The organism is Vibrio sp. PBL-C16 (assembly GCF_034321865.1).
Classification (GTDB): Bacteria; Pseudomonadota; Gammaproteobacteria; order Enterobacterales; family Vibrionaceae; genus Vibrio; species Vibrio alginolyticus.
This window is the reverse complement of the sequence record NZ_JAXLNY010000002.1, coordinates 1-57671: the sequence shown is the minus strand read 5'-3', so window position 1 is coordinate 57671 and position 57671 is coordinate 1. Positions and strand designations below refer to the sequence as shown.

At 46.0% G+C, this 57671-nt stretch carries 37 protein-coding genes, 7 tRNA genes and 6 rRNA genes (1 of these 50 running past the window's edge); 14 read left to right on the top strand and 36 right to left on the bottom strand.

Annotated elements, in window-relative coordinates:
• The 4 genes from accC to fis all read left to right on the top strand — a co-directional run.
• On the top strand, nucleotides 1-708 hold the 3' portion of the coding sequence (gene accC, locus UQW94_RS08435; protein ID WP_005382509.1) for an acetyl-CoA carboxylase biotin carboxylase subunit. Its footprint begins 636 nt before the window's first position; the window shows 708 of its 1344 coding nt (coding positions 637-1344); the start codon falls outside the window, past its left edge; its stop codon occupies nucleotides 706-708.
• A gap of 165 nt (nucleotides 709-873) precedes the next feature.
• Complete coding sequence (prmA, locus tag UQW94_RS08430; RefSeq protein ID WP_005382507.1) at nucleotides 874-1761, top strand: 50S ribosomal protein L11 methyltransferase; 888 nt, start codon at nucleotides 874-876, stop codon at nucleotides 1759-1761.
• A gap of 139 nt (nucleotides 1762-1900) precedes the next feature.
• Entirely contained in the window at nucleotides 1901-2869 is a 969-nt protein-coding gene (gene dusB, locus UQW94_RS08425) for a tRNA dihydrouridine synthase DusB (protein WP_005382505.1), read from the top strand.
• Between the two features lie 23 nt (nucleotides 2870-2892).
• Nucleotides 2893-3189: a DNA-binding transcriptional regulator Fis gene (fis, locus tag UQW94_RS08420; RefSeq protein ID WP_000462885.1), complete on the top strand. Its 297-nt coding sequence runs from the start codon at nucleotides 2893-2895 to the stop codon at nucleotides 3187-3189.
• A 74-nt stretch (nucleotides 3190-3263) separates the two neighbouring features.
• Here the strand turns inward: fis and UQW94_RS08415 are convergent, their stop codons facing one another.
• The 15 genes from UQW94_RS08415 to zntR form a co-directional block, all read right to left on the bottom strand.
• Nucleotides 3264-4421 (bottom strand): MFS transporter, encoded by a 1158-nt coding sequence (locus UQW94_RS08415; protein WP_322142189.1) that lies wholly within the window; start codon nucleotides 4419-4421, stop codon nucleotides 3264-3266.
• Nucleotides 4418-5989 (bottom strand): ABC-F family ATP-binding cassette domain-containing protein, encoded by a 1572-nt coding sequence (locus tag UQW94_RS08410; protein ID WP_322142188.1) that lies wholly within the window; start codon nucleotides 5987-5989, stop codon nucleotides 4418-4420. Before UQW94_RS08410 ends, UQW94_RS08415 begins: the two co-directional genes overlap by 4 nt.
• 926 nt (nucleotides 5990-6915) lie before the next feature.
• Nucleotides 6916-6992, bottom strand: a tRNA-Asp gene (locus tag UQW94_RS08405).
• A 45-nt stretch (nucleotides 6993-7037) separates the two neighbouring features.
• A 5S ribosomal RNA gene (gene rrf, locus UQW94_RS08400) occupies nucleotides 7038-7154 on the bottom strand.
• Between the two features lie 93 nt (nucleotides 7155-7247).
• Nucleotides 7248-10138: ribosomal RNA gene (locus UQW94_RS08395) — 23S ribosomal RNA — on the bottom strand.
• Between the two features lie 300 nt (nucleotides 10139-10438).
• Nucleotides 10439-10514 (bottom strand) — tRNA-Ala (locus tag UQW94_RS08390).
• Nucleotides 10515-10556: 42 nt separating this feature from the next.
• Nucleotides 10557-10633 (bottom strand) — tRNA-Ile (locus UQW94_RS08385).
• Nucleotides 10634-10699: 66 nt separating this feature from the next.
• A 16S ribosomal RNA gene (locus tag UQW94_RS08380) occupies nucleotides 10700-12252 on the bottom strand.
• Nucleotides 12253-12569: 317 nt separating this feature from the next.
• Nucleotides 12570-12686 (bottom strand): 5S ribosomal RNA (rrf, locus tag UQW94_RS08375).
• Nucleotides 12687-12779: 93 nt separating this feature from the next.
• A 23S ribosomal RNA gene (locus UQW94_RS08370) occupies nucleotides 12780-15670 on the bottom strand.
• 305 nt (nucleotides 15671-15975) lie between these two features.
• Nucleotides 15976-17528, bottom strand: a 16S ribosomal RNA gene (locus tag UQW94_RS08365).
• The 16S, 23S and 5S rRNA genes sit together here with 3 tRNA genes alongside, the layout of an rRNA operon.
• An 837-nt stretch (nucleotides 17529-18365) precedes the next feature.
• On the bottom strand, nucleotides 18366-20501 hold the full coding sequence (locus UQW94_RS08360; protein WP_005451159.1) for a lysine decarboxylase CadA: 2136 nt from the start codon (nucleotides 20499-20501) through the stop codon (nucleotides 18366-18368).
• Nucleotides 20502-20617: 116 nt separating this feature from the next.
• On the bottom strand, nucleotides 20618-21961 hold the full coding sequence (gene cadB, locus UQW94_RS08355; RefSeq protein WP_005434864.1) for a cadaverine/lysine antiporter: 1344 nt from the start codon (nucleotides 21959-21961) through the stop codon (nucleotides 20618-20620).
• Nucleotides 21962-22646: 685 nt separating this feature from the next.
• On the bottom strand, nucleotides 22647-24209 hold the full coding sequence (gene cadC, locus UQW94_RS08350) for a lysine decarboxylation/transport transcriptional activator CadC (protein WP_151514382.1): 1563 nt from the start codon (nucleotides 24207-24209) through the stop codon (nucleotides 22647-22649).
• A gap of 163 nt (nucleotides 24210-24372) precedes the next feature.
• Nucleotides 24373-24771, bottom strand: a complete 399-nt coding sequence (zntR, locus tag UQW94_RS08345; RefSeq protein ID WP_005382529.1) for a Zn(2+)-responsive transcriptional regulator — start codon at nucleotides 24769-24771, stop codon at nucleotides 24373-24375.
• Between the two features lie 265 nt (nucleotides 24772-25036).
• Here zntR and purH point away from each other — a divergent pair, with 265 nt between their 5' ends.
• From purH to UQW94_RS08330, 3 genes are all read left to right on the top strand, one after another.
• The gene (gene purH / locus UQW94_RS08340; RefSeq protein WP_225474300.1) at nucleotides 25037-26629 is read left to right on the top strand and encodes a bifunctional phosphoribosylaminoimidazolecarboxamide formyltransferase/IMP cyclohydrolase; all 1593 of its coding nucleotides are present in this window, start codon (nucleotides 25037-25039) and stop codon (nucleotides 26627-26629) included.
• Between the two features lie 194 nt (nucleotides 26630-26823).
• Nucleotides 26824-28113, top strand: a complete 1290-nt coding sequence (gene purD, locus UQW94_RS08335; protein WP_213869023.1) for a phosphoribosylamine--glycine ligase — start codon at nucleotides 26824-26826, stop codon at nucleotides 28111-28113.
• Between the two features lie 111 nt (nucleotides 28114-28224).
• Nucleotides 28225-29429 (top strand): IS3 family transposase gene (locus UQW94_RS08330; RefSeq protein ID WP_151514398.1). Its coding sequence is split into 2 segments (ribosomal slippage): nucleotides 28225-28576 and nucleotides 28576-29429, totalling 1206 coding nucleotides; the frame shifts between segments, so codons are not numbered across the junction.
• A 62-nt stretch (nucleotides 29430-29491) separates the two neighbouring features.
• Here the strand turns inward: UQW94_RS08330 and UQW94_RS08325 are convergent.
• Complete coding sequence (locus UQW94_RS08325; protein WP_213872162.1) at nucleotides 29492-30190, bottom strand: DUF1481 domain-containing protein; 699 nt, start codon at nucleotides 30188-30190, stop codon at nucleotides 29492-29494.
• Between the two features lie 39 nt (nucleotides 30191-30229).
• The gene (gene hupA / locus UQW94_RS08320; RefSeq protein ID WP_005382524.1) at nucleotides 30230-30502 is read right to left on the bottom strand and encodes a nucleoid-associated protein HU-alpha; all 273 of its coding nucleotides are present in this window, start codon (nucleotides 30500-30502) and stop codon (nucleotides 30230-30232) included.
• A 253-nt stretch (nucleotides 30503-30755) separates the two neighbouring features.
• Between hupA and UQW94_RS08315 the strand changes: the two genes are divergently transcribed.
• Complete coding sequence (locus tag UQW94_RS08315) at nucleotides 30756-31889, top strand: hemolysin family protein (protein ID WP_213894437.1); 1134 nt, start codon at nucleotides 30756-30758, stop codon at nucleotides 31887-31889.
• 93 nt (nucleotides 31890-31982) lie between these two features.
• Here the strand turns inward: UQW94_RS08315 and tnpA are convergent, their stop codons facing one another.
• Together tnpA and UQW94_RS08305 are read right to left on the bottom strand one after the other, a co-directional pair.
• Nucleotides 31983-32417 carry an IS200/IS605 family transposase gene (gene tnpA, locus UQW94_RS08310; RefSeq protein WP_017633711.1) on the bottom strand — a complete coding sequence of 145 codons (435 nt, stop codon included), beginning with the start codon at nucleotides 32415-32417 and terminating at the stop codon, nucleotides 31983-31985.
• 165 nt (nucleotides 32418-32582) lie between these two features.
• Nucleotides 32583-33170: a YjaG family protein gene (locus UQW94_RS08305; protein ID WP_005382520.1), complete on the bottom strand. Its 588-nt coding sequence runs from the start codon at nucleotides 33168-33170 to the stop codon at nucleotides 32583-32585.
• 66 nt (nucleotides 33171-33236) lie between these two features.
• On the opposite strand from UQW94_RS08305, the gene UQW94_RS08300 reads away from it, so the two are divergent.
• On the top strand, nucleotides 33237-34160 hold the full coding sequence (locus tag UQW94_RS08300; RefSeq protein ID WP_170894208.1) for a D-2-hydroxyacid dehydrogenase: 924 nt from the start codon (nucleotides 33237-33239) through the stop codon (nucleotides 34158-34160).
• Nucleotides 34161-34162: 2 nt separating this feature from the next.
• Nucleotides 34163-34735 carry a uracil-DNA glycosylase family protein gene (locus UQW94_RS08295; protein WP_005382518.1) on the top strand — a complete coding sequence of 191 codons (573 nt, stop codon included), beginning with the start codon at nucleotides 34163-34165 and terminating at the stop codon, nucleotides 34733-34735.
• Nucleotides 34736-34975: 240 nt separating this feature from the next.
• Here UQW94_RS08295 and hemE read toward each other — a convergent pair whose 3' ends face one another.
• Together hemE and nudC are read right to left on the bottom strand one after the other, a co-directional pair.
• Nucleotides 34976-36043: a uroporphyrinogen decarboxylase gene (hemE, locus tag UQW94_RS08290; protein ID WP_047102537.1), complete on the bottom strand. Its 1068-nt coding sequence runs from the start codon at nucleotides 36041-36043 to the stop codon at nucleotides 34976-34978.
• Between the two features lie 247 nt (nucleotides 36044-36290).
• Nucleotides 36291-37088, bottom strand: a complete 798-nt coding sequence (gene nudC / locus UQW94_RS08285; protein ID WP_322142187.1) for an NAD(+) diphosphatase — start codon at nucleotides 37086-37088, stop codon at nucleotides 36291-36293.
• A 177-nt stretch (nucleotides 37089-37265) separates the two neighbouring features.
• On the opposite strand from nudC, the gene UQW94_RS08280 reads away from it, so the two are divergent.
• A complete protein-coding gene (locus tag UQW94_RS08280) occupies nucleotides 37266-37757 on the top strand; it encodes an Rsd/AlgQ family anti-sigma factor (protein ID WP_005382515.1) in 492 nt (163 codons plus the stop codon).
• Between the two features lie 172 nt (nucleotides 37758-37929).
• On the opposite strand, the gene rpoC is transcribed toward UQW94_RS08280, so the two are convergent.
• From rpoC to UQW94_RS08215, 13 genes are all read right to left on the bottom strand, one after another.
• Entirely contained in the window at nucleotides 37930-42132 is a 4203-nt protein-coding gene (gene rpoC, locus UQW94_RS08275) for a DNA-directed RNA polymerase subunit beta' (RefSeq protein WP_005382514.1), read from the bottom strand.
• A 104-nt stretch (nucleotides 42133-42236) separates the two neighbouring features.
• The gene (gene rpoB, locus UQW94_RS08270; RefSeq protein ID WP_005384685.1) at nucleotides 42237-46265 is read right to left on the bottom strand and encodes a DNA-directed RNA polymerase subunit beta; all 4029 of its coding nucleotides are present in this window, start codon (nucleotides 46263-46265) and stop codon (nucleotides 42237-42239) included.
• A 251-nt stretch (nucleotides 46266-46516) separates the two neighbouring features.
• Nucleotides 46517-46885: a 50S ribosomal protein L7/L12 gene (gene rplL / locus UQW94_RS08265; RefSeq protein WP_005382540.1), complete on the bottom strand. Its 369-nt coding sequence runs from the start codon at nucleotides 46883-46885 to the stop codon at nucleotides 46517-46519.
• 57 nt (nucleotides 46886-46942) lie between these two features.
• Nucleotides 46943-47437, bottom strand: coding sequence for a 50S ribosomal protein L10 (gene rplJ / locus UQW94_RS08260; protein WP_005382538.1), 495 nt, complete (start codon nucleotides 47435-47437; stop codon nucleotides 46943-46945).
• Nucleotides 47438-47730: 293 nt separating this feature from the next.
• Nucleotides 47731-48432, bottom strand: coding sequence for a 50S ribosomal protein L1 (gene rplA / locus UQW94_RS08255; RefSeq protein WP_005384683.1), 702 nt, complete (start codon nucleotides 48430-48432; stop codon nucleotides 47731-47733).
• Between the two features lie 4 nt (nucleotides 48433-48436).
• A complete protein-coding gene (rplK, locus tag UQW94_RS08250; protein ID WP_005384682.1) occupies nucleotides 48437-48865 on the bottom strand; it encodes a 50S ribosomal protein L11 in 429 nt (142 codons plus the stop codon).
• A 164-nt stretch (nucleotides 48866-49029) separates the two neighbouring features.
• Complete coding sequence (nusG, locus tag UQW94_RS08245; RefSeq protein WP_005384681.1) at nucleotides 49030-49578, bottom strand: transcription termination/antitermination protein NusG; 549 nt, start codon at nucleotides 49576-49578, stop codon at nucleotides 49030-49032.
• A 13-nt stretch (nucleotides 49579-49591) separates the two neighbouring features.
• Nucleotides 49592-49972 carry a preprotein translocase subunit SecE gene (gene secE / locus UQW94_RS08240; protein WP_005384680.1) on the bottom strand — a complete coding sequence of 127 codons (381 nt, stop codon included), beginning with the start codon at nucleotides 49970-49972 and terminating at the stop codon, nucleotides 49592-49594.
• Between the two features lie 266 nt (nucleotides 49973-50238).
• Nucleotides 50239-51423: an elongation factor Tu gene (tuf, locus tag UQW94_RS08235; RefSeq protein ID WP_005381361.1), complete on the bottom strand. Its 1185-nt coding sequence runs from the start codon at nucleotides 51421-51423 to the stop codon at nucleotides 50239-50241.
• A gap of 102 nt (nucleotides 51424-51525) precedes the next feature.
• Nucleotides 51526-51601 (bottom strand) — tRNA-Thr (locus UQW94_RS08230).
• Nucleotides 51602-51614: 13 nt separating this feature from the next.
• Nucleotides 51615-51689 (bottom strand) — tRNA-Gly (locus tag UQW94_RS08225).
• 35 nt (nucleotides 51690-51724) lie between these two features.
• A tRNA-Tyr gene (locus UQW94_RS08220) sits at nucleotides 51725-51809 on the bottom strand.
• Nucleotides 51810-51845: 36 nt separating this feature from the next.
• A tRNA-Thr gene (locus UQW94_RS08215) sits at nucleotides 51846-51921 on the bottom strand.
• Between the two features lie 205 nt (nucleotides 51922-52126).
• Between UQW94_RS08215 and coaA the strand changes: the two genes are divergently transcribed.
• Complete coding sequence (gene coaA / locus UQW94_RS08210) at nucleotides 52127-53050, top strand: type I pantothenate kinase (protein WP_005388683.1); 924 nt, start codon at nucleotides 52127-52129, stop codon at nucleotides 53048-53050.
• 7 nt (nucleotides 53051-53057) lie between these two features.
• On the opposite strand, the gene birA is transcribed toward coaA, so the two are convergent.
• Both birA and murB read right to left on the bottom strand, forming a co-directional pair.
• The gene (gene birA / locus UQW94_RS08205; protein WP_053306557.1) at nucleotides 53058-54023 is read right to left on the bottom strand and encodes a bifunctional biotin--[acetyl-CoA-carboxylase] ligase/biotin operon repressor BirA; all 966 of its coding nucleotides are present in this window, start codon (nucleotides 54021-54023) and stop codon (nucleotides 53058-53060) included.
• On the bottom strand, nucleotides 54020-55063 hold the full coding sequence (gene murB / locus UQW94_RS08200) for a UDP-N-acetylmuramate dehydrogenase (RefSeq protein WP_318109549.1): 1044 nt from the start codon (nucleotides 55061-55063) through the stop codon (nucleotides 54020-54022). Before murB ends, birA begins: the two co-directional genes overlap by 4 nt.
• A gap of 101 nt (nucleotides 55064-55164) precedes the next feature.
• On the opposite strand from murB, the gene UQW94_RS08195 reads away from it, so the two are divergent.
• Nucleotides 55165-55596, top strand: a complete 432-nt coding sequence (locus UQW94_RS08195; RefSeq protein WP_322142186.1) for a GNAT family N-acetyltransferase — start codon at nucleotides 55165-55167, stop codon at nucleotides 55594-55596.
• Nucleotides 55597-55667: 71 nt separating this feature from the next.
• Nucleotides 55668-57008, top strand: coding sequence for a CDP-diacylglycerol--serine O-phosphatidyltransferase (pssA, locus tag UQW94_RS08190; RefSeq protein ID WP_005388686.1), 1341 nt, complete (start codon nucleotides 55668-55670; stop codon nucleotides 57006-57008).
• Nucleotides 57009-57671 lie beyond the last annotated feature (663 nt).

Sequence of the window (57671 nt, the reverse complement as noted above, 5' to 3'; positions counted from 1 at the left end):
CAGGTTATTGCTGACGGTCAAGGCGGCGCAATCCACCTTGGTGAGCGTGACTGTTCAATGCAACGTCGTCACCAAAAAGTAGTGGAAGAAGCTCCAGCACCTGGTATCACCGAAGAAATGCGTAAGTACATCGGTGAACGCTGTACTCGTGCATGTATCGAGATCGGTTACCGCGGCGCAGGTACGTTTGAATTCCTATACGAGAACGGTGAGTTCTACTTCATCGAAATGAACACTCGTATTCAGGTAGAGCACCCAGTAACAGAGATGGTTACTGGCATCGACCTAATCAAAGAACAGCTTCGTGTTGCAGCGGGTCAGCCTCTGTCATTCACTCAAGATGATATTAAGATCCGTGGCCATGCGATTGAGTGTCGTATCAACGCAGAAGACCCTGAGCGCTTCCTACCATCTCCGGGTAAGATCGAGCGTTTCCACGCTCCTGGCGGTATGGGTGTACGTTGGGAATCTCATATCTACACAGGCTACACAGTTCCACCTCATTACGATTCAATGATTGGTAAACTGATCACTTACGGTGAGAACCGTGATGTAGCGATTGCACGTATGAAAAACGCACTGGGTGAGATGATCATCGAAGGCATCAAAACTAACGTGCCACTGCAGTTCTCCATTATGAATGACGAAAACTTCCAACACGGTGGTGCAAACATCCACTACCTAGAGAAGAAGCTTGGCTTACAATAAGCCTAAGCAAACGTCTTAAAAAATGCCCACTCCCGTGGGCATTTTTGTTTTATATGTACGCGAACGGCTCAACATATAAATCGGCTTATTTGGGTATATACTCAAACAAATCGTAGAGTTCTGGTAAACTCTGCGCCACTTCATTCACTTTAAGAGCAAAAACCAATGCCTTGGATTCAAATCAAACTCAACGCGACCAATGAAAACGCTGAGCAAATCGGCGATATGCTAATGGAAGAGACTGGCGCGCTGTCTGTTACATTCTTAGACGCGCAGGATACACCTGTATTCGAACCTCTACCTGGCGAAACTCGCTTATGGGGCGATACTGATATTCTGGCACTGTATGATGCAGAAGCAGACACTAACTTCATCATCGACCAAATTAAAGCGAGCAATATGCTGGCTGACAATTTTGCTTACAAAGTAGAACAGCTTGAAGATAAAGACTGGGAACGCGAATGGATGGAAAACTTCCACCCAATGAAATTTGGTGAACGCCTATGGATTTGTCCAAGCTGGCGCGATATTCCAGATCCTGACGCTGTTAATGTTATGTTGGATCCAGGCCTTGCATTCGGTACGGGTACTCACCCTACAACAGCACTTTGTCTTGAGTGGCTAGAAAGCATGGACTTAAGCGGTAAGACCGTTATCGACTTCGGTTGTGGCTCAGGTATTCTTGCGATCGCAGCGATCAAACTGGGCGCTGAAAAAGTGATAGGGATCGACATTGATCCTCAAGCCCTGCTTGCTTCAAAAGACAATGCTGAGCGTAATGGCGTTGCAGACAAACTAGAAGTTTACTTACCGCAAAATCAACCTGAAGGTCTCGTCGCTGACGTCGTTGTGGCCAACATCCTTGCGGGACCTTTACGTGAACTTGCACCTATCATCAAAGGACTAGTTAAGCCAAATGGCGACCTCGCTATGTCCGGCGTATTAGACACTCAAGCTGAAGATGTTGCGAACTATTACCGTGACGAGCTTCACATTGACCCGATTGTTGAGCAAAGTGAATGGTGTCGCATCTCTGGTCGTAAGCAAGGCTAGACAAGGTTTTCAGAGCTAATTGTTTGAAATTCATACAATTTACAAAAACAATTTGTAAATGCTCAAATATTAGTCTTTTCACGCAGTGAAAAAATGCGTAAAATGCGCGCCCTTGCTGGTACAGAACTGTGATGACGTTTTGAAAATCGGAAACTATCAACTTAAGAACAATCTAATCGTAGCCCCTATGGCTGGTGTAACGGATAGACCGTTTCGCGAGTTGTGTCTTCGCTATGGTGCGGGAATGGCCGTCAGTGAAATGATGTCTGCTAACCCAAAACTATGGGGAACGTCAAAGTCGAAACAGCGCATGGTACACGAGGGCGAATCGGGCATTCGCTCTGTACAGATTGCGGGTTCCGATCCACAGCTTATGGCGGACGCAGCTCAATTCAGTGTTGAGAACGGTGCACAAATCATCGACATCAACATGGGCTGCCCGGCAAAAAAAGTGAATAAGAAGCTAGCGGGCTCTGCTCTGCTTCAATACCCAAACATTATCGAAGAGATTTTGAAAGCGGTCGTGAATGCAGTGGACGTTCCTGTAACGTTAAAGACTCGAACTGGCTGGGATACAGACAACAAGAACTGTGTCCAGATCGCTAAATTAGCCGAAAACTGCGGCATACAAGCTCTTGCTCTGCATGGCAGAACGAAAGCATGTATGTACAAAGGTGAGGCCGAATATGACAGCATTAAAGCGGTAAAAGAGGCGATTTCAATTCCGGTTATCGCGAACGGTGATATCGATAGCCCGGAGAAAGCCAAATTTGTACTGGAGTACACCGGTGCGGACGCTTTAATGATTGGACGCCCTGCCCAGGGTCGTCCTTGGATTTTCCAGGAAATCCATCACTATTTGGAAAACGGCACCACAATGGAGGAACTTCCAACTGAGGAAGTGAAAACCATTATGCTTGGTCATGTAAATGCTCTGCATGAGTTTTATGGGGAGTTCTTAGGTCCACGTATCGCGCGCAAGCACGTTGGGTGGTACCTGAAAGAGCATGAACAGGCAAGTGAGTTTCGCCGTACCTTCAACGCTATCGACGCAGCTCCGCTGCAAATTGAGGCGTTAGAAGGTTATTTTGATAACGTTGCATCATAATTAAGAGAAGAGCTAGACCGAATATGTTCGAACAAAATCTGACTTCAGAAGCATTAACAGTAACTACAGTAACGTCACAAGACCAGATTACTCAGAAGCCTTTACGTGACTCTGTTAAAGCGTCTCTTAAAAACTACCTTGCTCAACTAAACGGCCAGGAAGTAACAGAACTATACGAATTAGTTCTAGCTGAAGTTGAACAGCCACTACTAGATACTATCATGCAGTACACTCGCGGTAACCAAACTCGCGCAGCAACTATGATGGGTATCAACCGCGGTACTCTTCGCAAGAAACTTAAGAAATACGGCATGAACTAAGACCGTTTTTCAAAAAGTATTTGGAACAAGCCGTTACCTTTTTAGGTAACGGCTTTTCTTTATCTACTAAAACACTACGAATAACGCTCACTTTGTTCAGTATTACCAACTGGCTTTAAGATAACTACTGCTGAGCCAAACAATAGGAAAGCCACGAAAGCGACCCATTCATTGCCTACAGAATACGCGAAGCCCGCCAAGGCAGACCAAATCGCGACACCAAAGTGCATCATACTCATTCCAAAAGACATTAACACACCTCGATATTCATCAGATAAGCTTGCGATATGTGCTTGTAATGCCGGAGAACCAACCCCTCCAGCAAGAGACCAGAGCACTAGAGCTGGAAGATAAGCGGTCACCGTACTCATCTCATTTGAGAACACCCATGCACTGCAAGGTATGCACACCATTAAAGCCACTCGCATAACGGCTCGAGAGCTACCAAGCCAGCGAGAAGCTCTCGCCACGCACATATTTCCAACCACACTCACGATCCCTAGAGCTGCATAAATAGCGCCCACCCAACCGAGCGCCAAATCGCTGGTATCTCGAATATGAAGGCCTATCAGGTTAAATACACCAATACCTCCCCCTAGACCTAAACACATCGCTAAAATCGCCCTCAACGCGCCAGGAACATGAATTACACCTGTTATAGGTGGCAGAGCATCTGACATTTTGGACTCATCATGCTTGTTGTTCATGAACACTACGCTCATGGCACTGACAAGAAGAGCCGCAACGCCCAAAATAATAAAAGCGGCACGCCATGATAAAAGCTGGGTCAACAATGCTCCGATCGCCGGGCTAGTTATCATACCTAGCGTTAATCTCGCCTGAACCATCACAATTTGACGCATCGCTCTATTACCCTTCGCGTCTCCCGCTAACGCGAATGCAATTGGCAACATGCCTGCACTTGCAATACCAGTGATCACTCGAGTTGCAATAGCAAGTTCAAAATCATGAACTATGCCCGTCGTAATAGACGCAACCCCAAATACAAAGCAAGCAGGCACCATGATACGAATACGCCCAACTCGGTCTGATAAACGGCCCAAGTAAGGAGCGCAAATTGCTATGGCTAAACTATATGCCGTAATAAATAAGGTAACCTGACTCGGTTGAACACTTAAATCATTTCCGATGGGTTCAAGAATAGATCCAAGCATCAACTCATCAGCACCAACAAGAAAAGCAACGAGAAATAGGATCATGGACTGCATCATAGCTCCACCTCCTGTTCTGTTTTCGATTCAGCACAAGTGAGCAACGAAATATCTAAAACTCTATCAGGCCAAGATTGCAAAAATGCCTTCTCATGAGATACCACAATCACGCTACCGGAAAAGCGCTGGAGAGCCTCTTTAAGCGCATTTTTGCTGCTGCTATCCAAATGTGTTGTTGGTTCGTCCAACAGCAAAACATGGCATTTCTGAACCGATAAACAACACAGTTTCACCCGAGTTTGCTCACCACCGCTCAATGTATCTAAGTGGCGCTGCGTCTTATCCCCCGTGATCCCAAAGCGAGCTAATAGCTTGCGTGACTCTTTGCTTGAGATTGTTGGCGCACAAGAGCACAGCTCCTGTTCAGGTGTGTTCTGAGGATGGCGCCAAGACAAATCTTGAGAAAAATAACCAATCATTGCACCTTTTGCCAATACCACCTCACCAGAGAGTGGCTCGATCTCCCTCATCAGGGTTTTAAGTAAGGTCGACTTACCCACGCCGTTAAAACCAGCAACAACCAACTTTTCCCCGCGCGCTAACGTGATATCAAATACTGGAAGCAGAGGCTGCTGATAACCGATCATCAACGCTTTTGCCTCAACCACATTCGGTTGCTCAATGGGCTGGTAAGCAAAGTCAAACGTCGATACTTTCTCTACATGATTCAGTTGAATACGTTCGATTTTATCCAGTTTTTTCTTACGCCCTTTAGCAAGACTCGCGTTAACTCCAGCGCCATTTTTGGCAATAAATTGCTCTAACTTTCGAATTTCATTTTGCTGAGCCTTATATTGCTTTTCTATCAAAGCACCATCGTGATGCTTTTGCTGCATTGCTTTGACATAAGTGCCGCTGTATTTTCGAACCGTTTGATAATCAATATCACAAATACTGGTCGCTACTTGATTAAGGAAATCAACATCATGAGAAACCAGTAAAACTGTGCCAATGTAATCATTGAGAAACGTGACTAGCCATTCAATGTGCGGAGCATCAAGATAGTTTGTCGGCTCATCAAGAATTAACACATCGGGGTTGCGAAGTAACAACCTGCCTAAAAGGACTTTGTGTCTTTGACCGCCACTTAGCGAGACAAGCGGTGTATCTAAGCCAAATTGATAAATGCCAAGACCTACAGCAACTTGTTCAATTTTGGTATTAATTGCATAGAAGTTTTCATCTTCTAAATATGCCTGTAGCCGAGCGACTTGGCTTAAAAGAGATGTAGAGTGAGACTCGGTCATCGCATGATACAAAGTCCAAAGCTTTTGCTCTGCAGCGTATAAACTCTCAAAAGAGCCCTTTAAACACTCATGAACTGTCAGCACATTATCGATCTTAAAATGTTGTTCTAAATACCCCACCTCAAGGTTTGGTAACCAGTCAATGCAGCCCTTATCTGCAGATAATTCACCGAAAAGCAGTTTCAATAAGGTGCTTTTTCCAACACCATTCGCTCCGGTGATACCTACTTTCTCTCCCACGTTAATTCGAAATGTCGCGTTGTTATATAAACTCTTATCAGCGATCTGATAAGACAAATTTTTAACTTGTAAAATACTCATGCTTTTAACCAAATAAAAAGGGCCGATGATCAATACCGGCCCTTATTTCAATACTGGATAATGCTTTGTAGCTGCTTAACAGATACAAAAAGGCCGATGATGAAATATCACCGGCCATCTCTTCTCTTTTATCAGGTGTACAGACGCCTGCGTATAACTTCAGCGAAGCTACCCACACATAAAACACCTGATGAAGATTAATTTAAGACTCCGAGCAACACTTCATCGCGTTTTTTGCACGGAGTTCAGCCTTCTTACAAAGCTTTTAAACAAGAGATATAACATGATTTACTGTCGAAAAAACATTCGATGCGAAGCGTACACCTTTAGAATAAAAAGTACCAGATAATTATTAAAACTATCGTGACTTAGACGAAGATCCACTGAAAGAAGACCTTTCCTCAGTCAATGTGCTAGGTGAACGACTTACTCAGCAAACACAGCTATGAAAGCACCTATACCGCTCACGTTATACGTACGTAGTGGTGGCTTTGAAGGTTGGAGAGGGTTAGAGGGAAGAAGTAGCGAATATACTTTAAGACACTGGCTTAAATAGATCGACAAAACAAAATCCATGTTTGGAAAGTTTTAAATGCGCTGAGTTTATATTAATAAGCGCCTATGGCTAAATCAAAACATCTAAAGCAGAGAAATCTCCCCCGAAAATAACATAACCTAGTGAATAAATTTCCAGGTAATAATAAAGGAAGCTTTGGTAAGTTAAGCGCAGGGGCTCAAAACTAGCGCTCGAGACTGCAGAAACCACACAAAACTGCGTTCCACTTCCCTCATAACAGGGCTTAGAAAGCATCGCCAGAGGGAAGCCGGCCTCTCGATGCAAGGTTTCAATATGAAAGTGGGTTTAAGGTAAGTCGGCGAACCAAAACAAAAAAAGCCTCAGTCTTTCGACTGAGGCTTAATATAAGTGGCGGAGTGGACGGGACTCGAACCCGCGACCCCCGGCGTGACAGGCCGGTATTCTAACCAACTGAACTACCACTCCGCAGTGGTATCACTCGCTTTAATAAGCAAGCGTCCAAAATTTAAAGCCTGGCGATGTCCTACTCTCACATGGGGAAGCCCCACACTACCATCGGCGCTATTTCGTTTCACTTCTGAGTTCGGCATGGAAATCAGGTGGGTCCAAAACGCTATGGTCGCCAAGCAAATTCTTTAATCTGGAAAGCTGTTTTTTAATTCTCGTTCTTACACATTCAACGTTCTTTCATTGAGTCCATCAAAACCCCTTGGGTGTTGTATGGTTAAGCCTCACGGGCAATTAGTACAGGTTAGCTCAACGCCTCACAACGCTTACACACCCTGCCTATCAACGTCGTAGTCTACGACAACCCTTTAGGATACTTAAAGTATCAGGGAGAACTCATCTCAAGGCTCGCTTCCCACTTAGATGCTTTCAGCGGTTATCGATCCCGAACTTAGCTACCGGGCAATGCGTCTGGCGACACAACCCGAACACCAGAGGTTCGTCCACTCCGGTCCTCTCGTACTAGGAGCAGCCCCTTTCAATTCTCCAACGCCCACGGCAGATAGGGACCGAACTGTCTCACGACGTTCTAAACCCAGCTCGCGTACCACTTTAAATGGCGAACAGCCATACCCTTGGGACCGACTTCAGCCCCAGGATGTGATGAGCCGACATCGAGGTGCCAAACACCGCCGTCGATATGAACTCTTGGGCGGTATCAGCCTGTTATCCCCGGAGTACCTTTTATCCGTTGAGCGATGGCCCTTCCATTCAGAACCACCGGATCACTATGACCTGCTTTCGCACCTGCTCGAATTGTCATTCTCGCAGTCAAGCGGGCTTATGCCATTGCACTAACCTCACGATGTCCAACCGTGATTAGCCCACCTTCGTGCTCCTCCGTTACGCTTTGGGAGGAGACCGCCCCAGTCAAACTACCCACCAGGCACTGTCCGCAACCCCGATAAGGGGTCGACGTTAGAACATCAACACTACAAGGGTGGTATTTCAAGGACGGCTCCACGCAATCTAGCGACTGCGCTTCAAAGCCTCCCACCTATCCTACACATGTAGGGTCAATGTTCAGTGCCAAGCTGTAGTAAAGGTTCACGGGGTCTTTCCGTCTAGCCGCGGGTACACTGCATCTTCACAGCGATTTCAATTTCACTGAGTCTCGGGTGGAGACAGCGTGGCCATCATTACGCCATTCGTGCAGGTCGGAACTTACCCGACAAGGAATTTCGCTACCTTAGGACCGTTATAGTTACGGCCGCCGTTTACCGGGGCTTCGATCAAGAGCTTCGACCGAAGTCTAACCCCATCAATTAACCTTCCGGCACCGGGCAGGCGTCACACCGTATACGTCATCTTGCGATTTTGCACAGTGCTGTGTTTTTAATAAACAGTTGCAGCCACCTGGTATCTGCGACTCTCAATAGCTCCATCCGCGAGGGACTTCACCGTCGAGAGCGTACCTTCTCCCGAAGTTACGGTACCATTTTGCCTAGTTCCTTCACCCGAGTTCTCTCAAGCGCCTTGGTATTCTCTACCCGACCACCTGTGTCGGTTTGGGGTACGATTCCTTACAATCTGAGGCTTAGAGGCTTTTCCTGGAAGCATGGCATCAATGACTTCACATCCGTAGATGCTCGACGTCGTGTCTCAGCTTTAAGAAGAGCCGGATTTACCTAACTCTTCAGCCTACGCACTTGAACCTGGACAACCGTCGCCAGGCCCACCTAGCCTTCTCCGTCCCCCCATCGCAATTGTAAGAAGTACGGGAATATTAACCCGTTTCCCATCGACTACGCCTTTCGGCCTCGCCTTAGGGGTCGACTTACCCTGCCCCGATTAACGTTGGACAGGAACCCTTGGTCTTCCGGCGAGGAGGTTTTTCACCCCCTTTATCGTTACTCATGTCAGCATTCGCACTTCTGATACGTCCAGCATGCGTTACCACACACCTTCAACCGCTTACAGAACGCTCCCCTACCCAATGCACTAAAGTGCATTGCCGCAGCTTCGGTTTACTACTTAGCCCCGTTACATCTTCCGCGCAGGCCGACTCGACCAGTGAGCTATTACGCTTTCTTTAAATGATGGCTGCTTCTAAGCCAACATCCTGGCTGTCTGAGCCTTCCCACATCGTTTCCCACTTAGTAGTAATTTGGGACCTTAGCTGGCGGTCTGGGTTGTTTCCCTCTCCACGACGGACGTTAGCACCCGCCGTGTGTCTCCCGGATAGTACTTACTGGTATTCGGAGTTTGCAAAGGGTTGGTAAGTCGGGATGACCCCCTAGCCTTAACAGTGCTCTACCCCCAGTAGTATTCGTCCGAGGCGCTACCTAAATAGCTTTCGGGGAGAACCAGCTATCTCCAGGTTTGATTGGCCTTTCACCCCTAGCCACAAGTCATCCGCTAATTTTTCAACATTAGTCGGTTCGGTCCTCCAGTTGATGTTACTCAACCTTCAACCTGCCCATGGCTAGATCACCTGGTTTCGGGTCTATATCCAGAGACTGAACGCCCAGTTAAGACTCGGTTTCCCTACGGCTCCCCTAGATGGTTAACCTTGCCACTGAATATAAGTCGCTGACCCATTATACAAAAGGTACGCAGTCACAGGACAAAGCCTGCTCCTACTGCTTGTACGTACACGGTTTCAGGTTCTATTTCACTCCCCTCACAGGGGTTCTTTTCGCCTTTCCCTCACGGTACTGGTTCACTATCGGTCAGTCAGTAGTATTTAGCCTTGGAGGATGGTCCCCCCATATTCAGACAGGATATCACGTGTCCCGCCCTACTCGATTTCACTGAACACACGTCGTCAACTACGGGACTATCACCCTGTATCGTCGGCCTTTCCAGGCTGTTCGTCTAACGCGTGTAAAGCTTAAGGGCTAGTCCAATTTCGCTCGCCGCTACTTTCGGAATCTCGGTTGATTTCTTTTCCTCGGGGTACTTAGATGTTTCAGTTCCCCCGGTTCGCCCTGTTGAGCTATGTATTCACTCAACAGTAATACCTTATGGTATTGGGTTTCCCCATTCGGAAATCCCAGACTCAAATGGTTTTTACTACCTAATCTGGGCTTATCGCAAGTTAATACGTCCTTCATCGCCTCTGACTGCCAAGGCATCCACCGTGTACGCTTAGTCACTTAACCATACAACCCGAAGGAGTTTCGAGTTGATGTTCAAATCACCAAAGTTGTCTCTCATTATTTGAATGAGCGAGAGACATTCGATTTTGCCGGACTCATCTCTTTACCTTCATTTTTAGAAAAAATGAAAACAAAAAGCCAAGAACACTTGAATGTGTTTTTTGGTGTTTGTCTTAAAGACAAACATTGAGAACTTTACAAACAATCTTAAAAGATTGTTTTGTCAGCTTTCCAAATTGTTAAAGATCTAGATTTTCTGATGAAAACCATTTTTAAAGATTCTTTTTCAAGAACACTTAAAGATGGTGGAGCTATGCGGGATCGAACCGCAGACCTCCTGCGTGCAAGGCAGGCGCTCTCCCAGCTGAGCTATAGCCCCATCAAGGTGTCGATACTGTCGCCAATTCCTTGGGAAAGAAATTGGTGGGTCTGAGTGGACTCGAACCACCGACCTCTCGCTTATCAGGCGAACGCTCTAACCACCTGAGCTACAGACCCAGTATCGTCTCTTTACTTTATAAACCATATCAATCTGTGTGAACACTCATCGCAATAATCATCGTTTAAGGAGGTGATCCAGCGCCAGGTTCCCCTAGCGCTACCTTGTTACGACTTCACCCCAGTCATGAACCACAAAGTGGTAAGCGTCCCCCCGAAGGTTAAACTACCTACTTCTTTTGCAGCCCACTCCCATGGTGTGACGGGCGGTGTGTACAAGGCCCGGGAACGTATTCACCGTGGCATTCTGATCCACGATTACTAGCGATTCCGACTTCATGGAGTCGAGTTGCAGACTCCAATCCGGACTACGACGCACTTTTTGGGATTCGCTCACTTTCGCAAGTTGGCCGCCCTCTGTATGCGCCATTGTAGCACGTGTGTAGCCCTACTCGTAAGGGCCATGATGACTTGACGTCGTCCCCACCTTCCTCCGGTTTATCACCGGCAGTCTCCCTGGAGTTCCCGACATTACTCGCTGGCAAACAAGGATAAGGGTTGCGCTCGTTGCGGGACTTAACCCAACATTTCACAACACGAGCTGACGACAGCCATGCAGCACCTGTCTCAGAGTTCCCGAAGGCACCAATCCATCTCTGGAAAGTTCTCTGGATGTCAAGAGTAGGTAAGGTTCTTCGCGTTGCATCGAATTAAACCACATGCTCCACCGCTTGTGCGGGCCCCCGTCAATTCATTTGAGTTTTAATCTTGCGACCGTACTCCCCAGGCGGTCTACTTAACGCGTTAGCTCCGAAAGCCACGGCTCAAGGCCACAACCTCCAAGTAGACATCGTTTACGGCGTGGACTACCAGGGTATCTAATCCTGTTTGCTCCCCACGCTTTCGCATCTGAGTGTCAGTATCTGTCCAGGGGGCCGCCTTCGCCACCGGTATTCCTTCAGATCTCTACGCATTTCACCGCTACACCTGAAATTCTACCCCCCTCTACAGTACTCTAGTCTGCCAGTTTCAAATGCTATTCCGAGGTTGAGCCCCGGGCTTTCACATCTGACTTAACAAACCACCTGCATGCGCTTTACGCCCAGTAATTCCGATTAACGCTCGCACCCTCCGTATTACCGCGGCTGCTGGCACGGAGTTAGCCGGTGCTTCTTCTGTCGCTAACGTCAAACAACGCCGCTATTAACGACGCCGCCTTCCTCACGACTGAAAGTACTTTACAACCCGAAGGCCTTCTTCATACACGCGGCATGGCTGCATCAGGCTTGCGCCCATTGTGCAATATTCCCCACTGCTGCCTCCCGTAGGAGTCTGGACCGTGTCTCAGTTCCAGTGTGGCTGATCATCCTCTCAGACCAGCTAGGGATCGTCGCCTTGGTGAGCCCTTACCTCACCAACTAGCTAATCCCACCTAGGCATATCCTGACGCGAGAGGCCCGAAGGTCCCCCTCTTTGGCCCGTAGGCATCATGCGGTATTAGCCATCGTTTCCAATGGTTATCCCCCACATCAGGGCAATTTCCTAGGCATTACTCACCCGTCCGCCGCTCGACGCCGTTATCGTTCCCCGAAGGTTCAGATAACTCGTTTCCGCTCGACTTGCATGTGTTAGGCCTGCCGCCAGCGTTCAATCTGAGCCATGATCAAACTCTTCAATTTAAGATTTTGTTTGGCTCAATGAATACTGAACATTACATAAGTAATGTTTGAATTGACTGTGCTGAATCTTTCGATTCAATGGTCACTTCGTTTCATTGAAACCTAATTTGAAACCGAAGTTTCTAATTGGATTATCATCAACGAGTGCCCACACAGATTGATAGGTCTATATTGTTAAAGAGCTTGGCTTTCAGTGCCTTAGCACTTAAGCGAGGTGCGTATAATACGCTTTCCACTTTGAAAGTCAACATAAAATTCTAAACTTTTGTTTAAAACCTTATGTTGACTCGTCTGTATTCAGACAAGTCGGAAATAAAGCCTGGCGATGTTCTACTCTCACATGGGGAAGCCCCACACTACCATCGACGCTATTTCGTTTCACTTCTGAGTTCGGCATGGAAATCAGGTGGGTCCAAAACGCTATGGTCGCCAAGCAAATTCTTTAATCTGGAAAGCTGTTTTTTAATTCTCGTTCTTACACATTCAACGTTCTTTCATTGAGTCCATCAAAACCCCTTGGGTGTTGTATGGTTAAGCCTCACGGGCAATTAGTACAGGTTAGCTCAACGCCTCACAACGCTTACACACCCTGCCTATCAACGTCGTAGTCTACGACAACCCTTTAGGATACTTAAAGTATCAGGGAGAACTCATCTCAAGGCTCGCTTCCCGCTTAGATGCTTTCAGCGGTTATCGATCCCGAACTTAGCTACCGGGCAATGCGTCTGGCGACACAACCCGAACACCAGAGGTTCGTCCACTCCGGTCCTCTCGTACTAGGAGCAGCCCCTTTCAATTCTCCAACGCCCACGGCAGATAGGGACCGAACTGTCTCACGACGTTCTAAACCCAGCTCGCGTACCACTTTAAATGGCGAACAGCCATACCCTTGGGACCGACTTCAGCCCCAGGATGTGATGAGCCGACATCGAGGTGCCAAACACCGCCGTCGATATGAACTCTTGGGCGGTATCAGCCTGTTATCCCCGGAGTACCTTTTATCCGTTGAGCGATGGCCCTTCCATTCAGAACCACCGGATCACTATGACCTGCTTTCGCACCTGCTCGAATTGTCATTCTCGCAGTCAAGCGGGCTTATGCCATTGCACTAACCTCACGATGTCCAACCGTGATTAGCCCACCTTCGTGCTCCTCCGTTACGCTTTGGGAGGAGACCGCCCCAGTCAAACTACCCACCAGGCACTGTCCGCAACCCCGATAAGGGGTCGACGTTAGAACATCAACACTACAAGGGTGGTATTTCAAGGACGGCTCCACGCAATCTAGCGACTGCGCTTCAAAGCCTCCCACCTATCCTACACATGTAGGGTCAATGTTCAGTGCCAAGCTGTAGTAAAGGTTCACGGGGTCTTTCCGTCTAGCCGCGGGTACACTGCATCTTCACAGCGATTTCAATTTCACTGAGTCTCGGGTGGAGACAGCGTGGCCATCATTACGCCATTCGTGCAGGTCGGAACTTACCCGACAAGGAATTTCGCTACCTTAGGACCGTTATAGTTACGGCCGCCGTTTACCGGGGCTTCGATCAAGAGCTTCGACCGAAGTCTAACCCCATCAATTAACCTTCCGGCACCGGGCAGGCGTCACACCGTATACGTCATCTTGCGATTTTGCACAGTGCTGTGTTTTTAATAAACAGTTGCAGCCACCTGGTATCTGCGACTCTCAATAGCTCCATCCGCGAGGGACTTCACCGTCGAGAGCGTACCTTCTCCCGAAGTTACGGTACCATTTTGCCTAGTTCCTTCACCCGAGTTCTCTCAAGCGCCTTGGTATTCTCTACCCGACCACCTGTGTCGGTTTGGGGTACGATTCCTTACAATCTGAAGCTTAGAGGCTTTTCCTGGAAGCATGGCATCAATGACTTCACATCCGTAGATGCTCGACGTCGTGTCTCAGCTTTAAGAAGAGCCGGATTTACCTAACTCTTCAGCCTACGCACTTGAACCTGGACAACCGTCGCCAGGCCCACCTAGCCTTCTCCGTCCCCCCATCGCAATTGTAAGAAGTACGGGAATATTAACCCGTTTCCCATCGACTACGCCTTTCGGCCTCGCCTTAGGGGTCGACTTACCCTGCCCCGATTAACGTTGGACAGGAACCCTTGGTCTTCCGGCGAGGAGGTTTTTCACCCCCTTTATCGTTACTCATGTCAGCATTCGCACTTCTGATACGTCCAGCATGCGTTACCACACACCTTCAACCGCTTACAGAACGCTCCCCTACCCAATGCACTAAAGTGCATTGCCGCAGCTTCGGTTTACTACTTAGCCCCGTTACATCTTCCGCGCAGGCCGACTCGACCAGTGAGCTATTACGCTTTCTTTAAATGATGGCTGCTTCTAAGCCAACATCCTGGCTGTCTGAGCCTTCCCACATCGTTTCCCACTTAGTAGTAATTTGGGACCTTAGCTGGCGGTCTGGGTTGTTTCCCTCTCCACGACGGACGTTAGCACCCGCCGTGTGTCTCCCGGATAGTACTTACTGGTATTCGGAGTTTGCAAAGGGTTGGTAAGTCGGGATGACCCCCTAGCCTTAACAGTGCTCTACCCCCAGTAGTATTCGTCCGAGGCGCTACCTAAATAGCTTTCGGGGAGAACCAGCTATCTCCAGGTTTGATTGGCCTTTCACCCCTAGCCACAAGTCATCCGCTAATTTTTCAACATTAGTCGGTTCGGTCCTCCAGTTGATGTTACTCAACCTTCAACCTGCCCATGGCTAGATCACCTGGTTTCGGGTCTATATCCAGAGACTGAACGCCCAGTTAAGACTCGGTTTCCCTACGGCTCCCCTAGATGGTTAACCTTGCCACTGAATATAAGTCGCTGACCCATTATACAAAAGGTACGCAGTCACAGGACAAAGCCTGCTCCTACTGCTTGTACGTACACGGTTTCAGGTTCTATTTCACTCCCCTCACAGGGGTTCTTTTCGCCTTTCCCTCACGGTACTGGTTCACTATCGGTCAGTCAGTAGTATTTAGCCTTGGAGGATGGTCCCCCCATATTCAGACAGGATATCACGTGTCCCGCCCTACTCGATTTCACTGAACACACGTCGTCAACTACGGGACTATCACCCTGTATCGTCGGCCTTTCCAGGCTGTTCGTCTAACGCGTGTAAAGCTTAAGGGCTAGTCCAATTTCGCTCGCCGCTACTTTCGGAATCTCGGTTGATTTCTTTTCCTCGGGGTACTTAGATGTTTCAGTTCCCCCGGTTCGCCCTGTTGAGCTATGTATTCACTCAACAGTAATACCTTATGGTATTGGGTTTCCCCATTCGGAAATCCCAGACTCAAATGGTTTTTACTACCTAATCTGGGCTTATCGCAAGTTAATACGTCCTTCATCGCCTCTGACTGCCAAGGCATCCACCGTGTACGCTTAGTCACTTAACCATACAACCCGAAGGAGTTTCGAGTTGATGTTCAAATCACCAAAGTTGTCTCTCATTATTTGAATGAGCGAGAGACATATCGATTTTGCCGGACTCAATTTCGAATAATCACTGTAAAAGTGATATTCCCAAGAACACTTGAATGTGTTTTTTGGTGTTTATCTTTCGATAAACATTGAGAACTTTACAAACAACAATAAATTGTTGTTTTGTCAGCTTTCCAAATTGTTAAAGAGCTATGTTAGCTACAAGCTTGCGCTTGTGAACTATCAATCTGTGTGGACACTCATCGCAATAATCATCGTTTAAGGAGGTGATCCAGCGCCAGGTTCCCCTAGCGCTACCTTGTTACGACTTCACCCCAGTCATGAACCACAAAGTGGTAAGCGTCCCCCCGAAGGTTAAACTACCTACTTCTTTTGCAGCCCACTCCCATGGTGTGACGGGCGGTGTGTACAAGGCCCGGGAACGTATTCACCGTGGCATTCTGATCCACGATTACTAGCGATTCCGACTTCATGGAGTCGAGTTGCAGACTCCAATCCGGACTACGACGCACTTTTTGGGATTCGCTCACTTTCGCAAGTTGGCCGCCCTCTGTATGCGCCATTGTAGCACGTGTGTAGCCCTACTCGTAAGGGCCATGATGACTTGACGTCGTCCCCACCTTCCTCCGGTTTATCACCGGCAGTCTCCCTGGAGTTCCCGACATTACTCGCTGGCAAACAAGGATAAGGGTTGCGCTCGTTGCGGGACTTAACCCAACATTTCACAACACGAGCTGACGACAGCCATGCAGCACCTGTCTCAGAGTTCCCGAAGGCACCAATCCATCTCTGGAAAGTTCTCTGGATGTCAAGAGTAGGTAAGGTTCTTCGCGTTGCATCGAATTAAACCACATGCTCCACCGCTTGTGCGGGCCCCCGTCAATTCATTTGAGTTTTAATCTTGCGACCGTACTCCCCAGGCGGTCTACTTAACGCGTTAGCTCCGAAAGCCACGGCTCAAGGCCACAACCTCCAAGTAGACATCGTTTACGGCGTGGACTACCAGGGTATCTAATCCTGTTTGCTCCCCACGCTTTCGCATCTGAGTGTCAGTATCTGTCCAGGGGGCCGCCTTCGCCACCGGTATTCCTTCAGATCTCTACGCATTTCACCGCTACACCTGAAATTCTACCCCCCTCTACAGTACTCTAGTCTGCCAGTTTCAAATGCTATTCCGAGGTTGAGCCCCGGGCTTTCACATCTGACTTAACAAACCACCTGCATGCGCTTTACGCCCAGTAATTCCGATTAACGCTCGCACCCTCCGTATTACCGCGGCTGCTGGCACGGAGTTAGCCGGTGCTTCTTCTGTCGCTAACGTCAAATAATGCAGCTATTAACTACACTACCTTCCTCACGACTGAAAGTGCTTTACAACCCGAAGGCCTTCTTCACACACGCGGCATGGCTGCATCAGGCTTGCGCCCATTGTGCAATATTCCCCACTGCTGCCTCCCGTAGGAGTCTGGACCGTGTCTCAGTTCCAGTGTGGCTGATCATCCTCTCAGACCAGCTAGGGATCGTCGCCTTGGTGAGCCCTTACCTCACCAACTAGCTAATCCCACCTAGGCATATCCTGACGCGAGAGGCCCGAAGGTCCCCCTCTTTGGCCCGTAAGCATCATGCGGTATTAGCCATCGTTTCCAATGGTTATCCCCCACATCAGGGCAATTTCCTAGGCATTACTCACCCGTCCGCCGCTCGACGCCGTTATCGTTCCCCGAAGGTTCAGATAACTCGTTTCCGCTCGACTTGCATGTGTTAGGCCTGCCGCCAGCGTTCAATCTGAGCCATGATCAAACTCTTCAATTTAAGATTTTGTTCGGCTCAATGAATACTGAACATTACATAAAGTAATGTTTGAATTGACTGTGCTGAATCCGAAGATTCAATGGTCACTTCGTTTCATTGAAACCTAATTTGATACCGCTTTCCATTAAGAAAGAAATATCTAATTGGATTATCATCAACGAGTGCCCACACAGATTGATAGGTTCTTATTTTTAAAGAGCTTTTCTAACACTTTCAGCAACTTAGTTGCTCGTCGTTAGGGGTGCGTATCTTACTTCACACCGTGAGAGAGTCAAGCATTTTTTTCAAATTCTTTTTTCTCTCTTCCCGACTCGCTGTGTGACTTTCGTCTCACTCCGTGTCGGTGGATGCGCAGTATAGGGGGTTGAGAAATTAGCACAAGCGTTTTTTGCAAAAAAACTTTCAACCGCACAAATAACGAGCACTCTGCATAGATACTCAACGATCTTGTCTAATATTTCGGGTTGCAGAGGATCTTTTCATGATGAAACACCTGACTTCTGCATTAAAAGATCGCCTATTTCTTTGTGATTTTGATTGCTGATCTTATCTCTCTTGGTTCTTTTTTCTCTTTCTATCGATATAAAGACGAAAAAAAAGAGCAGAACGATGACGAACTGCTCTTTTGGTCTTTGCTTTTTATTTGGGGTACTTCAGGTGAAGTCTTGGAAAAGTGTTTCTTCTATATATAGAAGAAAAGATCAGAGCATCCTTGCCCTTCTCTTTACGACAGAATAGTTAGGGGTATATCTAAATGCCGTTATTGTTCGATGACGCATTGAGCTCGTAAGAGTGGAGCATGCTTGCATTCCCAATAGCGTCATCTTCGAGAGGAACTTAGTTCTTCAATACTTTTACGGTGTAGCTACCATCTTTTTGTTGGTATAGACCGTGGATGTCGGTTTCGAAACCTGGGTAATGCGCACCGATCTCACAAAGCATCTCTAGGAAGTCCAGCACAGGGCGAGACTCTTGAGTCACCATTTCACCAGGAAGTACTAGTGGCACACCTGGAGGGTAAGGAAGGATCATGTTCGCACTTACGCGACCAACCATTTCTTCCAGTTTGATTTCTTCTACGTTACCGCGAAGCTCTTCTTGCCATGCTGCGTGTGGTGTTACTTTCATTTCTGGAAGAACATCGAACGCTTTGTACATTAGCTCTGGTAGGTTGTATTTCTTAGTTAGGTCATGAATTGCTTGTGCTAGTTCTTGAACGCGCATGCCTTCATAAAAGCTTGGATCTTCGTTGTATAGCGAAGGTAGGAAGCTCTTGATGGTTAGGTTCAAGTCGTAGCCACGTTTAAATTCAGTTAGACCGCGTAGCAATTGCATTGCTTTTGATTTGTCGATACCGATTGAGAATAGGAACAACAAGTTGTATGGACCTGTTTTCTCTACCACGATGCCGCGCTCGTCTAGGAATTTAGCCACCAGCGAAGCAGGAATACCTGATTCTTCTAGTTCGCCTTCTTTATTCATCCCTGGAGTCAGTAGCGTTACTTTGATTGGGTCAAGATACATGTGGTTATCATCCATGTTCTTGAAGCCGTGCCATGTGTCGCTAGGGTCTAGTTTCCAACATTCTGTGGTATCGATGTTTTCTGGTTGCCATACATCGAAGAACCAGCTGTCGCTTTCTGCTTCTAGACGTTTGATCTCTTTACGGAAGCGGATTGCGCGATCGATAGAGTCTTGCATCAACTTCTTACCAGTGTTGCCGCGCATCATTGCCGCTGCAGTTTCAGTAGAAGCAACAATGCCGTACTGAGGTGAAGTTGAAGTGTGCATCATGAATGCTTCGTTGAAAGATTCTTTATCAAAGTCGCCTTTCACGTGAATCATTGAAGCTTGTGAGAACGCTGCCAACAGTTTGTGTGTTGATTGTGTTTCGTAGAACACTTTGCCTGGCATCGCTTCACCACTCATACCACATTTACCTTCGTAAATTGGGTTGAAGTTAGTGTAAGGCACCCAAGCACTGTCGAAGTGGATGTGTTTACAATCTAGCGACTCTTTGATGAATTGTGTGTTGTACAACAAGCCATCGTAAGTTGAGTTAGTCACTACTGCGTAAGTTGGTGCTGTTGCACCTGGTGTTTTCGCCACTTTCTCTGCGATTACATCGCGGCTGAATTCGCTTTGTGGGATGCCACCAAGGATGCCGTATGCGTTACGAGTTGGGCGGAAGTAGATTGGTGTCACGTCGCTCATCATCATTAGGTGAGTCAGAGACTTGTGACAGTTACGGTCAATCAGTACTGTGCTGCCTGCTGGCGCTGAGTACATACCAACGATTTTATTCGATGTAGACGTACCGTTAGTTACGATGTACGAACTGTCTGCATTGAATGTACGTGCGATGTATTCTTCAGCATCTTTATGTGGACCTGAGTGGTCTAGTAGAGAACCTAGTTCAGGCATTGAAATTGATACGTCCGCTTTGAATGTGTTTGGACCGTAAAAATCGTAGAAGATGCTACCAGCAGGGCTTTTCTGGAATGCAGTACCGCCCATGTGACCTGGAGTACAGAAGGTGTATTTACCTTCTTCTACGTATTTGAATAGCGCTTTAGTGAATGGAGGCATGATGGCATCTTTGTATGCCTCTGTCGCTTGGTTGATTTTGATAGCGATGTCGTCAGCCATACCTAAAGCGTACTCGAAGAAGCTCACGTTTAGACGTAGGTCTGTTAGTGAAATGTCTAGAGTAGACTGTTCGTTAGCAAATGCGTGAACAGGCAGTTTTTCGTTGATTTGGCTGATACGTTCACATAGCTCTAGTGAGTATTTATCCCAGTCGAACAGCACACCGCAAATGCGTGGGTTCATCTCAATCATTTTGATCAAGTCTTTATCATCTACTGGGTAAACCACTTCGTAGCCCGCTTTCTCAAGAGCAGCGTGAAGTTGACGAACTGGCTCTTCTTTAAAGAACACACCCATGTGGTTCAAGATAGCGAATATATTCATTTGGACATCTCCAAGGCGAATGAGGGCGCTCTTTGCCATTTACTGGCAATGAGTAAGGTGAGCGCCGCGTGAATTTGGGTTTATGGGCTGGCACCGTAGTGCCAGCGTTTTGGGGATTAGTTGCTTGCTTGGGCAGGCATGTCGTCAGCGTGCATTTTCACGTACTGAGCAAGACCTGCTTTTTTGCTGTAGAACATCAAGATAACTAGAGAAACGATGAAGGTTGCTGTTAGCGTACCGCCCTCTGCACCTGCTAGAGCGATGAAGCAGAACAGACAAGCCACACCAGAGAACAGCATTACGAAGCCGTTACGTGTTGTCATACCTTCGAAGCGAATCAAGTTAATGCTTGAGTAGAAGTAAGGCAGCATAGTTAGTAGAACTGCGTCAGTCGTTAGCTGGTTGAACAGGTCTGATGCGTGTGCTGTTTTAGAGCTGAAGAACATCAGTACAACCATTAGCGCAGTCATCTTGATTGACGCAAGGATTAGACCTTTCTTAGGCACACCGTTTTTATCAGTTTCACCGTAGATTTTAGGGAAGTTGCCGTCGTTTGCTGCGCGTTTACCCGCTTCACCTACTAGCATCATCCAAGAACCTAGCGAAGTGAAACATGCTAGTGCTGTAAATGCTGATACGAATGGCGCTGTCCAGCTACCGAATAGCTCAGTTGTTGCTAGTGCAAATGGCGCACCTGATGCCGCAACTTCTGACGCAGGGAACATGCCGCTGATCATTTGAGTTGATAGGATGTAAATCACACCTGCGATACCAGTACCCAACATAGTTGCTAGTGGTACGGTACGTTTAGGGTTTTCTACCATACCAGTAGATACCGCTGCTGATTCCACACCTACAAATGACCATAGACAGATAAGAACCGCAGTTACTACCGCGTGGCTGTCAGTGCCTGCTGATACGTTCCAGTTTTGGCTGTAAAGCGCAGTATCGAAGTGCGTCCAACCAAATGCGGCTGTACCAACAACTGGGATAAGGATAAGAACTAGACCAAGCGTACATAGACGGCTTACCCAGCTACCACCAAGTAGGTTGACGAAAGTGAAGATCCATACCGATGCAATCGTCGCAATACCTGCTGGGATAGGGTTATTAAGCACAGGGAAGAATACTGAAAGGTAAGAAACACCTGTAATGGCAATAGCCAGGTTACCAATCCAGTTCGCGTGGTAATAAAGAACGCCCGTTTGGAAACCAAATACCGGAGACACTTCGCCAGCATAAGCGATAGGACCACCTTCTTGTGGGTTTTTGGTTGCCAGACGAGCGTAAACGAACGCCAGACTCAGCGCACCGACCAAACAGATCAGCCAACTGAAGATTGAAACAGAGCCTACAGAGGCAAGACTAGAAGGTAATAGTGCAATACCACTACCCATCATGTTACCGGCTACGACACCCGTACAGGCAATAAGGCCGATTTTTTTCGCATTCGATGACATAACATCTCCAAATCTATTCTACTCGAGTCAACATGACTCAAACTGAATGGTTATTAGCGAGATGCTATGAGGAGGAATCTGCTCGACCTCGCTAAATTTCGAAGTGAAGACTACGCCCAAAAACTGGGAAAAAAATAAACTTGGTGTTATCAATAAAATGATTAGTTCATCAACATCAAGTTGAGATAAACATGATAAACACAAAAATATAAAACCATATTATTCATTTAGTTATAAGAAAAACATCAAACCTTCTACCGATAGATAAACTCTCATCAACTCGTTGGTCATCGCGATAAAAGTTATCAACCTCTATCAACTTCCCCATCCCGAAGGGTTAATTCCCTGAAGTGTTGATTCCATAAATCTCTCCCTGATCGCGCTTTTTGACCCACATCAATATTCATCTCGCCTGCAAGAAAGCATCAAAATCATTCTCGCCACATAACTCAGCCAGACACTTCATACAATCAATAGAGATAGAGATAGAGATAGAGATAGAGATAGAGATAGAGATAGAGATAGAGAAGCAAAGCGGGTATGTATTCCCGTTGCAAGCTTGCGTTGTTAGCTCCTTCGTAAGTCATTGCCCCACCGCCTCACCCTTTTCACTTTTCGACAGCGACAAAAAAGCCCCTCACCGAAATGAGGGGCTAGCATTAGACTGACGTTGAGTCCGAGAGAATTAAAGCATTCGAACGACAGAAGGGTGAACGGCGCGATACATGGCGTAATCAATCGCCTTCATGTTACTTGGGAAGACCAAGTTTTCGCACAGCAGGTACGTCTCAACCGACGTATCAATATAGAAAGCTTCACTGTAAGACTCACTGGCTAAATCCAGATCACCATCCAATTCGGCGTGCTTACCGCGAATCACATAGGAAAGCACTGAATCACGTAACCTCAATGCCTGTCCGAGATGCCGCTTGGCTAACGCCATGTCACCAATGATGGTTTCGTGCAGTGCTAAAGCTTCATAAATTCGCGGTTGAATTGGCCCCACCATCATTTTCACATTAGTCTCTAGTGCTTCACTGAGCTGCTGCATTCGCCCTTTCTTCAACTCCTGTGAGAAATCAAGTGCCTTTTGTACATGGTAAGCAATCAACAACTCAGCTTGAACGTAAGCATTATCCGGCTCGATTTCTAAAATGTTTTCCATCAAGTCGATACCTTGGCGGAATTGTTTAGTATCAGAGACATTAAGGTAATGGTTAGCCTGAACAAACAACTCCAACGCGTCGGGATTCATTGGCATTCCCGCCACCAGCATCGTAGATTTCAATTTGGCATCCGACACTTTCAGCACTTGCATCAAATCCAACGACGCTTGTTGAAGCACTGTCTTTAAATGACTACTGGTTAACGCGTATTGACGACTAAACAACACTTTTTCAGATGAGTTATTGCGATATTCCACCTCTAAAAAGCTGCCACCGTCATTCTCACGAACTCTCACCACAACCGATTTACCAGGTACAATGCCAGAAGTAAACGACGCCTTCTTTAGCATGACTCGGTAATCACTGACTTGAGCAATGTCGGACATCAACTTTTGGGCGAATCCGTCTGCCAAATCGTAGCTTAATCCTTCATTCGTAAAATTATCTTGAAACTTGAACTCAATCAGATGGGTATCGATGGCTTGGGTAATACGCACTTCCGATTGCTTGTAGGTAAACACGCCCATCACTACGACCAACATACTGATCCAGATGAAGTTCATAATTCCCAATCGCCAAGGACTGATTTTGTTTTTGCTCTGAGGGGCTTTTTTCTCTTTTGACATCTCGCAGACCGCGCGAGTTAGAGGACCGGCAGGAAAGGTAACGGCTGGTGCTATAGGTAGACAATCCTCTTCCGATTCTTCAACCGAAGGTGGGATCTCTTCATTTTGCCGACTTGTGACAAACTCTTCATGCGTCATAGCAACCACGTTCGCTACCAGCTTATAGCCACGCTTGGGCACCGTGATAACGTAGTTGGTATTTTCCTCTCGACCGTCACGTAGTAGCTTACGCAACTCAAAGATGGATTGAGTCACCACTTGATCGGTCACAATCGCTCCAGCCCAAACGTACTGAATCAATTCCTCGCGGTTGAACACCTCATTCGCATGCTCCGCTAAGAAGTGCAAAAGATTAATTAAGCGTGGCTCAACAGTAACTTCCCTATCTTGTCGATACAGCTTATTTTCATCAACGCTCAAAACCCAGTCATTGATTTGAAAATAGACTCCAACCATGTATGAAAACTCTCGTATCTACAGACAGCGTTACGCTAGGAATCAGACAATGGTCGATTCCTACAAGTAACTAAAGGCAAGATTATAGGTGGGAAAGCAGCGTGTACCTAGAAAAGCAAGTCGCCAAAAATGCAAACTTAAGTTAAGTGATGCAAGAATGAGACTACTCAAGTGCTGCGAGGATAGAGCAATGTGTGGCGTCATCGTCTGTATGACCACAACAAGCATCATTAATCTTCTTTAACGCTCGGCGAATTTTCGTCAGCTCGTTAATTTTCCCATCAATCAGCTCTAACTTAGCAGAAGTAATGGCTTTTACCTCTGCACAGCTGTGTTCTGTCGCTTCTAACTTAATTTCTAACAGGTCTTTAATTTCATCCAGACTCAAGCCAAGATCTTTACCTTTGAGGATAAAGTGCACCTGCTTTTGATTCTCTTCATCATACAAGCGGTAGCCTGATTCGCTTCGCCCTGCGGGTTTTATTAGCGCGTTTTTCTCGTAGAAACGCAATGTATCGGCAGTCACACCACAACGTTTTGCCAGTTCACCTATCTGAAACATAACTTTCCCTATTAACTATCTCGTTACTTTTAAAGCTAAAGAACGACTTTTTTGCAATTATTTTTGAGATGCCAAACGATTGCGCGAGCTTTTTTGTAATAAATTGGTTAGAATACGCGCCATCAAATGTGGAGACTATTTTCTAACCAGAAAACACCCTGCAAAGGTCTTTACCAAAACTGGCCAATATTTTACCCCAAGAGGTAAAAACAAGTTCATTTTTGGCAAACATCTTTAACTCCGTGAATTTGAGGAAAATGGAAGCATGAATAACGCTCGTCCTATTCGCCGTGCGCTTATCAGCGTATCAGACAAAACAGGTATTGTTGAGTTTGCGCAAGCTCTTGCTGAGCGCGGTGTCGATATCCTATCTACTGGTGGTACAGCTCGCCTACTTGCCGAACAAGGCATCGCCGTAACTGAAGTCTCTGACTACACTGGTTTCCCAGAAATGATGGACGGCCGCGTTAAAACGCTTCACCCAAAAGTTCACGGTGGTGTGCTTGGTCGTCGTGGCCAAGATGATGACGTGATGGAAAAGCACGGCATCAACCCTATCGATATGGTTGTCGTAAACCTATACCCATTCGCAGAAACCGTTGCCAAAGAAGGCTGTACACTAGCCGACGCTGTTGAAAACATCGATATCGGCGGCCCAACCATGGTTCGTTCTGCAGCGAAAAACCACAAAGACGTGACTATCGTTGTTAACGCAGGTGATTACGGCCGCGTAATTGCAGAGATGGACGCAAACGAGAAGTCTCTAACACTAGAAACTCGTTTCGACCTAGCTATCGCAGCATTCGAGCACACAGCATCTTACGACGGCATGATCGCAAACTACTTCGGCACTATGGTTCCATCTTACGGTGAGAACAAAGAAGGTGATGAAGAGAGCAAATTCCCTCGTACGTTCAACCAACAGTTCGAGAAGAAGCAAGACATGCGCTACGGTGAGAACAGCCACCAAGCAGCCGCATTCTACGTTGAAGCAAACCCACAAGAAGCATCCGTTTCTACTGCTCGCCAAATCCAAGGTAAAGCCCTTTCTTACAACAACATCGCAGACACGGACGCAGCGCTTGAGTGTGTGAAAGAGTTCAACGAGCCAGCATGTGTAATCGTAAAACACGCAAACCCATGCGGTGTTGCTCTAGGTAAAGACATCCTAGAAGCGTACAACCGTGCTTACCAAACTGACCCAACATCTGCATTCGGCGGCATCATTGCATTCAACCAAGAGCTAGATGCTGAAACAGCAACCGCTATTGTTGAGCGTCAATTCGTTGAGGTCATCATCGCTCCTTCCGTTTCTGCTGAAGCGATTGAAGTGGTTGCAGCGAAGAAGAACGTACGTCTACTAGAGTGTGGCGAGTGGTCAACGAAGACAACGGGCTTTGACGTGAAACGCGTCAACGGTGGTCTACTGGTTCAAGATCGCGACCAAGGCATGGTAAGCCTAGACGACCTTAAAGTGGTTTCTAAGCGTCAACCGACAGAAGAAGAGCTTAAAGATGCCCTATTCTGCTGGAAGGTAGCGAAATACGTGAAATCTAACGCGATCGTTTACGCGAAAGGCGACATGACTATCGGTGTGGGCGCAGGCCAAATGAGCCGCGTTTACTCAGCGAAAATTGCCGGCATCAAAGCTGCAGACGAAGGCTTAGAAGTTGCCGGTAGCGTAATGGCATCTGACGCTTTCTTCCCATTCCGCGACGGTATCGATGCCGCAGCAGAAGCCGGCATTAAGTGCGTAATTCAGCCAGGTGGCTCTATGCGTGACGACGAAGTTATCGCAGCAGCAGATGAGCACGGCATGGCGATGATCTTTACCGGTATGCGTCACTTCCGCCACTAATCCTCTCGTCTTCACTGGGACGATAACTGCGTTGACGGCGTTCACTTATCCTAATCACATAGCATACTATGCTCATAGGAATAAGTTCACTTGTCGCCTTGTCCTCGTCCCATTGAATTAGAGAGGCCATACTCAGGTCTTTGCGAAATATCTGAGTTTGAGCAAACGGTATTTATAAGATTAAGGATTTTCATATGCGAGTTTTAATCATTGGTTCAGGCGGTCGTGAACATGCGCTAGGCTGGAAAGCAGCGCAAAACCCAAATGTTGAGACTATTTTCATTGCTCCAGGCAACGCAGGTACAGCACTAGAGCCAAAACTAGAGAACGTAAACATCGATGTAGAAGACATCGCTGGCCTTGTTGCTTTCGCCAAAGAGAAGGCGATTGAACTGACTATCGTTGGCCCAGAAGCACCATTGGTTATTGGTGTGGTTGATGCGTTCCGCGAAGCTGGCTTACCAATCTTTGGCCCTACCCAAGCCGCAGCGCAACTTGAAGGCTCTAAAGCGTTTACTAAAGACTTCCTTGCTCGTCACCAAATTCCAACAGGTGCCTACGCGAACTTCACTGAAATCGAGCCAGCTCTTGCTTACGTACGTGAGCAAGGTGCACCGATCGTAGTAAAAGCTGACGGCCTTGCTGCTGGTAAAGGCGTTATCGTAGCGATGACGCTAGAAGAAGCTGAGGACGCAATCAAAGACATGCTAGCAGGCAACGCATTTGGTGATGCTGGTAGTCGTGTCGTTATCGAAGAGTTCCTAGATGGTGAAGAAGCAAGCTTCATCGTGATGGTGGATGGTGAGAACGTTCTGCCAATGGCCACCAGCCAAGACCACAAACGCGTAGGCGACAAAGATACGGGTCCTAACACCGGTGGCATGGGAGCATACTCTCCAGCTCCAGTGGTAACACAGGAAATCCACAACCGCATCATGGAAGAAGTGATTTACCCAACAGTACGTGGCATGGCCTCTGAAGGTAACCCTTACACTGGTTTCCTATACGCGGGTCTGATGATCGACAAAGACGGCACTCCGAAAGTAATCGAGTACAACTGCCGCTTCGGTGATCCTGAGACACAACCTATCATGATGCGCATGGAATCGGATCTTGTTGATCTGTGTCTAGCGGCAATCGACGAGAAACTGGATCAAGCGGAATCGAAGTGGGATCCACGAGCATCGATTGGTATCGTGCTAGCAGCCGGTGGTTATCCAGCAGCGTACAACAAAGGCGACGTTATTTCGGGTCTGCCACAAGTTGAAATTGAAGGCGAAAAAGTCTTCCATGCAGGTACAGATAACAAAGATGGCGACATCGTGACAAACGGTGGTCGCGTTCTTTGTGCAACCGCACTTGGCAACAGCGTATCAGAAGCGCAGCAGCGTGCTTACGAGCTTGCAAAACAGATCAGTTGGGATGGCATGTTCCATCGCAACGATATCGGCTACCGTGCAATTGCACGTGAGCAAGACAAATAAAAACAACATAAGTTGGCTAAAAAACAAAAGGCGCACTCAGCGCCTTTTTTTATTGTTCTGTGCCGTCCTAAATAAGGTTGACACTTTCCACCCCCAAAATTGGAGAGTGTTATGAAATCAACAACTAAAAGAACTCAGCGCGATTACTCCCTCGCTTTTAAACTCACTGTAGTTGATGAGGTTGAAAAAGGAAGCCTCACTTACAAACAAGCCCAAGAGAAGTATGGCATCCAAGGTTGCTCTACGGTTTTGGTTTGGCTTCGTAAGCATGGTCGACTAGATTGGTCTAAAGGGACACCTAACTTTATGTCCAAAGGAGACTCTATGGCCGAGTTCAATTCACCTCCTACACCAGAGCAACGTATTAAAGAGCTTGAGAAGCAGCTCGAAGATGCTCAACTCAAAGCCGACTTCTTTGAAGCTGTCGTGAACGTTATGGAACGTGACTATGGTGTTAGAGTGACAAAAAAGCACAAAGAAGCGTTGTCCAAGAGAAAACCATAGTAGGTTTGAGCGTTACGAAGTTTTGTCAGTTAGTACAAATCTCTCGCCAAGCTTATTATAAGCAATGTCAAACTCAATCTCGTTGTGAACATCATGAGCATGCTGTCATTGGCTTTGTCCGTGAAGTCAGGCTGAAGCAGCCACGCATTGGCACGCGTAAACTGAAGTTCTTAGCAGCAACAAAGGGCATTCAAATAGGTCGCGATAAGCTCTTTGAACTTCTCAGAAAGCATCGGCTGTTAGTGAGAGCAAGACGAGCCTATCACCGAACGACTGACAGCCGTCATCGATTTTTCTGTCACCCAAACAAAGTGAAAGATGGGCTGACACCAACGAAGCCAGAACAACTGTGGGTTGCTGATATTACTTACTTGCCAACTCAAAATGGAGAGAGTTATCTCAGCTTGGTTACAGACGCTTATTCAAGGAAGATTGTTGGTTTTTATGTGGATGACAACATGAAAACTCAATCAGTTAAGCGGGCATTTATCTCAGCTCTCAGGCAACGGCAGAGTGAAGAAAAGCTAATACACCACTCAGATAGAGGCTCACAATACTGTTCGAAGGAATATCAAGATATCCATAAGAAACATAGAGTGACTTGCTCAATGACTGACGGGTATGACTGTTATCAGAATGCTTTAGCTGAGCGTGTAAATGGGATACTCAAAATGGAGCTCTTGCTGAAGAAACCGAAAGATCTGAAAGAAGCAAGGACGATGGTAGCAGAGTCCGTAGATATCTATAATCAAATGAGGCCTCATACGGCTTTAAAATACAAAACGCCCGATGAAGTACATCGAGCGTTTTAGTTAAAAAGTGTCAACCCATATCAGGACGGGTCATTCTTGTTCGACAGAATTCGAAGCAATGTTTATTCAGAGATCAACTTTGGCCGAGAAACACAATCAAAGTCATCGTCATTGAGCATCAACAGTTCATCGACCATTGCTTTGTTTCGTGACTGCTTGCCGACAAAAGCCACATAACTGTCTACCGATGAGAGACGCTCGATAATAAATTTTGGCAGCGTCTGATTAAACTCGAGTGTCGAGAACACCTTACCTTTGCAGGTTTCAAACGATTGACCATTCCAATAACCTTGAATAAGGCTCTGATTGTTACGAGACTGCGCCTTAACCGATGCCACTACGTCATTCGCTTCTGCTTTGTAGCGCTCTAATTGGTCATGCTGGAGTGGTAAGACTTTAAGGTTAACACGATATTGTTGGTAAACCGCTTCGCCATCTTTATTGAAACGGATGTGGATTTGAAAAGGCACCAACTCTTGTTTGGTATCAACTTGCTCGCCTTTTCGAATCAACTCTCGCAACTCACCTTCATCCCAGCGATAATCACTCTTGAACCAACCATTGTCCCCCATAGTCACATAATCAGCCGCCGTACTCACACGAGTGAGTTTCTCTGTCATCCAGTACAAGCTGCTAGCATCTCCCGCAACTTTACCACCAGAAAAATGCGTGAATTGTTCTAAATTAGGAGTTTCAACCGATGAACAGCCAAAAAGGGTAAGGCTAGATAGGAGAAGTGAAGTGAGTAGATGTTTTTTCATGAAATTGCACCGAGGCAGGATACCTCGGTGCATTCTAACTTAGTTTACTGATTCTTTCAGCGCTTTACCTGCTACGAATGCTGGTACGTTAGCTGCTGCGATTTGAATCTCGTCACCAGTCTTAGGGTTACGACCAGTACGTGCAGCGCGGTGGTTTACTTTGAATGTACCAAAACCAATTAGTTGAACTTGGTCACCCTCTTTAAGTGCGCCAGTTACACCATCAAGAGTCGCTTCAAGAGCAGCTTTTGCTTGTGCTTTTGATAGGTCTGCTTTCTCTGCGATAAAGTCGATTAATTGGGTCTTGTTCATTAGGTTTCCCTTCTCATAGGTTATCGAATTCGTCTCACTCTAAAACATAAATGCCCCATCTGGCAAAGGTTTGTAAGCGATCTTTCGATTTTCTGACGTACTTTTAGCCATAATATGAGTAATAACTCACAATTTGTTACCACATACCCCCTGAAAACCCTTGCTTTCCAAGGTATTTGGACCAATTTATAAGTCACTTTTGCGGTTATAATAGCTGCAAATAACCACTATCAAACTACATTCAAGGGCAACTATGCTGCTGTTATCCATTTATATCTCTATTGCAATCGGCATTTCGTTTATCTGTTCGGTGCTGGAGGCGGTACTGCTGAGTATCAGTCCGAGCTACATTGCGCAGCTCAATCAACAGGGGCATCCCGCAGCTGGGCAATTGGCTAAGCTGAAATCAGATATCGACCGACCACTGGCATCTATTCTGACTTTAAACACCATCGCTCACACGATCGGCGCGGCCACTGCTGGTGCACAAGCTGCGGTTGTATTTGGTAGCGAAGCATTAGGTATCTTTTCGGCAGTGCTGACATTGGCGATCTTAGTGCTTTCAGAAATCGTACCGAAGACGATTGGCGCGACCTACTGGCGTCAGTTGGCACCCACTGCCGCGGTCGCATTGCGTTGGATGGTATGGGCGCTTACACCCTTTGTTTGGTTCTCAGAGCAAATCACCAAGCGTCTTGCTCGTAACCACGAAGCTCCAAAGATGCGTGATGAGCTGTCTGCAATGGCGATTCTGGCACGTGAAAGCGGTGAATTTGCCGAGGGTGAATCAAAAATCTTAAGCAACTTGCTTGGCATCCAAGATGTACCCGTAACGCAGGTTATGACGCCACGACCAGTAGTATTCCGTGTCGATGCCACAATGACCATCAATGAGTTCCTAGAAAAACACAAAGATACGCCTTTCTCACGCCCATTGGTTTACAGCGAGCAGAAAGATAACATCATTGGTTTTGTGCATCGCCTTGAGTTGTTCAAACTACAACAATCAGGTTGTGGACAGAAACAGTTGGGAGCAATCATGCGCCCAATTCAAGTGGTGCTAAACAATACCACTTTACCTAAAGTATTCGACCAGATGATGACTCATCGCTTACAGCTGGCACTTGTTGTTGATGAATACGGTACCGTGCTAGGTTTGGTAACGTTGGAAGATATTTTTGAACACCTCGTAGGCGAGGAGATCATCGACGAAGCAGATAAAAGCACTGACATGCAGGAGCTGGCTTACCAACGCTGGGAAAGCTGGAAAGAAATGCACGGCGTAATCGAAAGCCGCGATGACGATGAAGAAGACAATGAGTCGGAGAAGCAGGATAAAGAGCCAGAAGCTCAAGAGCCACCGAAACCCGACTCGAAAGAATCGTAATCAGCATTAGGTATAACAGCTTAAACGCACAAGTAAATTACCACCTTCTAAAGAAGGTGGCTTTGTGTGAGCCCCCTAAAAGGGGGCCTTTGTTTAGTCCAGCGCCAATTGCTGCTGCTCTACTCGCTCTTGCTTCTCTTGATGTCTTACATATCGGCGTATTATTTCTTCATTGATTCCAACACTATCGACAAAATAGCCTCTTTGCCAAAAGTGATTACCCCAAAGCCTGTTCTTCCTAAGGTGAGGAAACTTGCTAAATAGCTTTAAGGCTATTTTGCCTTTCAATACCCCCATCAACTTGGATATCGAAAGCTTTGGTGGGACCTTTACAACTAAATGTACGTGGTCAACTTGTACGTTTAGCTCTACGACTTCACATCCAAGTTGATTACAGTAAACATAAATACATCGATAAACTTCTTTACCTATATTGTTCTTCAAGATCCTAAATCGATACTTTGGCGTCCACACTATATGGTATTGACAACGCCAAAATACGTGGGAAGCTTGATTGTATCTACTCATGTTATTTGTCCTCTTTGACTTCTGGAAAAATCAAAGACGCATTTAGCATGAGTAGTTTTACAGGCAAAGCCGAAACGGATGATAACCACCTACTGAAGTAGGTGGTTTAGGGCTGAAAACAAAAAAGGCATCCAGTTAGGATGCCTTTTTCTATTTATTCAACGATTAAAGTGCAATACCGATGTTGCTCACACCTTCTTCACGTAGCTCTTCACGCAAATCTTTAATCAAGCTGATGTCACGTTCTACCGCTTCACGCAGCGGACGGAAGATAGCCCACTGGACGTCCCACTCTTCACATACGGCTTCGTTTTCTTTCTGGTTGTCGTTAGTGATTGGCTCTGCGCCTTGTGCTTGCTCTAGATCAGCAACGGTTTGTACCGACTGTTGACTCACTTTAAGCATTGAATCGAAAAGGTAGTCGCGGTCCAATAGACCATGCAGTAACGTAGACAAACCCTGACACGCGTCCATCGCTGGGTAAACGCCGTAAAAATCGAACTCATCCGCACTTGGGAACAACTCTTCTAACTTCTCCAATTGACGTTCGAAGTTAATTTTCGCGTTCTTAACTGTCAAAATTTCCCATACACTATCAAGAATCGCTCGGTAAGCACGCGGGTCAGCAAATTCTGTATTCTCACAAAACATCGCATAGTTTGGATACATGCGTTCACACAGACACGCCATAAAGGTAATTTGTTGCCAAGGTTCTAGTTTTTCTAAACGAACCTGAAGAGGATTCTTAAGCATAGTCACTCAATCATTGAAGAAAAAAACAGCGAAAGTGTACTTGATTCATCACAGGGAAAAAAGTTAATGCCGCATTCAAATCAGATTTTCCTGCTCTCAGAGCATCGCGACACCTACAAAACGTTACTGGCAGAGAAAAATCTGCCCGATCTTTGCCTCACCGACCAACCAGAAGCCGCTCAGATCGTACTAGCGGATCCACCCTTACTATCACAAAGCTTAGACGAGTTTTCACAGCTTGAATGGGTACAATCCACATTTGCTGGTGTCAACGCCTTAACATCCCCTAGCCTTCGTCAGGACTATACTCTAACTAACGTTCGAGGCATCTTTGGTCCACTGATTGCTGAATATGTTTTGGGTTACAGTATTGCCCATTACCGCCACTTTGCCCGATACCACCAGCAGCAACAAAACAAACAATGGCAGCCTCACCTATACACATCATTACAAAGTAAAACCATGGTAATTCTTGGTACCGGTAGCATTGGGGGCTATCTGGGCAACGCCGCTAAAGCAATGGGGATAAAAACTATCGGTATTAACCGCACAGGTATCCCTACTCCAGGCGGCGAATTTCATCAGACCTTTCATATCAATGAACTAAGTAAGGCATTTGAGCAAGCCGACATCGTTGTGAACACTCTACCAAGTACACCTGAGACGCGACAGTTACTTAATCGTCAAACGCTCAGCCAACTAAATCAGGCGTTATTGTTTAACGTAGGTCGTGGCGACGTACTGGATGAGGCAGGGTTGCTCTTCGCTCTGAAAAACCGTTGGGTAGAACACGCCTTCTTAGATGTGTTTGAGCAAGAGCCGTTGTCGGTAGAGAATCCGCTTTGGAAACTACCGCAAGTCACCATCACTCCACACATTGCTGCGCTGAGTTTTCCCGAGCAAGTCATCGAGATTTTTGCTGACAACTATCTACGCTGGCGCGATGGGTTTTCATTAAATTATCAAGTGGATTTCGAAAAGGGTTACTGAGAATGTCGTTAGACGAGCTATTGCAACAAGTGAGGGCCTGCCAGATCTGCGCGGATAATTTACCTTTGGGCGCAAACCCTGTCGTACAAGCCGCAAAAGGGGCACGCATCCTAATCATCGGTCAGGCCCCTGGCACACGTGTACACAAAACCTCGATACCTTGGAATGACCCAAGTGGTGATCGATTACGCCAATGGCTCGATATCGACAAAGACGTTTTCTACGACCCAAATAAAATTGCCATTGTCCCAATGGGATTCTGTTATCCAGGCAAAGGGAACTCTGGTGATTTACCGCCTCGTAAAGAATGTGCGCCCACTTGGCATAAAAAGATTCTTGAGCAACTGCCCAATATAGAGCTCACTCTACTAATTGGTCAGTACTCGCAGCAGTACTATCTCACCAACAAACCAAAGACGCTCACGCAAACTGTTCAGCAATGGCAAGATTGGGAACCGGACTTTATCCCGCTCCCTCACCCATCTCCACGCAATACATTGTGGTTAAAGAAGAACCCTTGGTTTGAATCTGACGTCGTGCCATACCTTAAAAAACGCGTTCACTCGATGCTTTAGGTTACCCATGATCTAATTGCTTGTTTATCTGTACAAGAAAATTAGAACATAAAAGCCGAAGTCATAAGTATTTGTTTATATTAAATTTTAATGTCTAATGTACAGCTAGAGTAGTAATTAGATCATAGTAGGCCAAATACTACTAGAGCTGTACAGCCTTGAGTCTCAGATAGAAAAACTGAATTTTAGGTAAAAAAATACCGGCACTGAATGCCGGCATTTGATTTCAAAAAGTCGAAGTTACTTGTGGTACGGCTTAGATAGCTCGTGTACCGCTTCCACAAATACACCCGCGTTTTCTGGCGGCACATCCAAATGGATACCGTGACCTAGGTTGAACACATGACCAGTACCTGCATTACCAAAACCTTCTAGAATACCCGCGACTTCTTCACGGATACGCTCTGGTGAAGCGTAAAGCATTGATGGGTCCATGTTACCTTGCAGCGCCACTTTATCACCGATACGTGCTTTCGCGTCTGCAATGTTGATTGTCCAGTCTAGACCAACCGCATCACAGCCCGTTGCTGCGATTTGCTCAAGCCACATGCCGCCATTCTTAGTAAACAGTGTGACTGGCACGCGACGACCGTCGTTTTCACGAATCAGACCATCTACAATCTTGTGCATGTATTGCAGTGAGAACAGATTGTAATCACGAGGCGTTAGTACGCCACCCCATGTGTCAAATACCATTACCGATTGCGCACCCGCTTTAATTTGCGCGTTTAAGTACTCGATAACGCTGTCTGCCAGCTTATCTAGAAGTAGGTGCAGAGTTTGTGGTTCCGCGTACATCATCTTCTTGATCTTGGTAAACGCTTTAGAGCTACCACCTTCGATCATATACGTCGCAAGAGTCCAAGGACTACCAGAAAAACCAATCAGCGGCACTTCACCCTTCAGGTCTTTACGGATCTGGCGTACTGCGTTCATTACGTATTGCAGTTCACCTTCAGGATCTGGCAAACCAATTTTTTCCACGTCGGCTTTGCATGTAATTGGGTTATCAAAAACAGGTCCTTCACCCGCAGCAAAACGTAAACCAAGCCCCATTGCATCTGGAATCGTTAAGATGTCCGAGAATAAGATCGCGGCATCAAGAGGAAAACGGCGTAATGGTTGAAGTGTCACTTCGGATGCTAATTCTGCATTTCGACACAAAGACATGAAATCACCCGCTTCTGCACGAGTCGCTTTGTATTCTGGTAGGTAACGACCTGCCTGGCGCATCATCCATACTGGCGTGTAATCTACCGGCTCTTTTAAAAGCGCACGCAGATAACGATCATTTTTTAATTCAGTCATTCCGTAATTCCAACTGTTAGGCTTTCTGTGAAAGGGGGTATTCTATCACCGATTTAAGTCCAATAGCTGTGTGCTTTGCAACCTGGATCAAGTTATTAACTTTTAAATCAATGCTTAATTTGCACCCAATCGGTATCAGTGTTAAAAATTTGTTCGCTAGCGAAAACTACAATTATAAACTGAGTACTTAGTACTCAGCATCTCATAACGACATCTTACTTACCCCCTCCCTCTCGGAGGGTTTTTTTTATCTATTTATCAGATAATTAGTGTCTATATCTTTCAGCGTCTGCTCGATAAGTGCTCTTGCAATCGTTCCTTTAGGCGCAACAGGCGGCATCTCGTCGATACCAAACCATTGTGCATCAGACAGCTCAGTGTAGTCTGGGCTTAACTCTCCGGATTCATAGTCAGCGAAAAACCCCATCATCATACTGGATGGGAAAGCCCAAGGCTGGCTGCCAAAGTAACGAATATTTTTAACGAGAATTCCCGTTTCTTCATGAATTTCTCGAGCCACGCACTCTTCTAATGTCTCACCGACTTCTAGAAAACCCGCAATAACCGTATACATACCATTTCGATGCCTTGGATGTTGGGCTAATAAGATCTGATTTTCTTTACGTACAGCAACGATAATACACGGAAATATTCTAGGATAATGAAGGGTGCGACATTCACCACACTGCATGGCTAACTGGTTATTATTAAGAAAGTTTCTTCCTCCGCACTGTGGACAAAAGCGCAAACTTTGCGTCATGTGCCCATATTGCACAGCTTTACTTAACAACATAAATAATGGCTCAGGAAAATGCAGGCAGTCACGCAGGGATACTAAAGGTAGATCATGCTCTAAATCGGCCAAGTTAAGCCACATGACGGGCGAACCAGAATACTCACCAATGGGTCTTGCACTCGTTACTGGCAGTGATAACTGCTCTGCAGACCCGAAGGGCACAGCACCATCCACCAGCCAAATTTCACTTCCTGCAACAACACACCAGTATGCATTTATCGCGCGGTTAACATCACCTTTTCTTAACATTACACCATCCCTTTGCTTGAAGTTCGTTCATTTTACTGGCAATCTAATTTCATACTAGAGTTTATCGTTAAGTAAATGTGCACTCTAAATTCTAGTAAGGACAAGAGTTTGTAATAACTTTACTAACTTTGCTTTGCAAAGGATACGTTCGCCGATGGGCGATCAGATCATGAGGGCATGGTCATGCTAAGAAAATTCAAACAAACACAAGACCAGTGGGGTGGCTCAAGTGATGTCATTGATCACTGGTTAGAGACACGACAATCCCTGATTGTTGAATATTGTAAGCTTGCAGCGCTGCAACCTTGTTCGAAAACCAATGTTATTGAACTCCCATCTCCTTCCGAACTGCAGGATTTCTGTCAGCACCTCGTTGATTACATCTCCGAAGGCCACTTTAAAATTTATGACATGGTTATGGACCGTTGGAAAGCAACCGGCTTTGTCGTGACTAATGAGATCAATCAAACCTATGGTCAAATTGTTCTAACGACTGAACCATTATTGAACTTTAACGATAAGTACTCAGAAGTGACTGAAGATGATGAATTAAATGATTTCGATTCTGATATGTGTCTCATTGGGGAAATTCTTGAGACTCGCTTTGAAGTCGAGGACTATCTGATACAGCAAATCGCAGAAAGCCTGTCTATGCCACCTGGAGCTTAGTATTTGCAAACATTCAGAAATAGAGTGAGAGAAAAGACTGACGATCATCGTCGGTCTTTTTTGTTTCTAGCTTTATCGAAAATCCCACCGGAAGAACAAAGTAGTATAAAAACTAAAAAGGCACCCGAAGGTGCCTTTTTCTTAAGCTTTTAACGATTACTCGTTATAAGACTTACTCTTCAGAAGAGAAACCAGCGTTTAGAAGTGCCGCTAGGTTATCCGTTGCTTGCTCAGCAGAAGGACCATCTTGCGCTTCAGAACGTTTAGCTTGACGCTCTTGGTGGTATGCGAAACCAGTACCAGCTGGGATCAGACGACCAACAATTACGTTCTCTTTCAGACCACGTAGGTCATCACGCTTACCAGAAACCGCAGCTTCCGTTAGTACGCGAGTTGTCTCCTGGAACGATGCCGCAGAGATGAACGACTCAGTCGCTAGAGATGCTTTAGTAATACCTAGTAGTTCACGTTCGAAACGTGCAGGCTCTTTGCCTTCAGCTTCTAGGTTACGGTTAGCAATCTTAACTTGTGAGTATTCAATCTGCTCACCAGGTAGGAACTCAGAGTCACCAGAGTGAGTAATAGTACACTTACGTAGCATCTGACGAACGATAGTTTCAATGTGCTTATCGTTAATCTTAACGCCTTGTAGACGGTAAACTTCCTGTACTTCGTTAGCAATGTACTGCGTTACCGCGTGTACGCCACGTAGACGTAGGATGTCATGTGGAGACTCTGGACCATCTGCGATCACGTCACCACGTTCAACTTTTTCACCTTCGAATACGTTCAACTGACGATGCTTAGGAATCATCTCTTCGTAAGCTTCACCGCTTTCACGTGTGATCACTAGGCGACGTTTACCTTTCGTCTCTTTACCAAAGCTCACAGTACCTGTGTGCTCAGCAAGGATTGCAGGCTCTTTCGGCTTACGTGCTTCAAATAGGTCAGCAACTCGTGGAAGACCACCGGTGATATCTTTGTTACCGCCAGACTTCTGAGGAATACGTGCTAGTGTTGCACCAACACCTACTGCTGCGCCATCTTCGATGTTCACAATCGCTTTACCAGGTAGGAAGTAGTGAGCTGGCATATCAGTACCAGGGATCATTACATCGTTACCTTGCTCGTCAACAAGTTTGATAGCTGGACGCATATCTTTACCTGCTGAAGGACGAGCTGCTGGGTCAGTTACTTCGCTTGAAGATAGACCAGTTAAGTCATCCGTTTGACGAGATACTGTTACGCCGTCGATCATATCTACGAACTGGATGCGACCTGCTACCTCAGTAATGATAGGTAGTGTGTGCGCTTCCCAGTTTGCAACTGTTTCGCCAGCTTGAACTGTATCACCATCGCCTTTGCTTAGTAGCGTACCGTAAGGCAGTTTGTGCTTCTCTTTAGTACGACCAAACTCATCAACGATAGTTAACTCTGTCGCACGAGAAGTGATAACGATCTTACCGTCATCAGCCAATACAGATTTAGCGTTGTGTAGCTTGATAGAACCGTTGTTCTTAACTTGAACACTGTTCTCTGCCGCTGCTGTCGATGCCGCACCACCGATGTGGAACGTACGCATCGTTAGCTGTGTACCTGGCTCACCGATAGACTGAGCAGCAATAACACCCACTGCTTCACCTTGGTTCACTAGGTGACCACGTGCTAGGTCACGACCGTAACATTGTGCACAACAACCGAAGTCAGAATCACACGTTACTACAGAGCGCACTTTCATGCTGTCTACTGAGTTCTCTTCCATGATTTGACACCACTTCTCATCGATCAGGGTGTTACGTGGAATAAGAACGTCTTCAGTGCCAGGTTTTAGTACGTCTTCAGCAACAACACGACCAAGAGCAAGCTCAGAAAGTGCAACTTTAACATCACCACCCTCGATGTGAGGCATCATGTCGACACCTTCGTGAGTGCCACAGTCATGTTCAGTTACAACAACGTCTTGAGCAACGTCTACTAGACGACGAGTTAGGTAACCCGAGTTCGCTGTTTTCAGTGCCGTATCCGCAAGACCCTTACGAGCACCGTGCGTTGAGATAAAGTACTGAAGTACGTTTAGACCTTCTTTAAAGTTCGCTGTGATCGGCGTTTCGATGATTGAACCATCTGGACGCGCCATCAGACCACGCATACCCGCAAGCTGACGAATCTGTGCTGCAGAACCACGAGCGCCCGAGTCCGCCATCATATAGATGCTGTTGAATGACTCTTGCTGTTCCTCTTCACCGTCACGGTTAACTACCGTTTCAGATGAAAGGTTTTCCATCATTGCTTTCGCAACACGGTCGTTGGTCGATGCCCAGATATCGATAACTTTGTTGTAGCGTTCGCCCGCAGTAACAAGACCTGATTGGTACTGTTCCTGGATTTCACGTACTTCTTCTTCCGCTTCTGCGATTTCAGTGTACTTAGCTGCTGGTACAACCATATCGTCGATACCAACAGATACACCAGAAAGTGCCGCGTATGCGAAACCTGTGTACATGATTTGGTCAGCGAAGATTACTGTGTCTTTCAGACCTAGTTTACGGTACGCCTCGTTAAGTAGGTTAGAGATTTGCTTCTTACCTAGCTTTTGGTTAACGATGCTGTACGGTAGACCAGCTGGCACGATTTGCCATAGCATTGCACGACCAACAGTGGTGTCTACCATCTTGGTTTCTGTAGTGCTGTTGCCGTCTTCGTCTACAACAGTTTCTGTAATTCGTACTTTAACGCGTGCGTGAAGCTCAGCTTGTTTAGTGCGGTATGCTTTCTCAGCCTCTTCTGGGCCAGAAAGGTACATGCCTTCACCTTTCACGTTGATCTTTTCACGAGTCATGTAGTACAGACCCAATACAACGTCCTGAGAAGGTACGATGATCGGATCACCTGACGCTGGCGACAGAATGTTGTTTGTCGACATCATCAGAGTACGAGCTTCAAGTTGTGCCTCTAGAGTTAGAGGTACGTGAACCGCCATTTGGTCACCATCGAAGTCCGCGTTGTACGCCGCACAAACAAGTGGGTGTAGCTGAATCGCTTTACCTTCGATCAGTACTGGTTCGAACGCCTGGATACCTAGACGGTGAAGTGTCGGTGCACGGTTCAATAGTACTGGGTGTTCACGGATTACTTCGTCTAGGATATCCCAAACGACCGCTTCTTCACGCTCTACCATTTTCTTAGCAGCTTTGATTGTAGTCGCAAGACCACGAGTCTCTAGCTTGCTGTAGATGAATGGTTTGAATAGCTCAAGTGCCATCTTCTTAGGAAGACCACACTGGTGTAGACGCAGGTATGGACCTACTGTGATTACAGAACGGCCAGAGTAGTCTACACGTTTACCTAGAAGGTTCTGACGGAAACGACCTTGTTTACCCTTGATCATATCAGCAAGAGATTTCAGAGGACGCTTGTTAGAACCTGTGATCGCACGACCACGACGACCGTTATCTAGTAGCGCATCAACAGACTCTTGCAGCATACGTTTTTCGTTACGTACGATGATGTCCGGAGCCGCTAGCTCTAGAAGACGCTTCAAACGGTTGTTACGGTTGATCACACGACGGTATAGATCGTTAAGATCAGAAGTCGCAAAGCGGCCGCCATCTAGAGGTACTAGAGGACGTAGATCTGGCGGAAGTACTGGAAGTACAGTTAGGATCATCCACTCAGGGTTGTTACCCGATGCGATGAACGCTTCTACCAGCTTAAGACGCTTAGTTACTTTCTTACGCTTAGTTTCAGAGTTTGTTGTCTCTAACTCTTCACGCATTTGTTCTGCTTCAGCGTGCATATCCATAGAACCTAGTAGGTCCTTGATAGCTTCCGCACCCATCTTAGCAGTGAACTCGTCGCCCCACTCTTCTAGACGATCTAGATACTCTTCTTCAGTAAGCATCTGACCTTTTTCTAGATCAGTCATACCAGGCTCTGTTACTACGTACATTTCGAAGTACAGAACGCGTTCGATATCACGTAGAGGGATATCCATTAGTAGACCGATACGAGACGGTAGCGATTTTAGGAACCAGATGTGAGCTACTGGTGAAGCCAGTTCAATGTGGCCCATACGGTCACGACGAACTTTAGTTTGTGTAACTTCTACACCACACTTCTCACAGATAACACCACGGTGCTTCAGGCGCTTGTACTTACCACAAAGACATTCGTAGTCTTTAACTGGACCAAAGATACGCGCACAGAACAGACCATCGCGTTCAGGTTTGAACGTACGATAGTTGATCGTTTCAGGTTTTTTAACTTCACCGAAAGACCATGAACGGATCATGTCTGGTGAAGATAGACCGATTTTGATTGCATCAAATTCTTCGGTCTTATGCTGTGCTTTTAGAAAGTTTAATAAGTCTTTCACAATCAGCTCCTGTAAGGAGTTAAAAGGAGCTCACTCGCTAAAGTGAGCACCTTCTTCCAAATAATCGCTTTGATTCTCTCGACTTTCATCAAGAGAGAAAAGGATTACTCTTCGTCTTCTAGCTCGATGTTGATACCTAGCGAGCGGATCTCTTTCAACAGTACGTTGAACGATTCTGGCATGCCAGGTTCCATGCTGTGGTTACCGTCTACGATGTTCTTGTACATCTTAGTACGGCCGTTAACGTCATCCGACTTAACCGTTAGCATTTCTTGTAGCGTGTAAGCAGCACCGTATGCTTCTAGTGCCCATACTTCCATCTCACCGAAACGCTGACCACCGAACTGAGCTTTACCACCTAGTGGTTGCTGAGTTACTAGGCTGTACGAACCAGTTGAACGAGCGTGCATCTTGTCATCAACAAGGTGGTTCAGTTTCAGCATGTACATGTAACCAACAGTTACAGGACGCTCAAACGCATCACCTGTGCGACCATCAAACAGTGTTAACTGACCTGATGTTGGTAGATCTGCTAGCTCAAGAAGTGCTTTGATTGACTCTTCTGGAGCGCCATCAAATACAGGAGTCGCGATTGGTAGACCGCCACGCAAGTTCTTGATCAGAGTACGTACTTCATCATCAGATAGAGAAGCAATGTCTACTTTCTGGCGAGTGTCGCCTAGATCGTAAACTTTTTGTAGGAACTCGCGGAATTTCGCTAGTTCTTGCTGCTCTTTAACCATCTGGTTGATCTTGTCACCGATACCTTTCGCTGCCAGACCTAAGTGTACTTCTAGGATCTGACCGATGTTCATACGCGAAGGTACACCCAGTGGGTTAAGTACGATGTCTACAGGCTGACCTTTCTCATCGTATGGCATGTCTTCAACAGGGTTGATCTTAGAGATTACACCCTTGTTACCGTGACGACCCGCCATCTTATCACCAGGCTGAATGCGACGTTTAACCGCTAGGTAAACCTTAACGATCTTCAGTACACCAGGTGCTAAATCATCACCTTGAGTGATCTTACGACGCTTAGTTTCGAACTTCTTATCAAAGTCGGCTTTTAGCTCATCCCACTGCTCAGCAAGTTGCTCAAGCTGAGTTTGTAGTGCGTCATCTTCTAGCGTTAGTTCTAGCCACTTCTTACGATCAGTTGTGTCTAGTTTCGCTTCAGAGTAACCGCCTTCAATCAATACAGCTTTAACACGGTTTAGAAGGCCGCCCTCAAGAATCTGGAATTCTTCAGTTAGGTCTTTCTTCGCTTCTTTAAGCTGCATCTGTTCGATTTCAAGCGCACGCTTGTCTTTCTCTACGCCATCGCGAGTAAAGACTTGAACGTCGATGATCGTACCTGATACAGAGTTAGGTACACGTAGTGAAGTATCTTTAACGTCAGATGCTTTTTCACCGAAGATTGCACGTAGTAGCTTCTCTTCAGGCGTTAGCTGAGTTTCACCTTTAGGTGTAACTTTACCAACTAGGATGTCGCCACCCTTAACTTCAGCACCGATGTAAACGATACCCGACTCGTCTAGTTTAGACAGAGCAGACTCACCTACGTTTGGAATATCCGCTGTGATCTCTTCAGAACCAAGCTTAGTATCACGCGCCACACAAGTCAGTTCTTGGATGTGGATAGTCGTGAAACGGTCTTCTTGAACTACGCGCTCAGATACTAAGATCGAGTCTTCGAAGTTGTAACCGTTCCAAGGCATGAACGCGATACGCATGTTTTGACCAAGCGCTAGTTCACCAAGGTCTGTTGAAGGACCATCAGCAAGAACGTCACCGCGTGATACAGGCTCACCTGGCATCACACATGGGCGCTGGTTAATACATGTGTTCTGGTTAGAACGTGTGTATTTAGTCAGGTTGTAGATGTCGATACCAGCTTCACCTGGTACTAGCTCTTCTTCGTTAACTTTAACAACGATACGAGAAGCATCTACTGACTGGATTACACCACCACGTTTAGCAACTGCAGTTACACCTGAGTCAACTGCTACGTTACGTTCAATACCAGTACCAACAAGCGGTTTGTCAGCTTTCAGTGTTGGAACTGCCTGACGTTGCATGTTCGCACCCATCAATGCACGGTTCGCATCATCGTGTTCTAGGAACGGGATAAGCGATGCAGCGATAGATACAACCTGGTTTGTCGCAACGTCCATGTACTGAGCGTGCTCACGAGGGTGTAGACCAGATTCACCTTTCTGACGAGCTGTGATCAGCTCATCTGCAAAAGTACCATCTTCGTTTAGCTTAGCGTTCGCCTGTGCGATAACGAATTGGCCTTCTTCGATTGCAGATAGGTAATCTACTTCGTCTGTTACTACGCCATCTACAACGCGACGGTATGGTGTCTCTAGGAAACCGTACTCGTTACAACGCGCAAACGCAGATAGAGAGTTGATCAGACCGATGTTTGGACCTTCAGGCGTTTCGATAGGACATAGACGACCGTAGTGAGTTACGTGTACGTCACGTACTTCGAAGCCAGCACGTTCACGAGTTAGACCGCCAGGACCCAATGCAGAAATACGACGCTTGTGCGTTACTTCTGATAGCGGGTTGTTTTGGTCCATGAACTGTGAAAGCTGTGAAGAGCCAAAGAATTCTTTAACTGCCGCAGAAATTGGCTTCGCGTTGATCAAGTCTTGAGGCATGATTGCGTCAAGATCGCCTAGGCTTAGACGCTCTTTAACTGCACGCTCAACACGTACTAGACCTACACGGAACTGGTTCTCAGCCATTTCGCCTACAGAACGGATACGACGGTTGCCTAGGTGGTCGATATCGTCCACTTCGCCCTTACCGTTACGGATCGCGATCAGCTTCTTCATCACTTCGATGATATCAGTTTCATCAAGTGTGCCTTGCTCTTGAGCATCTTCACGGCCGATAGAGCTGTTGAACTTCATACGACCAACAGTCGATAGATCGTAACGCTCTTCAGAGAAGAATAGGCTTTCGAATAGAGCTTCTGCAGCTTCTTTTGTTGGCGGCTCACCAGGGCGCATCATGCGGTAGATTTCTACCAATGCAGAAATACGATCAACCGTGCTGTCGATACGTAGTGTTTCTGACATGAATGGACCGTGGTCTAGATCGTTCGTGAATAGAACTTCTAGCGCTTTGTGGCCAGCCTGAGATAGGTTCGCTAGTGCTTCCAGGCTGATTTCCTGGTTAGCGTTAACAATGATCTCGCCTGTTGCTTCATTGATGTAATCTTTTGATGCAACTTTACCTACGATGTACTCAACTGGTACTTCGATGTGATCAACACCATCTTTTTCTAGTTGGCGGATATGACGAGCTGTTACGCGACGACCTTGCTCAACGTAAACTTTACCATTTGCTTCGATGTCGAATGACGCAGTTTCACCACGTAGACGATCAGGAACCAACTCCATCAATAGAGTTTGGTCTTTCACTTCGAAGTTCACTTTCTCGAAGAAGATATCTAGGATTTCTTCTGTCGACTTACCTAGTGCACGAAGGATGATCGATGCTGGTAGCTTACGACGGCGGTCGATACGAACGTACAAGTTATCCTTAGGATCAAACTCGAAATCAAGCCATGAACCACGGTAAGGAATAACACGTGCGTTGTATAAAACTTTACCTGAAGAGTGGGTCTTACCCTTATCGCTGTCGAAGAACACGCCTGGGCTTCGGTGCAGCTGGGATACGATAACCCTCTCGGTACCGTTGATTACGAAGGTACCATTGTCTGTCATGAGTGGAATTTCACCCATGTAGACTTCTTGTTCTTTAATGTCTTTTACAGTACCTGCTGGCGCGTCTTTATCAAAGATAACTAGGCGTAGTTTTACACGTAGTGGCTTTGAGTAAGTTACACCGCGGATTTGACATTCTTTAACGTCAAAAACTGGCTCACCAAGACGGTAGCTAACGTATTGCAGCTCAGAATTGCCGTTGTAGCTCTGAATCGGGAATACAGAACGGAAAGCGGCTTCAAGACCGTATTGACCTTCAGGATCCTGTTCGATAAATTTGTCGAACGAATCGAGCTGGATCGATAGCAGGTATGGAATGTCCAAAACTTGTGGACGAGTACCAAAGTCCTTACGGATGCGCTTTTTCTCGGTATAAGAGTAAACCATGGGGTTCCTCAGCTCGCTGATAAGTGACCCAAACTGTCCGCCCGCTCCTAGTTACTTAAGGGGGTAAGGGACAGTGACTAATATAGCTGTTTACTGTAGTGACATTTCATTTCGTAAGAATGAAATGTTTTTTGCATGGATATCAGGCGCTTAAACAGCGGGAAAATTCGCCTATACCCTACAGCGCAAAAAGGCCGGTGGTTAAAAAACCACCAGCCAATTAGCCGTTAGGCTAAGAAACTATGCAATAATTACTTAACAGCAACAGTTGCACCAGCTTCTTCTAGCTGAGCTTTAAGAGCTTCAGCTTCTGCTTTCTCAACACCTTCTTTAAGAGGTGCTGGAGCGCCGTCTACTAGAGCTTTAGCTTCTTTAAGACCTAGGCCAGTTGCGCCACGTACTGCTTTGATTACAGCAACTTTGTTACCGCCAGCAGCTTCTAGGATTACGTCGAATTCAGTTTGCTCAGCAGCAGCTTCGCCTGCAGCAGCGCCGCCAGCTACAACAGCAGCAGCAGCAGAAACACCGAATTTCTCTTCCATTGCTTCGATTAGTTCAACAACTTGCATTACAGACATTTCTGCAACTGCGTCTAGGATTTGCTCGTTAGTAATAGACATAACAATTCTCTTTTAAGTCAACAATAAGTTTATTAAGCAACCAGTAAAAAGCAAGGCTTATGCCGCTGCTTCTTGTTTTTGATCGCGGATAGCTGCGATAGTACGCGCCAGCTTGCCAGCCGAAGCTTCTTTCATGCACATCATTAGGCGTGCAATTGCTTCGTCGTAAGTTGGTAGTGTTGCTAGTACTTCAGCGTCAGTTAAAGCGCCTTCAAATGCAGCAGCTTTGATCTCGAAATCTTTGTTCTCTTTAGCGAAGTCTTTGAAAAGACGCGCTGCAGCACCTGGGTGCTCATTAGAGAATGCGATTAGAGTAGGACCAGTGAAAGTGTCAGTTAGACACTCGTACTCAGTACCTTCAACCGCACGACGAGCAAGAGTGTTACGAACAACTCTCATGTAAACGCCAGCTTCACGAGCTTGTTTACGTAGAGAAGTCATCGCGCCAACTTGAACGCCACGAGAATCAGCTACAACTGCAGAAAGTGCACCACTGGCAGCTTCGTTGACTTCAGCAACAATTGCTTTTTTGTCTTGAAGGTTTAAAGCCATCTTGGATTTACTCCTGGTTGTCGTTACACCACTCACTATCATCACGACAGTGAGAGCTATTGAGGTGCTTCCCCAGAAGAAAGTTAACTATATTACATAGAGCTTTCTGTCAGTTCGGGCACCATCTACGTAGGATAATTAAGTTTGCTTTTGCACAAACACCTACGGTCTTGGACGGAGACTGGGTCTTAATTCATTTCGAACTAGGAGACAGTTCAAAGAACCAAAGTTCAGCCCCAACCACAAATATTAGGCGCAAAATTATACACTAATTTTGCGCCTAAGCAAATAAATTATGCTTGAGTGTTCAGGCTAGCCTGATCAACAGCAACACCAGCACCCATAGTAGTAGAGATGCTTACTTTCTTCAGGAAAGTACCTTTCGCTGAAGATGGCTTAGCTTTCTTCAGAGCAACTAGAAGTGCTTCTAGGTTCTCTTTGATCTGCTCAGCAGAGAAGTTTGCTTTACCGATAGTAGTGTGGATGATGCCGTTTTTGTCGTTACGGTAACGAACCTGACCAGCTTTAGCGTTTTTAACTGCTTCAGCAACGTTAGGAGTTACAGTACCAACTTTAGGGTTTGGCATAAGACCGCGAGGACCTAGGATAGTACCTAGTTGACCTACAACGCGCATTGCATCTGGAGAAGCAACAACTACGTCAAAGTTCATTTCGCCTTTCTTAACTTGCTCAGCAAGATCTTCCATACCTACGATGTCTGCGCCAGCTTCTTTAGCTGCTTCAGCGTTAGCACCTTGAGTGAACACTGCAACGCGGATTTCGCGGCCAGTACCGTGAGGTAGTACAGTTGCACCACGTACGTTCTGGTCAGATTTACGAGCATCAATGCCTAGGTTAACAGCAACGTCTACAGACTCAACGAATTTAGCAGTCGCTAGTTCTTGAAGAAGAGCAACAGCTTCGTTGATTTCGTATTCTTTAGTTACGTCAACTTTTTCGCGGATTACGCGCATGCGCTTAGTTAGTTTTGCCATCTTATTAACCCTCTACCACTAGGCCCATTGAACGAGCAGTACCAGCGATAGAACGCTTCATCGCTTCGATGTCAGCACCAGTCATATCAGCAGCTTTAGTTTCTGCGATTTCTTGGATTTGAGCGTCCGTTACAGTACCAACTTTTTCAGTGTTTGGACGACCTGAACCAGACTTAACGCCAGCAGCTTTCTTAAGAAGAACAGCAGCAGGTGGAGTCTTAGTTACGAACGTGAAAGAACGGTCGCTGTATACTGTGATAACTACTGGAGTTGGTAGACCTTTCTCAATAGATTCTGTTTTTGCGTTGAACGCTTTACAGAATTCCATGATGTTCACACCGTGTTGACCTAGTGCAGGACCTACTGGTGGACTAGGGTTAGCCATACCAGCAGCAACTTGTAGCTTGATGTAAGCTTCAACTTTCTTAGCCATGATAATTCCTAAGTTTGGGTACAAACGCTAATCGCGGATCAGCTCCCCGTTTGTGTAAGAAACTTTTTACTTCACTTGAAGTAAAAAGGCGCGAAATTATAGTCATAATCCGCGCCTTATACAACCCTAAAAAGGTGATTTTTTATACTCTTTAACGAAGAGTCTTAGTCCAGCTTTTCAACCTGACCAAATTCAAGCTCAACTGGTGTCGCACGACCAAAGATCGATACAGACACTTTCAGGCGGCTCTTCTCGTAATCCACTTCTTCAACAGTACCGTTGAAATCAGCAAATGGACCTTCGTTAACACGTACCACTTCACCCGCTTCGTACATTGTACGCGGACGAGGCGCTTCACTCGCTTTCTCAAGACGATTAAGAATCGCGTCAGCCTCTTTATCCGTGATAGGTGCCGGACGGTCTGAGGTACCACCAATGAAGCCCATGACACGCGGCACACTGCGTACTAGGTGCCATGATTCATCGTTCATAATCATCTGAACAAGGACGTAACCTGGGAAGAACTTACGCTCAGATTTGCGACGCTGACCCGCGCGCATTTCCACTACTTCTTCAGTAGGAACCAGTACTTCACCGAATAGCTCTTCCATGCCGTGCATTTTGATATGCTCGCGCAGAGATTGAGCTACACGACCTTCAAATCCAGAGAAGGCTTGAACCACATACCAGCGTTTTTTTGGAGCTTCACTCATGAATAAAAACCCTCTATACCCCAGTTGCTAGAGCTACTAGACGAACCATAATTCCGTCAATACCCCATAGCACTAGAGCCATTACAATACTTACAGCTAAAACGATCAGTGTTGTTTGCATGGTTTCTTGGCGAGTAGGCCAAACAACTTTACGTACTTCCATACGAGATTCTTTTGCAAAACTGATCGCTGCTTTACCTTTAGTCGTTGTTGCTGCAACGCCTAAGGCAGCTGCAATAAGAACAACAACGCCTGCAGCACGAACCACTACAGACATTTCACCATACAGGTAATTACCCACAACAGCGGCAGCTGCCAATACGAAAGCGGCTACCCACTTAAACGTATCTGCTGCGTTTGAGCTATCAGGAGTTTCAGCATTATTTGCTTTCATAAAACCAACCTGTTACAAGTCTTAATATAGACGACAACAACCCCGCTGTTGCAGGGCAAACTCCATATCGCTGAAAAAATCAGCGTACTCTTCTTAAGATTAAGCCTCTTTGCTTAATCTTGCTCTGCGCCCAACCCACTTCTGAACAAGAAAACAGCAAAAATAATGTTGAGTGCAGAAAAAGGGCATCAAATGATGCCCTTTTTGCTACTGGTTCGTCAAATCTAATTCAAGATTTTCCGAAAGCATCGCTAATTCGCTATGAATTAGTCGAAGATCTTAGCAACAACACCAGCACCTACTGTACGGCCACCTTCACGGATCGCGAAACGTAGACCTTCGTCCATTGCGATTGGTGCGATTAGCTCTACAGTCATCTGTACGTTGTCGCCTGGCATTACCATTTCTACGCCGTCTGGTAGCTGGATGTCACCAGTTACGTCAGTTGTACGGAAGTAGAACTGTGGACGGTAGCCTTTGAAGAATGGAGTGTGACGACCACCTTCATCTTTAGACAGTACGTATACTTCTGATTCGAACTTAGTGTGTGGAGTGATTGAACCAGGCTTAGCTAGTACTTGACCACGTTCAACTTCGTCACGCTTAGTACCACGTAGAAGTGCACCAACGTTCTCACCTGCACGGCCTTCGTCTAGAAGCTTACGGAACATCTCAACACCAGTACATGTAGTTGTAGTAGTGTCTTTGATACCTACGATAGCAACTTCGTCACCTACAGTTAGGATACCACGCTCGATACGGCCAGTTACTACTGTACCACGACCTTGGATTGAGAATACGTCTTCGATAGGCATTAGGAATGGCTGATCTACCGCACGCTCTGGCTCAGGGATGTAAGTATCTAGAGCTTCTGCTAGTTCAACGATTTTCGCTTCCCACTGCTCTTCGCCGTTTAGTGCGCCTAGTGCAGAACCTTGGATAACTGGTAGGTCATCACCTGGGAAATCGTATTCAGATAGAAGTTCACGAACTTCCATTTCTACTAGTTCTAGTAGCTCTTCATCGTCAACCATGTCACATTTGTTCATGAATACGATGATGTATGGGATACCAACCTGACGGCCTAGTAGGATGTGCTCACGAGTTTGTGGCATTGGGCCATCTGTCGCAGCAACAACTAGGATACCACCGTCCATCTGTGCAGCACCAGTGATCATGTTTTTAACATAGTCAGCGTGTCCTGGACAGTCAACGTGTGCGTAGTGGCGTGATGGAGTGTCGTACTCAACGTGAGAAGTTGCGATTGTGATACCGCGCTCACGCTCTTCTGGAGCGTTATCGATAGATGCGAAGTCTTTAGCTACACCGCCGTAAACTTTAGCAAGAGTAGTACAGATAGCTGCAGTTAGAGTTGTTTTACCGTGGTCAACGTGGCCGATAGTACCAACGTTAACGTGCGGTTTCGTACGTTCAAATTTTTCTTTAGACATGAGTGGTCCCTCTAGGTACGGATTTAGGTGGCCCAAATTGACCACGCAACCAAAAAAAGATAATTGGTAAATCTAATATCAAAAGGAAATAAACTTGAGAGCTGGTGCTGATAGGCAGACTCGAACTGCCGACCTCATCCTTACCAAGGATGCGCTCTACCACCTGAGCTATATCAGCACTCAAATTAGAGTGGAGCGGGCAGCGGGAATCGAACCCGCATCATCAGCTTGGAAGGCTGAGGTAATAGCCATTATACGATGCCCGCAACACGTAACTCTGAGAGCTATTTCCTAAAGAATATGGTGGAGGGGGACGGATTCGAACCATCGAAGGCAGTGCCGGCAGATTTACAGTCTGCTCCCTTTGGCCACTCGGGAACCCCTCCAAATTTTCAAGCCATTCAGACTACTAAAGGAAAGAATGGTGCCGACTACCGGAATCGAACTGGTGACCTACTGATTACAAGTCAGTTGCTCTACCTACTGAGCTAAGTCGGCATAAGTGGTGCGCATTCTATTGAATGATTTTCTAGGTTGCAATAGTAATTTGAAAAAAAATCATAAATTTCGATTTTTTAGATTCGTTTGCTGCAAATTCGTACAAACTTAGCTTTTTTAAAGCAAACTTCGACCTTTGTCGTTTGCTTTGAAGTTCGCTTGATGTATGTTCTTGCTTCTATTAAACCAAGGATAAAAGAGACCCATGAGTCCATTTTTGTCATTTGACCGTGCAAATTGGGCCGAGTTAAGAAACTCTGTACCGATGACACTTTCTGAAGACGACTTGACTGCGCTTCAGGGCATTAATGAAAACCTAACCATGGAGGAAGCGGTAGAGATCTACCTTCCTTTGTCTCGTCTTTTGAATCTGTATGTCCAAGCTCGTCAAAGCCGCAATTCCGTATTACAACAATTCTTAAATACAGAGGAACATGCTCCCCCTTTCGTAATTGGTATCGCTGGCAGTGTTGCTGTAGGCAAAAGTACGACTGCTCGTATTCTAACGGCATTGCTTTCTCGTTGGGAGAATCATCCCAAAGTCTCCTTGGTTACAACAGATGGCTTCCTATATCCGAAAAAAGTACTAGAAGAACGCGGTATCATGCATCGTAAAGGCTTCCCTGAATCCTATGATATCAAGCGTTTAGTCGAGTTCATGTCTGACGTAAAGGCAGGAAAGCCCGATCTTGAAGTACCCATTTACTCTCACATCACGTATGACATTACTGATGAACTAAGAAAAGTGGATAGACCGGATGTTCTTATTATTGAAGGTTTAAACGTTCTGCAAAGTGGAATGGACTATCCACATGACCCGCATCGTGTCTTTGTATCTGACTTTTTAGATTTTTCAATTTATGTCGACGCAGAAACAGAGACCATTGAACATTGGTACGTAGAACGCTTTTTAAAGTTTCGCCAAGGGGCCTTTACGAAACCAGGCTCTTATTTTAGCCACTACACACAACTCTCTGTCGATGACGCAAAGAAAAAAGCAAAGCAAATTTGGCATGATATTAATGGGCTCAATTTAGAATTGAATATTCTTCCAACTCGTGAGAGAGCCCACTTGATTCTACACAAAGGCGTTAACCACTTGGTTGATAAAGTCTCGTTGCGAAAGTAATCGAAGCTTAGTCACTTTTACGCAACGAGATTTCACCACCAATATAAGTCTCTAGTCCTTGGGAGGTTTCGATTAATATTCCACCTTGATGATCGATGCCTCGAACGACGCCATGTACCTCTCTAGGCCCAATAAGCAGTTTGACCTGACGATTAAGGAAATTGTCTAACCGATTCCAACGTCCGATAAAGCCAGTAAGTCCTTTCATTTCATATTCGACAAGTGCGGAATTCCAATGCTTAATAAGAGTCATTGCTAGAACATTTCTATCGATCTTGAGACTCTGATTTACTTGGTTCAACGTGGTCCATGGCTGGTCAATCTCAGGCTGGTCGTCAGGCATTCCAATATTCAGGCCCATCCCAATCACTAGATGAGCAGCCCCACCGGCCTGACCCGACATTTCAACCAAGATTCCGGCCAGTTTTTTATCTTGATAATACAAGTCATTCGGCCACTTGAGTTTAACACCTTGCATGCCTACTTCTTCCAGAGCTTCCACTGCGGCAATCCCAATAACCAAGCTCAAGCCCATTGCCGCAGCCATTCCCGCATCCAGTCGCCAATACATAGAGAGATATAAGTTAGAGCCAAACGGTGAGACCCATTGTCTACCGCGGCGACCACGACCTTGCGCTTGATATTCAGCAATACAAACACGGCCCTTTTCCGAATCCGCGACTCTGTCGAGCAAATACTGGTTCGTTGAGTCAATCACAGGGACAAGTTCAACAAGTGACTCCGAGCTAGTGGTAAGGAGTGTCTCGTCTAACAACTGCAATGGTGAAGCTAATTGGTAACCGCGCCCTTGCACTCGATAAATATCAATACCCCATTCACTAAGACCTTTAATGTGCTTAGCGATTGCCGCTCTGGAAACATTAAGATCGTCGCCCAACGCTTCTCCTGAATGAAACTCTCCATCACTTAATAACTTTAAAATATGAAGTTTCGTAGAGTGATCTTTTCTCATCTAGATGCCTCGATCTGAGTCAAATTGGTCTCCCCGGTACGATTGAGAAAGCGTACTTCATGCTCAAGTATGATTTGGTATTTGTCCCATACTGTCTGCTTCACTAAAGAAGCAAGCGCGACAATGTCATCAGCACTACAATTATCTATGTTGGTCAAAACCAAAGCTTGCATAGGGTTGACCTGCGCACCATGTACAGACTTCCCCTTTAATCCACACTGATCAATAAGCCAACCAGCAGCAATTTTCATTCCTCCAGAAGCTGGGTAGGCTACTATGTTAGGGTATTTTTTTGTGAGTCGATCATAGTGATCTTGCGTGATCACTGGGTTTTTAAAGAAACTACCTGCGTTACCTATCTTGGTTGGATCTGGCAGTTTTGCCTTTCGCACTTGGCATACTCGTTCGAAGATAGAAGCAGGGCTGAGTTGTTCTTCTGGGATACTTTGTAAAGGACCGTACTGGTTAATCGGCTGCCATTGCTTCGCCAACTTAAGCCCTAATGCGGTGATAAAGCACTTTCCGTGCAACGCATGTTTAAATATGGAATCCCTATAGGCAAACTCACAGTCTTGGGCGTGCATTCTTTTGTTTTCAAACGTAGTTAGATCAAGAACATCTACATAATCACAGATGTCTTTTAGCTCTAGGCCATACGCACCAATGTTCTGAATAGGAGCCGAGCCAGCACAACCTGGAATCAAAGCTAAGTTCTCGATCCCACCGATCCCCTGATTCACACACCAGGAAACTAATTCAGGCCAATCTTCACCACCGGCAATATGTAATAGGTAGTGCTCATCCGTTTCCGTGACTTCTTTACCCATGATTCGATTAACAATCACTAATCCCTCAAAATGTTCTGTAAAAAGAACATTACTTCCTTTACCTAAAAAAAGTTTCGGTAAATGGGTGAATCTTGGGTTTTGAAATAGCTCAATAACATCTTCGAGCGACTCAACGATAGCTAAATAGGAACACGATTGTTCAATTCCAAAAGTATGGTAAGCCTTTAGGCTCGCATTTGTTTTAATTTGCATAGTAGGTTTGCAACACCAGATAAGATTCTCTTAAACTGTCGACATTCTACATTAGTTATCTTTTAACCGCAGTGACAATACCAGACTCATTAATCATAGAAGTGTTAAATCCCATCAAGCTCCCCCTCATTAAGAAACTATACAAAGCGTATTACCCTGCGAGTCGAGCCAAAAAAGATGAATTGATCATTACAGCAAGCCATAAAGGTGAAATCATTGCGTTACTACGTTTAAAAAGTGTAGATAAAGTTCGTCTATTGACAGGAATGTTGGTCATTCCGAAAGTTAGGGGAACAGGGATTGGAAAAGAACTACTAACTCATTGTAAAAACAATGTTTTCACTGATGGCGATTATTGCTTCGCGTTTACACATCTCGAATCCTATTATTCCAAGCATGGATTCACAACAATTGATTGCTCTGAGCTACCACACCCGCTAAAAATGGCATTTCAACGTTATGTAGATAGCGGTAAAGATCTCATTCCAATGCAATTCATCTCTTCAACGACATCAAAACGCGTGCTTTTGTAGCCAGGTAAATCATATCTTTGATAAAATGGCAGGTTCGCAATATTGCACTAAACTAAGGTACTCATACCGATATGATAGTAAGTAGGAATCCATTCGAACAGTTGCCAAGTCTCGCTGTCAATCCGGAAGACTTTGATGTTCTGTATTCAGCAGAATCATTCAGAACCCGTCTTTTAGATGCTATCAGCAAAGCAACGTCGCGAATTTACCTAGTCGCTCTATATCTGGAAGATGATGAAGCTGGACGTGAAATTCTCACTGCGCTTTATGAAGCGAAACAGCGCAATCCTGGGTTGGACATCAATATCTGTGTCGACTGGCATCGAGCGCAGCGTGGCCTGATTGGTGCGGAGACATCTGAGGGTAATTCAGCGCTTTACAAAGCATATGCCAGTAAGTACCAACACCCAATCCCTGTCTATGGCATACCAGTGCGTGGCAGAGAAGTTTTTGGGGTACTGCATTTAAAAGGCTTCATTGTCGATGATACTGTTATCTACAGTGGGGCGAGCTTAAATAACGTTTATCTCCATTATCATGAACGTTATCGATTTGATCGTTACCATGTGATTCGACATGAATCTTTAGCGAATTCAATGGTGCAATTCATTCAGGAAGAAATGATTGCTCACCCTGCCGTTAATGATCTTGCAGGAAAAGATAAGCCAGAAACCAAAGAAATAAAGTCGGCGATTCGCCAACTGAGGGCTTCTCTTGCTCAAGCCAACTATAAGTTTGAAGACCAAGCTGCAACAGAAGAAAGCGTAAAAGTCACTCCGTTAGTTGGGCTAGGCAAACGCCGTAATCTGCTCAATCAACAGATTGTAAAGTTATTGGCAGCAGCCCAAGACGAAATTTTCATTTGTACGCCTTACTTTAACTTCCCTAAAGCACTTCATCGTGAAGTGAAACGAGCCATGAAGCGTGGTGTGAAAGTAACTATTGTTGTGGGTGATAAAACCGCCAACGACTTTTACATTGCACCGGAGGAAGACTTTAAAACCATTGGCGGACTTCCATATCTTTACGAAGTGAATTTGCGTCGCTTTGCGAAAGCCAATGAAGCGAATATCGCCGCACGTAAATTGTCAATTCACCTATGGAAGCATGACAATAACAGCTTCCACCTTAAGGGTATTTGGGTTGATAAACGCTATATGCTACTTACTGGGAATAACCTAAATCCACGTGCTTGGTCACTCGACCTAGAAAATGGGCTACTCATACAAGACAATTATGCGAAGCTCACTGAGAAGTTTGAAGACGAAGTTTCGCGTATTCTTGAGCATACTCACCTTATCTGTACTTATAAGCAATTAGAGAAAGTAGAAGACTATCCTATAGGGGTACAGCGACTGGTCAGAAAAATTACCCGCCTAAAGGCAGATGGTGTTTTAAAGCGTATTCTTTAGACATCATTTCTCGCTCTAAAGTACGTCGAGATTTTTATACTAAGCCAACCGCTTTAGCAGTTGGCTTTTTCATATAATCCATTTGGAATACTTAACTATTTTCTAGTACCGCTAGTGAGCACATAACCACTTAGATCTAGAGCGACTCTCTTAATGGGTTTGAGCTTTGACGTTTGTGAGTATTCCGCATAGCTTACAGCCTCGAGCTAAGCTACCCCTCTCTGTTTTGGCGCTTCTTACCCCTTGGCGATATATTTTTTCTGAGACTCATCAAATGTTCAGCGTCGAAAATCATCACCTCGCTAATGAAGAGCTCCTTCAATCTTTCACCTTCCAATTCTTTTCAAGTCGTTTGATTTTTGAGCCAGGAGAGATTGGGGGTATATATGACGCTTTTCTGGATTATGCGCACAGTTCGTTTTTTCTTTCTCATCAAGATTCAAGCCGTTGAACGCCTTTGAATACCATAGATTACTTAGGCTTGTTTGTAGGTCATATTGCCTTTCCACAGCATCAACGGCCTATATTATTAGAGCCTAGTGTGTAATTACGCAGAGTTCGCTTAGTAGGGATTATGTGAAATAGTCTAGTTAGGTGTATAAACACTCTTCAGGGAAACGTCGCAGTAGAAACGAAAAAAGCCTCAGTCTTTCGACTGAGGCT

Bases quoted from the DNA above. Each gene is read 5' to 3' on its own strand.
- UQW94_RS08325 (WP_213872162.1), bottom strand. From the start codon at position 30,190: ATGAAAAAACATCTACTCACTTCACTTCTCCTATCTAGCCTTACCCTT.
- rplK (WP_005384682.1), bottom strand. From the start codon at position 48,865: ATGGCTAAGAAAGTTGAAGCTTACATCAAGCTACAAGTTGCTGCTGGT.
- zntR (WP_005382529.1), bottom strand. From the start codon at position 24,771: ATGTTTCAGATAGGTGAACTGGCAAAACGTTGTGGTGTGACTGCCGAT.
- purH (WP_225474300.1), top strand. From the start codon at position 25,037: ATGAATAACGCTCGTCCTATTCGCCGTGCGCTTATCAGCGTATCAGAC.
- rplA (WP_005384683.1), bottom strand. From the start codon at position 48,432: ATGGCAAAACTAACTAAGCGCATGCGCGTAATCCGCGAAAAAGTTGAC.
- tnpA (WP_017633711.1), bottom strand. From the start codon at position 32,417: ATGAGTAGATACAATCAAGCTTCCCACGTATTTTGGCGTTGTCAATAC.
- nudC (WP_322142187.1), bottom strand. From the start codon at position 37,088: ATGTTAAGAAAAGGTGATGTTAACCGCGCGATAAATGCATACTGGTGT.
- birA (WP_053306557.1), bottom strand. From the start codon at position 54,023: ATGAGAAAAGATCACTCTACGAAACTTCATATTTTAAAGTTATTAAGT.
- cadB (WP_005434864.1), bottom strand. From the start codon at position 21,961: ATGTCATCGAATGCGAAAAAAATCGGCCTTATTGCCTGTACGGGTGTC.
- purD (WP_213869023.1), top strand. From the start codon at position 26,824: ATGCGAGTTTTAATCATTGGTTCAGGCGGTCGTGAACATGCGCTAGGC.
- tuf (WP_005381361.1), bottom strand. From the start codon at position 51,423: ATGTCTAAAGAAAAATTTGAACGTACGAAACCGCACGTTAACGTTGGT.
- coaA (WP_005388683.1), top strand. From the start codon at position 52,127: ATGAGTCCATTTTTGTCATTTGACCGTGCAAATTGGGCCGAGTTAAGA.
- UQW94_RS08315 (WP_213894437.1), top strand. From the start codon at position 30,756: ATGCTGCTGTTATCCATTTATATCTCTATTGCAATCGGCATTTCGTTT.
- prmA (WP_005382507.1), top strand. From the start codon at position 874: ATGCCTTGGATTCAAATCAAACTCAACGCGACCAATGAAAACGCTGAG.
- cadC (WP_151514382.1), bottom strand. From the start codon at position 24,209: ATGGTTGGAGTCTATTTTCAAATCAATGACTGGGTTTTGAGCGTTGAT.
- UQW94_RS08360 (WP_005451159.1), bottom strand. From the start codon at position 20,501: ATGAATATATTCGCTATCTTGAACCACATGGGTGTGTTCTTTAAAGAA.
- fis (WP_000462885.1), top strand. From the start codon at position 2,893: ATGTTCGAACAAAATCTGACTTCAGAAGCATTAACAGTAACTACAGTA.
- UQW94_RS08280 (WP_005382515.1), top strand. From the start codon at position 37,266: ATGGTCATGCTAAGAAAATTCAAACAAACACAAGACCAGTGGGGTGGC.
- secE (WP_005384680.1), bottom strand. From the start codon at position 49,972: ATGAAAGCAAATAATGCTGAAACTCCTGATAGCTCAAACGCAGCAGAT.
- murB (WP_318109549.1), bottom strand. From the start codon at position 55,063: ATGCAAATTAAAACAAATGCGAGCCTAAAGGCTTACCATACTTTTGGA.
- hemE (WP_047102537.1), bottom strand. From the start codon at position 36,043: ATGACTGAATTAAAAAATGATCGTTATCTGCGTGCGCTTTTAAAAGAG.
- UQW94_RS08300 (WP_170894208.1), top strand. From the start codon at position 33,237: ATGCCGCATTCAAATCAGATTTTCCTGCTCTCAGAGCATCGCGACACC.
- rplL (WP_005382540.1), bottom strand. From the start codon at position 46,885: ATGTCTATTACTAACGAGCAAATCCTAGACGCAGTTGCAGAAATGTCT.
- rpoB (WP_005384685.1), bottom strand. From the start codon at position 46,265: ATGGTTTACTCTTATACCGAGAAAAAGCGCATCCGTAAGGACTTTGGT.
- UQW94_RS08305 (WP_005382520.1), bottom strand. From the start codon at position 33,170: ATGCTTAAGAATCCTCTTCAGGTTCGTTTAGAAAAACTAGAACCTTGG.
- UQW94_RS08415 (WP_322142189.1), bottom strand. From the start codon at position 4,421: ATGATGCAGTCCATGATCCTATTTCTCGTTGCTTTTCTTGTTGGTGCT.
- pssA (WP_005388686.1), top strand. From the start codon at position 55,668: ATGATAGTAAGTAGGAATCCATTCGAACAGTTGCCAAGTCTCGCTGTC.
- UQW94_RS08295 (WP_005382518.1), top strand. From the start codon at position 34,163: ATGTCGTTAGACGAGCTATTGCAACAAGTGAGGGCCTGCCAGATCTGC.
- nusG (WP_005384681.1), bottom strand. From the start codon at position 49,578: ATGAGTGAAGCTCCAAAAAAACGCTGGTATGTGGTTCAAGCCTTCTCT.
- hupA (WP_005382524.1), bottom strand. From the start codon at position 30,502: ATGAACAAGACCCAATTAATCGACTTTATCGCAGAGAAAGCAGACCTA.
- UQW94_RS08410 (WP_322142188.1), bottom strand. From the start codon at position 5,989: ATGAGTATTTTACAAGTTAAAAATTTGTCTTATCAGATCGCTGATAAG.
- rplJ (WP_005382538.1), bottom strand. From the start codon at position 47,437: ATGGCTTTAAACCTTCAAGACAAAAAAGCAATTGTTGCTGAAGTCAAC.